Raw genomic sequence first — 57,282 nt, forward strand, 5'->3', positions numbered from 1 at the left:
GCGCGGAACCGAAGTGGGCTGCTGTCGCTATCAATCGCGTTGAAGTTTTCGAACAAAATCGGTTCTGGTTCGCCCGTGAACAACGAAGTCATTTGCACATCTTCAACTTGAAGCGTGACTTCTTCGTAGTAGGCATAAACCTGAAGATAGTAGAGCGCGATGCCCGCAGCGATGGCTGACATGATGATCCCTCCTATAGCGAGACGGGCAATATTCATGCCGCGTGACCAGCGGCAGCGGTGAGTACAAACGCATCCGCGCATGATTTCGTCAGCGCCCGCACCCGCCCAATATAGGCTTGGCGTTCCGTGACAGAGATCACCCCACGTGCGTCGAGCAGGTTGAACACATGGCTGGCCTTGATCGCCTGATCGTAGGCAGGATGCGCCATGATGATGCGTTTGCCGGTCTTCGGGTCAACGTGTTCCTCGGCCAAGATGCGGGCGCATTCGGCTTCCGCGTCTTTAAAGTGCTGCAACAACGTGTCGGTGTCGGCCACGTCGAAGTTCCAACGTGCGTATTCTTCTTCGGTCTGTTTAAACACGTCGCCGTAGGTCAACGCGATTGGCGCGTCGGGATCGTTGTACGGCATGTCCATCACGTGATCGACGTCGAGGATATACATCGCGAGCCGTTCCAGCCCGTAGGTCAATTCGCCGGACACGGGTTTACAGTCGTAACCTGCAACCTGTTGGAAATACGTGAATTGGGACACTTCCATGCCGTCGCACCAGACTTCCCAGCCAAGGCCCCACGCGCCCAATGTTGGGCTTTCCCAGTCGTCTTCGACAAAGCGGATGTCGTGCATGTCTGCGTCGATGCCGATCGCCTTCAAAGACCCAAGGTAGAGGTCCTGAAGATCAGGTGGGCTTGGTTTGATCAGCACTTGATACTGATAGTAATGCTGTAGGCGATTCGGGTTTTCGCCGTAGCGCCCGTCTGTTGGCCGCCGCGACGGCTGCACATAGGCCGCAGCCCACGGTTTTGACCCGAGCGAGCGCAATGTCGTGGCAGGGTGGAACGTGCCTGCGCCGACTTCCATGTCGTATGGTTGCATCATGGCACAGCCTTTGGTCGCCCAGTAAGACTGGAGACGCAGGATGATTTCTTGGAAACTACGTGGTTTGTCGGCCATTTCGCCCTCTTTTCGGTTTGGACGTTCAATAGGCTGCACGGCCGACAGGGTCAATTAGCAGCTATGGGGTATTTCCCCAGAAGAAACTCGCTTATGAGGTCTAGAATCTTGCTGCACCTGTTTGGTTCTCTGTTAAGTTCCACGTCGCATTAAGGTTAACGTAAGTTTTTGAAGTCTATGGATCACACATGATCAGAGTTTTTCTCGCAGTAATCGCATTCGCTTTCATGCCAATCGGCGCGGCCGCACAACAAAGCCCGGTTTGGGTGCAGGTTGAGGCACAGCCGACCCTGACCGGCGCGCAGAATCGCGCCCGTGCTTTTGACGCACGGCTCGACAACGTGGCGGGCTACTACATCGGATCAGGCTGGTACGGCATCGTCTTGGGCCCATACACACGCGCAGACGCAGACGTCTTGTTGGCCAACCTACGGCGCAGCGGCCAAATCCCGAGCGATAGCTTTATTGCGGATGGTCGCAATTTTCGCCAACAGTTCTGGCCAGTTGGCGTGGGTGCACCGACAACAGCACAGCCTTTGCCGACGACAGAGCCGTCGCTAGAGGAATTGGCGCGCGCGATTGCGAACACACCTGATTTGCCGTCTGATGCTGAAGACCTGGTGGTCGTGCCAGTGATTGCCCCAGATGAAACGCCTAACGAAGCCCGTGCGTCTGAAGCCGCGTTGAGCCGCGCCGCGAAAGAGCAGTTGCAAACGGCTTTGAAATGGGCCGGCTTTTACGATGCTGCGATTGATGGTGCTTTTGGGCGCGGAACACGGCGGTCGATGGGCGAATGGCAGGTTGCCAATAATTACGAACCAACCGGCATTTTGACGACAAAACAGCGCGCCGAGTTGATTGGCGCATACAATGCCATTCTGGATGGCATGGACCTGCAGTTGATCCGTGATGACGCTACAGGCATCGAAATGGTTATTCCGACAGGCGTTGTGGCTTTCGACAAATATGAGCCACCCTTTGCGCAGTTCGAACCGAAAGGCGATCTAGCCGCACGCGTATTGTTGATTTCGCAGGAAGGCGATCAGGATCGCTTGTTCGGCCTTTATGAAATCCTGCAGACATTGGCGATTGTCCCAACAGACGGCCCCCGCCGCCGCCGTGACCAATCGTTTGAAATCGAAGGCATTGGCGAAGGCATTCATTCCTACACCACGGCCACATTGCGCAATGGCCAGATCAAAGGCTTTTCATTGATTTGGCCGACTGGTGACGAAGCACGCCGCATTCGGGTTTTGGATGCGATGAAGGCCAGCTTTGCGACGGTTGACGGTGTCCTAGATCCCGCAATCGCAGCCCCAGACGACAGCCAAGCGATTGATCTTGTGTCCGGTTTGGCCGTGCGCAAACCAAAACTGTCGCGGTCGGGTTTCTTTGTAGATGGTCAAGGTGACGTTCTGACAACGGCGGAAGCAGTTGGCGAATGCAGCCGTATCACAATCGACGAAGTCCATGACGCACAGGTCGTTCACACAGACGCGGCGTTGGGTTTGGCCGTGATCCGGCCCAATACACCGCTGGCCCCCGCAGACGTGGCGCAATTCCAGACCGGTGTACCGCGTTTGCAGTCTGAGATTGCGGTCGCGGGCTATCCATACGGCGGAGTATTGACCACGCCGTCGCTGACGTTTGGCCGTCTTGCTGATATTCGCGGCCTGAACGGCGAAGATGAATTGAAGCGTCTATCATTGACCGCCCAACCGGGCGATGCGGGCGGGCCTGTGTTCGACAATGGTGGTGCGGTCTTGGGCATGTTGTTGCCTCGCGCCAGCCGGAACGGGCAGCAATTGCCGCCCGAAGTCAGCTTTTCAATCGACGCGACACGGATCGTGGCGTCGCTGTTGCTGGCTGATGTGCGGCTTGAGACGACGGACACCGTCGCCTTCCTGCCGCCAGAGGCGTTGAACCAGAAGGCCGTTGATGTGACCGTTCTGGTTTCTTGCTGGTAGGTTAGATCGCGATTTTCGCGTTCACATAGATCAGTGTAGGGCCTTGGGTTTCCAAGGCCTTACGCACAGCATCTTGCAGTTCGTCCAAAGACTCTGGTGCAGCTGACGCGGCACCGAACGCTTCGGCGAATTTCACAAAATCAGGGTTCTGCTGGATCACTGCATTTGGCGCGATTTGGGCAGCCACCATCGAATCTTCGATTTCGCCCAGCTTTCCGTTGTCCCAAAGGATAATGGGCAGGTTGAGCTGTAATTCCACCGCAACCATCAGTTCTTGCAGGGTATATTGGAAGCCATAGTCGCCTGCGATGGCGACTGTGGGCTGTCCTTTGCGCGCAATCGCCCCGCCAATCGCCGCAGGTAATGCGTAGCCGAGCGTGCCAAAACCGGTGGGGTGGTGCCACAGGTTTGGCGCAGACATCGGCCAGATTTCCAACGCGGCATAGGCAAATTGGGTCATGTCAGAGTAAACGACGGTGTCAGCTGGCAAGGCCACGCGCAACGCATCAGCCACTGGCAGAATACCGGGCCGTTCGCTGTTCACCTCTGCGCGCCACTTTTGACGTTGCTCCGCGACGGCGGTTTCTGTCCATTCTGTCTGTCCGGACCAATCGCCGCGCATACGCCACAGTTCTTTTGCGATTTGCCCTGCATCCGCATGAATCCGCGCAGTTGCCGGTCGGTCGTTCAATTCATCAGCGTCAATGTCGATGCGAATGAATGTGCCAGATTGCCCCAGATCGTCGCGCCACAGGTCGGTTTCGGACAATTCCGTCCCGACCGCGATCACGACATCCGCGCTTGCGATCACTTCCGCGGACCCAGGCCGCGCAAGGCTGCTGCCGAAGTGCAGACCGCCCTCGGGGAACATGCCCATCGCGGCGTAGGTCACGAAACTGGCCGCCCCTGCAGAGGTCACGACGTCGCGCCAGACGTCGGCCCCTTCCCGCGCCCCGCCGCCGAAAACGAACAACGGGCGTTTCGCCGTCGCAATCGCATCAAACACGATTTTTGTCACGTCGTCAGGGATATAGCCTGCGGTGACTTGCGTCGTTGGCGGGGGTGCTGCAGGTGCCAATGCCTCAAGCACCTCGATCGGTACTTGGATGTGTTTCGGGCGTTTGCGGCCTGTCGCGAATTCGGTCAACGCGCGGTCGATCAGCTGGTAGGCCGAATCCGCGTCCATCGCGGTCAGCGACCAGTCACATACGGTGCCCGCCGCGATTTCCTGATCCTTCATTTCGTGCAACCGTCCGCGCCCCATGCCGAGGTCCGCGCGATTGAGGCAGCTAGAAATCACCAACATCGGCACCGAATCCGAATAGGCCTGCCCCATCGGCGTCATGATATTGCAAAGGCCCGGCCCCGTGATCACGTAAGCGACCCCCGGCTTTCCTGTCGCACGTGCGTAGCCGTCCGCCATAAAACCCGCACCCTGTTCATGACGGGCTAGCACGTGTGTCAGCCCCGCTTCTTCGATGCCACGGTACATCTCTTGGTTATGCACGCCCGGAATCCCGAAAATAACCTCGACGCCGCGTGATTTCAGCATGTGCGAGATTTGTGCACCGAGCGGGCGTTGAGACATGTTAAGATCTCCAGAACTTGGGGGTAAGGATGGCCAGAACCACCATGATTTCGAGGCGGCCAACGAACATCGCGATGGCCAAAATCCACTTAGCCGCGTCGTTGATACCTGCGTAATTGCCTGCCGGTCCGATTTCTGTCCCCAGCCCCGGTCCAATGTTGGCCACAGCCGCAGCCGCGCCGGAAACAGAGGTGATAAAATCCAGCCCCGTCATGCCCAAAAGGACGGCGATGAAGCCAAGCAACAGCAAGAACGCCACGAAAAACGCCATGACGGAGTTGAGGACGTCCTCGGACACGGTTTTGCCGTCATAGCGGGGTGTGAAGACGCCGTGGGGCGAGTGGATTTGCCGGATTTGGCTTTTGATCGACGCGAAGAGCAGTTGATAGCGGAAGACTTTGACGGAGCATGATGTTGATCCCGCGCAGCCCCCGACAAGCCCGATAAAGAAGAACATCACGACGGGGAATGTGCCCCATGTCATATAGTCGGCGCTAGCGTATCCTGTGCCCGAAATGATGGATGTCACGTTAAAGAGCGCCTCGCGAAACGCGAGTTCCGATAGGACGCCTTGCCGCCCCCAGACCCATGATGTGATCAGGAGCACGCAGATCGTGATAACGCCAAGAAAGCCGCGGATTTGGGGGTCGGACCACAATGGTTTTGCGGACCCGGCCATCAGTTGCACAAAGCGGACAAATGGCACCGCTGCGAGCAACATAAAGACAATCGCGATGTAATGGGTCGACGCGCCGAACCGCGAGAAGGATGCGTCGGTATTGGCCATGCCGCCAGTCGAAACCGTCGTCATCGCATGCACGACACTGTCAAAACGTCCCATGCCGGAAGCGGCATAAGCGAAGGCACAAGCAATTGTCAGGCCAATGTAGATTGTCGAGATGGAGCTCGCGATTTCCCCCGCCCGTGGCAGGATTTTCCCCATGGTATCAAAGCCTTCAGATCGGAAGATTTGCATGCCACCAACCCGCAGTTCGGGTAGAAACACCATCGCCACAACAATAATCCCGACGCCGCCAAGCCATTGCAGAATGCCGCGCCAAAGCTGCAAACCGCGCGGCAACCCGTCGAGGCCGGTAAACACGGTCGCACCAGTCGTCGTCAGGCCGGACATTGCTTCGAAAAACGCGTCGGTGAAATTCGCTTCTGTCGCGCCCAGTACAAATGGAATTGCGCCGAAAATAGGCAGCGTAATCCAGACGAGTGACGTCAATAGGAAGGTCTGGCGCAGAGACAACCGTGCTGCCGTCCCGTTCGAACATGCCATTGATGTCAGAACACCCGCAAGAATGGTCACAATCGCGGCCTCGAAGAACACGGGCCATTCGCCGTTTTGATCCACGATATCAACGGCCAAGGGCCCGAGCATGGTCACGCCAAGCGAAGCCACGAGCAGGCCAATAACATATCCAACTGGGCGTAAGTCGATCATCCTGCAGGGTTGGCCTGCGGGGGGTATAGTGTCAAGAGACTGCGGCGTGAGAACGGCCACTGCCGTGGCCATTCGTTCACAGGTTCGGCGGGGCTATTTTAGCCGACGTGGAACAACGTCGCGAACATTTTTGGGTCGATGCTATCCGCCGCGAAGGTTTCGCCTTCCGTCAGTACCGACACCGCATCATGGCTGTGCAGGCTTTCCTGATGGCTTGCTACGACGCGGAAATCACCGATACGCGGGTCTTTCAGCAGTTGTTCACAGAAAAGTCGCGCGGCATCTTCAACGAAGATCGGGTTCGCTGCGTTCAGTTCTGCAAAGGCCTGTTCGTCTTCGCGTTTGACCATCACTTGCGTTTCCGTGGGTACAGCTGCTCGGGCCATGTCGATCAGGTCTTCGAACCAAAGGATGCTTTGCCCTTCTTCCAGCTTCACTGAAATCCGCGCGACGGACCGCTGCGAATGCGGTGTCGCCAATTGGCCGCGGAATTGGCGGGCATGTTCGGAAAGTTCAAGCGAACATGGGCAGGTAGACGAATAGACATAGTCGAAATGTACGATTTTGCGCCGTACGCCATCTTGTTCCACAAGTTCCAACGCGATGTCGTAGTACTGGTATCCAGACAGACCGGACCGCAGGCTTTCTACCTTCATTGGGAAAGACAGCCGCATTTGAATGCGCGCATCAAAACTTTCAAGATCGGTCTTGTAGGCATCCAGCGCCCGTTCGATCACGTCGAAGCTAAAGGTTTCTTCGGCGTGTTTGTAGAATGTCCGCATGATGCGGGACATGTTGATACCCTTCTTTTCGGCATCAAGCGACACTGTGCCCGTCACAGATGTTTCCAGCGTCAGATCGCCATTGTCACGGGTACGGAACCGGATCGGAAGGCGGAAATTGGAAATGCCAACGTGCTGGATTTGCTGTTTCGTGCCACGGATCAGCGACGACGGGCCGTTCTGCAGATCAGGCATGCTCGCCTTATAGGCGTCATCGACTTCAAACGCGTCGGGGTAAGCGCGCGCTAGTGCGGGGTAGTTTGAGACTTCCTGCCCCGGGATCAGGCGTGACACCAGCGGGTCCAACGTTGCGACTTCTTCTGCTGTGACATCTCCTGCCCAGCGCCGTAGCAACGCCAATGCGGCCTCTGCTTCTTCGCGCGATGGTTCACGGTCTAGGTCTGGCGAATGAATATTCATGGCAAGGTCTCCCTGCTGGCTGCCCGCACCATCCATATGGGGCGATTGTGACAGCTTTCCACTGATACCATCTAAAATACGCGTGATAGCGTCGTTTGGATCAGACATGAGGGCATTCTTTCGCGTGTTTAGGTCTGGCTAGCATAGCCATGTCTGACCTGAACGCGACTGTCTTTTTCGACAGGTTTTAACCGGAACACGCCGCATTGGCGCGTTCCGGATTATTCGGCGTCGACTTAGGCGACGGTATCAAGTGCCGATTGTAGATCAGCGAGAAGATCGCCTGCATCTTCAAGCCCGCAGGAAATCCGCACGATGCCATCGCTGATCCCCAGCTCAGCACGATGTTCGGGTTTCAGCCGCTGGTGCGTCGTGGTCGCCGGATGGGTGACGATCGATTTACTATCGGCAAAGTTGTTGGAGATCGTAAAAATCTCGAGAGCGTTAAGGAATTTGAACGCCTCTTCTTTGCCGCCTTTGACCTCGATCGCCAAAACCGTCCCACCGCGTTTGCATTGCCGTTTCGCCAGCGCATATTGCGGATGCGACGGATGCCCCGGATACACCACCTTGTTCAGCTTGGGGTGATCTGCAAGACCGTTGGCCAACACTTCGGCGGTATCGCATTGGGCATCGATCCGCAGGTCCATCGTATCCAATGACTTCAGCATGACCCATGCGTTAAACGGCGACATCGCACCGCCGGTGTGTTTCAGGTAGGCCTCAACAGGGCCACGCACGATGTCACGTTTGCCAAGGATGATCCCGCCCAGACAACGCCCCTGCCCGTCCACGTGTTTCGTGGTGGAATAAACGACAAGATCAGCACCTGCTTCAATCGCATAGGAATAAGTCGGCGTCGCAAACACGTTATCGACCACAACCATGGCGCCTACTGCATGCGCCATGTCAGCAACCGCTTTCAGGTCGATGACCTCAAGCACTGGGTTGGACACACTTTCGAGGAAAACCATGCGTGTGTCGGACCGAATGGCCGCTTTCCACGCGTCCAGATCGCGCCCGTCAACCAGCGTGATTTCGACGCCAAAGCGCGCAAGGATGTCTTCGAGGATATACAAACAGGACCCGAACAAAGCCCGCGACGACACGATGTGATCGCCCGCTTTGACCAAAGACATCAACGCACCATTGACTGCCGCCATGCCAGACGCGCAAGCAAAACCGGCCTCTGCGCCTTCAAGGGCTGCCATCCGGTCTTCGAACATCGCTAGGGTTGGGTTGCCATAACGGGCGTAGATAAATTCGTCGCCTTCGATCTGGATAAAGCGCTGTTCAGCGTCTTCTGCCGTGTCGTAGACAAAGCCTTGGGTCAAAAAAATTGCTTCGGACACTTCGCCGTATTGGCTGCGCCGCGTACCGGCATGGACAGCCTGCGTGCGACGGGACCAGTTTGATGAGTTGGACATCTATTCGTTCTTTCGGTTCAGGGGGCGCTTTTCAAAGCAAAACCCCGACACCGGGCAAGGCATCGGGGCGTAAATACCCGCAGCCTTTTTAGCGAATTATTTAACGTGGCCCGCAATCCGGTCACAAATCACCACGCCTGTTCGGATAGTCAGCACGACGCGAGACGTCAACAGGCCTTCACCGTGGGGCGTTCACAATCACGTAAAAAGGGCCGCCAATTGGCAGCCCTTCTATGCCTTGATCTGGGATCAATTAATCCGCTGCGAAGATAATCGCGAATGCGTCGCTTTCCGCGAAATCTTCGAGTTCTTCGATGTCGTCTTCTGTCAGATCATCGATATCGGTTGTCGATGTGATTGGCAGGCCAACCCCCACGCCAACGACGCCTTCAGTTGTGAAGCTGCCGAAGACGAGCCCTTGATAGCGCCCGTTACCCGCACCACTGCCGCTCAGGGTGCCGTCGATGCTGGCTGCCATGAACGCATCCCCCTCGAAATCTTCAGTCACTTCACCTTCGGAAAGCGTGATTGTACCCGTTTTGCTGTTCCCGTTCGAATCGACAAAGTCACCAAAGCTACCAGTCAGAGTGCCTTCGTCACCTGAAAACGATGTTTGCAGAGCAACGCTGCCGGCCAATGTTGGGGTTGGCAAATCACTGATGTCGTCAACCTCGTCAATATTGAGCGTACCAATTTCGGAATACACAATTGCGTCGCCTTCATAGCTGGCGCCACCGGCGGCAGACAGCGTTGAAAACTGCGCATATTCGACGGAATCATTCAGGCCCGCCGTCAGAACCGGATTGGTTTCGAAATCGTTCAACACGTCATCAAAAGATGAGCCTCCGCCAGCGCTGCCTCCGCCACCGCTGCCGCCGCATGCAGCCAGAGCAAGAATGGAAGTTGAAATGAAAAATGTCCGTATCATGGGTAACTCACTATTTGTTGGTTTCAATTGTTCCCAAAGGTGCCAAAAGTTAACGAAATCGTCTACCCTCAACTTAAGATTTCAAATGTCGGGCCTGTGTTCGCCCGCAAGCCTGTTCAACGCGTTGCGTCTTGTTCGGAATTGCGTAGGCTGCGCGAACGCTAACAGGAGAACCGCATGACCGCCCCCATTGATCTATATTTCTGGCCCACACCAAATGGTTGGAAGGTTTCCATTGCGCTTGAAGAGATGAAGCTGGCCTATACTACCCACCTGATCAACATCGGCGCGGGCGATCAGTTCAAACCTGAATTTCTTGCAATCGCCCCCAACAACCGAATGCCCGCAATCGTTGATCCTGATGGCCCCGATGGCGCGCCTATCAGTATTTTTGAAAGCGGCGCGATCTTGCAGTATCTCGCCCGCAAAACGGGGTCATTTTACGGTGAGACCGAACGTGACCGGATCGCAGTGGATCAATGGTTGATGTGGCAAATGGGCGGGTTAGGACCGATGGCGGGTCAGGCGCATCATTTCTTGAAATACGCGCCTGTCATGGATCCACCGCAGGACCTGCCATATGCAAAAGACCGCTACCGCAATGAAACTGGCCGTCTTTATGGTGTGATGGATCGGCAGTTGGCGAAATCTGAATATCTTGCCGGTGATTTCTATTCCATCGCAGACATGTCGGCATGGGGCTGGGCATCACTTTGGGAAGGGCAACAGCAAACGCTTGATGACAAACCAAACCTGAAGCGCTGGTTGGATACGGTTGGTGCCCGCGCAGGTGTCGTCGCTGGACGTGCATTGGCGGCAGATTTGCGCAAAGAGCCGAAAAAGGATTCTGGCACGCAAAATGCGCTTTTTGGCAAACGCGATTAACGCTGGTTTAAGTGAATGCGCCTAAAACTGTCGACAGACGACAAAGAGGCCATTCATGCAATATCCAAACCGACCCTATCGCTACCAAACACACATTCCGGTTCATGTGATCCGCCCCGGCGGGCCGCAAGTTGCTTATATCGTTGATATTAACGAAGCTGGCGCATGTGTTGCGGGCTTAACCGGTGTCGCCGTTGGTGAAGCCGTTGTTTTGCGGGGCAGCGACGATGCCAATGTCGCCACGGTGCGTTGGGCTGCGAACAACCGTGCAGGCGTTGCCTTTGATCGGCCTATTCCACCTAAATACCTGAACATGATGCGGTATCGTGATCCGGCTATGTTGGCGGCCGCCACGAATGACAACCATCTTAACTGATCAGGATTTCGCGTCCGGATCGATCAAGAAACGCTGGAGACCAATGATTTGAAGCCACAGGAAAACGAATAGGACAGCGGGGAATGCGAAGGTTTCAAGCTTAACCCACAACTCAGTCGTTTGTGTCCGCCAGATCAGTTCGTTCGCGATCGCCAATGCGATGAACATCACGGTGATCCGTTTTGTTAGGATCATCCAACCTTCTTCTTTCATGGGCAGAAAATCTCCCATGACCCATTCAAGATAGCTTCGCCCGCGCAACAGGCCGATGCCGAGAATGGCGGCAAAACACCCGTAAACGATTGAGGTCTTCATTTTGAAGAACCGTTCATCGTTGAAATAGGCGGTCAGCCCACCAAAGAAGATCACCATGAAGGCGGTAAACAATTGCATCCGGCTGAGCGATTTTGTCAGCGCCCAAAGCAGCCCCATCGCGATCAACAGAACAGGCACAAAAATCAACGTTGCGACAATAAAGCCGGAATAGTCGGTGCCCGCGATTGTGAAGGTATCGTCCTTGATCCGCAGATAAATCAGGAAAAAGACAAGCGTCGGCCCCAGTTCGAGGACTTGCTTTAGGATCGGGTTGATTGGTTTGGTTTCCATAAGTGGGTTTTAGCGCAAGCATCGTGCGACGCCAGCCCGAAAACGCACATGTTACCCGCCAAGTTCAACGATCACGGCACCCAAGCCGATCAGGCACATCAAAAACAGTCGGCGTGGCCCCACCTTTTCGCCCAAGATGAACCAACCGATGAGGGCTGCAAAAACTGTCGAGGTTTCGCGCAGGACTGCCGCCTCACCAACTTTATCGAGACGTGTTGCAAGCATGACGCCGCCAAAACTCAGCCAAGCGATCACTGCACCGATCAAACCGCGCTGCAACAGCGGCCCAAGATCAGGTGGCTGCGACATCCGGCGATAGCGCCACACTGCGATAAGCGGCATGTCGAACGCAGTCACGAAAAAGAACCACGCCAAAAAGGTAAACGGATCAGGGGTTTGGCGAATACCGTAGGCGTCATATGTGGTGTAGATTGCAACGAGGATACCCCCTGCGATTGCCCACCCCAGACCGACCTTCAAGGTGTGCGGGTCGAGCGTTTCTTCCGACAGATTTCTGAGCGCCAGCAGGAGGATACCACCGGACAAACAGGCGACGCCAAGCCACTGCACAGCCGAGAAATGTTCGTTAAAAAACAATGTCGCTGCAATCACGGTGACCAATGGCCCGGTGCCCCGCACGACCGGATAGACCACGGTATAGGCGGCCCGTTCATAGGCCAGCGCCATAGTCACTTTATAGGCGAAATGAACGATGATGACCCCCACCAACAGGATGGCAGTCGTCTGATTGGGCCACGGCACCAGAAACAATGCGATGGGCGCAGATAAAACCGCCAGCCAAAAATCAACCGCGCCGCGCGTCAGCCAAGGATCATGTCGCCCCTTTTGCAACGCCCCAAAAACGGCATGCGCGAGCGCGGAAAACAATGCGAGGAACGTCGCAAGCCGCGCACCTTCGGGTGTGCCGGCGATGGAAACAAGCCATTCGCTCATGTTATGCTGCTACCGCGTTCATTTTGATCAAGACGATAATCCGTCGCAAATCAGTGGCACGGTGTAGTCTTCGGCCTCGAAAATGATCGTTGTGTCCGGCCGTGTGGTGAAAACAGCCCGCATTCCGTCACCTTCGCGATAGATCGCCCAACACTTTGGTTCCGGATCGCCATCATAACGGAAGCAGATGTCGCCTTTGCTTTCGTACCAGACCCCGCGCGTGCAGGTGCCATCCCCCGGCGACCAGAGCACCCGACGGTCTTCAAGGTATTGCTCCACGCCGAAACCCGGATTGCCTTCGGTGCCGAAACTGACGATCCGGCCCGTGACATGGGCATCAAATTCTGCGGCTGTCATTGGGCTTTCAGCGATTGAGGGGGTCGCCAGAGTGGCGAACAAAAGAGCGATAGATCGCATAGCCATTGTCCAATGATGCGTTTTGATCAGCCTATCACGGCGTCGGCGTATCTTTCCAGTGCTGTACGCGGGGGTCCATCACCCGACGCCAAAACGGCGGGAAAAGCGCCAGAACGGCCATCACGGGCAACGGTCTAGGCAGAATTGGCCCATCCGCAGTCATCGCAAGCATGGGATAGGGCCGATAGGGATGCGCGTGATGATCCGCATAGCGCGGCGCGTTCTGCATCATCCCTGACGCATACCAGTGTGGCGCATTCCAATTGTGCCGATCCCCAATCGGTTCCAGCCGACCCGCGCTGTCGCGGTGCCGTCGCAAACCGTAATGTTGGACGTAATCGCACAGTAACAACTGCTGTTGTGCGAACACCGTTAACCCCACGTACCAGACAAGCCCAGTGATGCCACCGATCGCATAGGCCCCACCCCAAAAGATAAACGCGCCGAGGGCATAGATGACAAATGGCGTTTCGAGGAAAGACCTTTGGACACGCTTCAGCCTGCGTGCTTCGGCCATAAAACCCGCAGTGATTGCGCCAGTGTAGGCACGACCCAAGTACCGATAGTAGCTTTCCCCCAGACGCGATGTACTGGGGTCATCCCGTGTCCCGACAAATCGGTGATGGATCAAAAGATGTGCGGAAACGTGATGCCCGAAAAGCAACGAAATGTAGACCCACACCCCAAGCCTGAACAGGTGTTGTTCGCGTCGATGGATCAGTTCATGCGCATTGGCATTGCTAACCTGACCAAAGAAAATGCCGCTAGCCACAAACAGACAGATTTTGTCGATAGTCGTCAGCAAATCCCCAGAAAGCGCCCAGACGACAAGCGGCACGAGCCCTAAGTGGATAACGGCAAGGCAGGCCGACAACCGGTCTGCTGTCTGATTTTCATCCTCGGGCAATGGTGCTGCCACCCGCCCGACAAGATGATCCAGCCCTGCCATCATCAAGGTCAAAGACAGGACCGCCATGACCGGCCAAGGGCCAGCAAATACCGCCGAGATGGCGATCAAGAACGCGGGAAGGCATGTCGTAAGTACAAAAAAGGCCATGCCGACCTTTAAAACACAAAGGTCCTAAATCGTGGTGAACGCACCGTCCCGCGCACTCTATCCGAACATTTTTCCACGCATCGGCACCAAACACTGCGCCTTAGGCGATTTACATGTCGTTTTCGCGTAGCGAGGCCCGCCGATGACGGGCTATGCAAGATCAACACTTGCAAGGGGACGGACCATGGCGCTGGACGACAAAAAGGGCGTTTGGAAATCAGGCAAAGGCAAAGGGCGACACACACCCAAGGGCCGGCAGCTCGACGATCAGGCGTGTGAAGAGGTTCGTGCGCTGCTCGGTGATCGTCCGCGTCGATCCGATTTGTTGATTGAATTCTTACACTTGATCCAAGATGCCTACCGGTGCCTATCGGCCGCACACCTGCGTGCATTGGCTGAAGAGCTACGGATGTCGCAGGCAGAAGTTTACGAAGTTGCAACTTTCTATGCTCATTTCGATGTCGTGAAAGAAGACGAAGCCGTCCCACCCGCACTAACGATCCGCGTCTGCGATTCCTTGTCTTGTGAACTGGTCGGTGCCGCTGCTTTGCAGAAAGCGCTTGAAGATGGTTTGGACGCAAATGACGTCCGTGTTCTGCGCGCGCCCTGCATGGGACGTTGCGACACCGCGCCTGTGCTTGAAATTGGTCATAATCACATCGACCATGCGACTTTGGAAAAGGTCGAAGCCGCGATCACAAATGACGATACGCACGCGCATATTCCGGATTATGAAACCTACGCGTCATACGCTGCATCAGGCGGTTACGCTGAACTGAAGAAGCTGCGCGACGCCGGTAATTGGGAAGTCGTCCAAGATCAGATCCTTGAAAGCGGTCTGCGCGGGCTTGGCGGCGCGGGCTTTCCGTCTGGCAAAAAATGGGGCTTTGTGCGTGCGAATGAAGGCACTCGTTACCTTGCGGTGAATAGCGACGAAGGCGAGCCGGGCACGTTCAAAGATCGCTACTATCTTGAGCGCACGCCGCATCTTTTCCTTGAAGGTATGTTGATTGCTGCTTGGGCGGTCGAAGCGGAAACCTGCTTTATCTACATGCGTGACGAATATCCGGCTGTGTTGGAAATCCTGCGCCGCGAGATCAAAGCGTTGGAAGATGCGGGCGTTGTCGCAAAAGGCTACATTGATCTGCGTCGCGGTGCCGGTGCTTACATCTGCGGCGAAGAATCCGCGATGATCGAAAGCATCGAAGGCAAACGCGGCATTCCGCGCCATCGCCCACCTTTTGTGGCGCAGGTCGGTATCTTCAATAAACCAACGTTGGTTCATAACGTCGAAACCCTGCTTTGGGTCGCGCGAGTGGTCCGTGAGGGCCCAGAATGTCTGAACGCGACAGAATTGAACGGTCGCAAAGGGTTGCGGTCCTATTCGGTTTCGGGTCGCGTGAAAAATCCAGGCGTGCATGTGTTATCCGCCGGGTCAACCATCACCGACATTATCGCGGCGGCAGGCGGGATGATGGATGGTCATACGTTCAAAGCCTATCAGCCCGGCGGCCCGTCTTCCGGCCTGTTGCCTGCATCCATGCATGACGTGCCGCTGGATTTCGACACGCTGCAACCTCATGGCACCTTCATCGGGTCAGCCGCAGTCGTTGTTTTGTCGGACAAGGACAAGGCCCGCGATGCGGCGCTGAACATGTTGCGGTTCTTTGAAGACGAAAGCTGTGGCCAATGCACGCCGTGCCGCGTCGGTTGTGAAAAGGCCGTAAAGCTGATGCAGGCGGACACATGGGATCAGCCATTGCTGGACGATCTGTGTACCGCGATGACGGACGCAAGCATTTGTGGTCTCGGTCAAGCTGCGCCAAATCCGATCAAAATGGTGATGAAACACTTCCCAGACGAGGTGTAAGCGCAGCTTCGCACGGATACGGAAATCGCCCTGCCCCTTTCCCTTCGGGCATGGGCGTATTAGGTGAGGAACATCAACGTTTCCAAAGGCTGTCGCATGGCGTTCTTCAAAAAGCTCAAAGACCGGATGTTCAAGTCATCCGCAAAGATTGACCAAGGTCTGGATGCCATTGTCAGTGACGGTGGCGAAGAAGAAGCAGTCACGCCCGAAGATGTGGTACAGGCGCCAGTTGAAACGCCAGAACCCGTGGCCGAAGCGACGCCAGAACCCACGGTCGAAGCAGTTGTAAAGCCTGAGCCTGAGCCTGAGCCTGAGCCTGAGCCTGAGCCTGAGCCTGAGCCTGAGCCTGAGCCTGAGCCTGAGCCTGAGCCTGAGAGCATCACGCCTTCTCCGGCTCCACAAGCCCCTGCGCCATCAATTACCCTGTCGACGGAAATCTCGCCAGTAGCACCGTTGCTGGAAGAAACTGTCACGGATGTCCCTGAAAAGAAATCCGGTCTTTTGGGGCGGCTTTTTGGTGGGGCTGAAAAGAAAACCGTTGTCCGGCGCACGCTTGACGACGACATGCTTGAACAGCTCGAAGAACTTCTGATCAGTGCAGACATGGGGGTCGACACGGCCCTGCGTGTTACCGCAAATATGGCTGAAGGGCGGATCGGCAAGAAGCTTTCCGTTGATGAAATCAAGGCGCTTATGGCGTCGGAAGTCAGCCGGATCATGGAACCTGTCGCCCGCCCGATGCCGCTTTACACCCATAAACCACAGGTGGTTCTGGTCGTCGGCGTCAACGGGTCAGGCAAGACAACCACAATCGGCAAACTAGCCAGCCAATTTAAGGCAGCGGGCAAATCGGTGATGATCGCAGCAGGCGATACTTTCCGTGCGGCCGCGGTCGAACAATTGCAGGTCTGGGGCGATCGCGCGGGCGTGCCTGTACTGACCGCGCCTGAAGGATCCGATCCGGCAAGCCTCGCGTTTGATGCAATGACAAAAGCCGAAGCAGATGGCGCGGACCTGCTGATGATCGACACGGCAGGACGTCTGCAAAACCGCAGCGACTTGATGGAAGAACTGTCAAAAATCGTCCGCGTCATTCGCAAAAAAGACCCGGATGCGCCGCACAACACGCTGCTCGTCCTTGATGCGACGACAGGTCAGAACGCAGTCCAACAGGTCAAGGTTTTCCAAGACCTCGCCGATGTGTCCGGCCTTGTCATGACGAAACTCGACGGGACAGCCAAAGGCGGTGTTCTGGTGGCACTCGCCGACCAATTTGGTCTACCAATTCATGCCATCGGTGTTGGTGAACAGATCGACGATCTGGCCCCATTCGACCCTGACGACTTTGCAAATGCGCTAGTCGGGATCGAAACCGCTTAACTTCTTTTGGTCTTAAATATCTCGGGGGGCCGCAGGCGGGGGCAGCGCCCCCTCACCCGCTCGCCGCAGGCGCAAAGTAATCCGTTCCGCGCAGATAACCAGCAGCCTGTGCGGCGGCGGCCCAGTCCTGTTCGAACATCGTTTCGCCCACCAGAACCCAGCGGTCCGCAGGGTGGCCAGCCGACACGGCAATCGCTTTCATCCGGTCACGCATTGCAGACCACGTCAGATGCGGCGCAGGTGCGTCATCGATGCGGTCCAAGCCGTCAATCTGTGTCACATCAATGCCTTTGTGCGCTAAAGCAACACTCGTTGTATTCTCGAGCGACGCCAGCTTTTGGGTCACCGTGTCGGGGACAATTGCCCGCGCACTCGGCTTTCCCAAACCATTGCTCGAAAACAGAAATCCGACCAGATCGTGCCCTGTGCTGGCGCGGATGCCTGCGTAGGTTTTATACGGTAGACCCAGCTCTTTCGCGCGCTTTACGCGCAGACGTACCACCTCAATTGGGAGTGTCGGCAAAAGTTGCCGCCGTGCCTTACCCCACGCGTGTTTGCGCCACGTAAGACCGGGTTCCATTGACGGTCCGTTGTTATGCCCCAGACCAGCGATCATGCGTATTCTTGCAGCCGCGCGACGTAGCGGGCCATTGTGTCGACTTCGAGGTTAATCGCGTCCCCCACTTCCACATCGCCCCATGTCGTCGCGACCTTTGTGTGCGGAATAAAGTTGACGCCGAACACTGCCCCATCGACTTCGTTCACAGTCAATGACGCACCATTTAATGTGACCGAACCTTTTGGCGCAATGAACCGCGCGAGGTCTTCAGGTGCGCGGAACTGGACCCGTGTGCTGTCGCCTTCGTCATGCATTGCGACAACTTCGGCCACGCCATCCACGTGCCCCGACACAATATGTCCGCCCAGTTCGTCCCCGACCTTTAACGCCCGTTCCAGATTCAGGCGATGCCCTTTGGACCATGTTTTGCGGCCGATATTCGTGGCGGCCACGCTTTCGGCTGAAATTTCGACGTCGAACCAGTTTTGCGGATCGCTGCCAAGCGCGATGACTGTCAGGCATACCCCGTCGCAGGCAATCGACGCACCGATGTCGATCCCGTCGATATCGTAAGCGGTGCCAATCCGCGCCCGCAGGTCGCCGCGTTGTTCAACCTCTAAGACCTGACCAATATCCGTGATGATGCCAGTAAACATGGGGCGTCCTTCTTTTTACGTGTTATACGAGAGTTAGCGCCACACAGGCCGACAAACAAGCGCAAGCCGCATTGACAGTGCCGCCATATTTTCGCCAGACAGATGCTCGATACGTAATCGTAACCATTTTTAGTTAGCATGTTTCCCGTGACCGACCCAACAAACCGCCATTTCCTGTTCCTACAAGGACCACACGGCCCCTTCTTTCATCGGTTGGGGTTGATGCTGCGCGCTGCTGGCTGTGATGTGTCGCGTGTTGGGTTTAATGCAGGTGACCGTGCCTTTTGGTTCGGCAAACCAGACTATATTCCATTTCGCGGGAAACCCGAGGATTGGGACCAAACGCTAACGGGTATTCTGCAGGATCGGCAGATCACGGATATCGTTCTATACGGTGATACGCGCCCTATTCACGCGCAGGCGGTGGCGCTTGCGCGGTCCAAGAATATTACCGTCCACGTCTTTGAAGAAGGCTACATGCGCCCGTATTGGGTGACCTACGAACGTGGTGGCACAAATGGTCATTCGCGTCTGATGGAAATGGACGTACCGGATATGCAAAAGGCGCTTGCGCGGTCCGATCTTGAAGTCCCGACACCGCCTGCGCACTGGGGCGACATGCGTCAGCATGTGTTCTACGGTGCGCTGTACCATTGGTTTGTGATGTTCCGGAACGGAGAATACCGCAATTTTACTCGCCACCGCGAATTGCCCGTCGCGATGGAGGCGTATCTTTACACTAAGCGCCTGTTCCTGATGCCGATCATTGCACTGGATCGTCGGATCGCATCAGCGCGGATCAGGCATGGCGGCTTTCCTTACCACCTTGTTCTGATGCAATTGGAACATGACGCCAGTTTTCAAAAACATTCCCCGTTCAATCGCATGGGCGAATTTATTGACGTCGTCATGGATGGTTTTGCGACAGGTGCGCCGCGTCATCATCACCTTGTTTTCAAAGCACACCCTTTGGAAAATGACCGCTCGCCGGTGCGGAAACTGATCCGTCAGGCCGCCAAGAAACATAATGTCCAAGATCGTGTGCATTACGTGCGGGGCGGAAAACTCGCGCGGCTTTTGGATCAAGCCCGCACTGCTGTTACCGTGAATTCGACGGCGGGCCAGCAGGTTCTTTGGCGCGGGATCCCGTTGAAAGTATTCGGACAGGCCGTTTATTCGAAGCCGCAGTTCGTGTCTGAACAACCCCTTTCGGAATTCTTCGCGAGCCCTAGCCGCCCCGATAGCAAAGCCTACAAAGACTATCGTCGTTACCTTTTGGAAACATCCCAAATCCCGGGCGGTTTTTATTCTGCACGCGGGCGTCGCCAATTGATGCGGCAAGTGGTCGATATGATGCTGGCAGCCGAAGACCCCTATGACGCGCTGAAGGCTGGCAAGAACCCACCCCGCCAGCCCTTGCGGATCGTCAACTAAGCCCCACAAGACCTTGTGGTCGAAAGGTCCGTCGCGGCTGAAAAGCCACAGTTTTGCCATACAACATGGACCTTTTCGGACCTGTATCTGGTTTTCGAAGCTGCTTTCGCCTAGCCTGACAGCAATTACAAAGGCCTGCCGCCAAAAGGTGGGCCACGAGGCAGAATAATAATAGGTCGAGGAGACCAAGCAGTGAAAACCCTGACATTGCGCCTTGCGAAGGGCGTTGCCATCGTCGTGACTCTTGGCTTTGTGGCGTCTTGTGGCCTGCCAAGCTCTGGTCCAAACAAAGCTGAAATCTTTTCCGGCTCCGTTCTGGAACAAGGCGACGCCTTTATCTTGACCGTTGATGACCGCGTGAATGCCATTGCATCCGTGACTCCTGCCCTTGGGTTCGCCGCAAGTTTCCGCAACGCGTCAACCCTTGGGTCCGATACAATCAGCCCCGGCGATGTGCTTGGTTTGACGATCTGGGAAAACGTTGATGACGGTTTGCTGGTTCCAACCGGTCAAAACGCGACTGTCCTTGAAGAAGTCCAAGTCGACGGTTCAGGCTTTATTTTCGTCCCTTATGCGGGCCGCATTCGCGCAGCTGGCAACACACCAGAAGCGGTGCGCCGGATTATCAGCGAAAAACTGTCTGACCAAACACCAGACCCACAAGTTCAGGTGCGTCGCCTCGCAGGTGATGGCGCGACCGTTGCGATTGCCGGGTCCGTAAACGCGCAAGGCGTCTATTCAATTGAACGTCCAACCCGCACATTGGCTGCTATGTTGGCGTCTGCGGGCGGTGTCAGCATCCGTCCTGAGATTGCACAGGTGACTGTTGTGCGCGGCAGCCATTCCGGTTCGATCTGGTTCGAAGACCTATACGATCACCCAGGCCACGACATTGCGTTGCGGTCCGGTGACCGGATTTACGTTGAAGAAGACAGCCGTACTTTCACCGCGCTGGGTGCCACAGGTACGCAGACCGAAGTGCAGTTCGAATCCCAAGCTATTTCCGCGATTGAAGCGATTGCCCAAGTCGGCGGCCTGTCTACGACGCTTGCTGATCCAACCGGTGTGTTTATTTTCCGTAACGAACCACAGGAAATCGCCAACCAGTTGACCGGCCGCAACGACCTGATCGGCACACAACGCGTCGTCTATGTCCTTGATTTGACACAGCCAAACGGCGTGTTCATGGCCCGTGACTTTGCGATCCGCGACGAAGACACCGTCTACGTTACAGAAGCGCCGTTCAGCCAGTTTAACAAAACGATTGCGGCACTGACTGGTTCACTTTCAGCGGTCACTGCGCTCGATTCTGCCAGCACCACGCTGACCGGCAACTAAACATGACGTCCAATGCTGGACATGCCGCCGCAGAGGACACCCCTTTGCGGCGGCTTTACGTTTATAACGGCGGGTTTCTGACGCAAAAGCGCATCCGGCGGATCATGACGCTGTCCGGTTATGACATCACATTGGGCAAACCAAGCGATGGCGATCTGGTCGGCGTTTGGGGCAATAGCCCGACGTCCCATCGTGGCGAAGCAGTCGCGGCTTGGACTGATGCCCAGATGGTGCGTGTCGAAGATGCGTTCTTGCGGTCGGTGCGCACGGGTCGCGACGGCGACGATCCCATTGGGCTGCATATTGATACAAACGGGGTTCACTTTGATCCGGCCACCAAGTCTGATCTTGAGCTGCTGCTCGCGGAACACCCGCTTGATGATACCACCCTGCTCAACCGGGCCAAATCTGCGATTGAGCGTCTGCAAAAACTGCATCTTTCGAAGTACAACGCATTCGATCCTGCCACCCCTGCCCCGGATGCGGGATATGTCGTAGTTATCGACCAGACGAAGGGCGACGCGTCGGTCAAAGCGAGCAACGCCGATCTGAATACCTTCCGCGAGATGTTGTGCTACGCGCAAGAAGAACATCCGAAAGCCCGGATCGTCATCAAAACCCATCCGGAAACTGCAGCAGGCCACCGTGAAGGATATTTCAAAGACGCCGACGGTACAGACCGGATCACGATAGACGACACGCCGATGTCGCCCTACGCGTTGTTCGAAGGTGCGATCGCCGTTTATACCGTTTCGTCCCAGATGGGTTTCGAAGCCATTCTTATGGGCCACAAACCCGTTGTGTTTGGCCAGCCTTTCTACATGGGTTGGGGGTTGACCGACGACCGGCAACCGCTTGATCGGCGGCAACGATCACTGACCAAGGCGCAGCTTTTTGCGGCGGCCATGATCCTTTATCCCAAATGGTACGATCCGTGCCGCGACCGGCTTTGCACGCTCGAAAATGCGATTGATGTATTAGAGGCGAAAGCCCGCGCTTGGCGCGAAGACCACGCTGGGTGGGTGGCGGCAGGGATGCGGATGTGGAAGCGTAAGCCCCTACAGGCGGTGTTCGGACACGTGAAACCTGTGGTGTTCGCAGAGGGGAAAAATGCTGTTTCAAAAGCGAAAACTGACGGTAAACGCTGCATGTCGTGGGCTAGCAAGGTGTCAGAAGATATGGGCGACGTCGTGCGTGTTGAAGACGGTTTTTTGCGGTCGCGCGGGTTGGGCGCCGATCTGATCGCGCCGCTGTCGTTAGTTTGCGACGATTTGGGCATCTATTACGATCCGACGCGCGAAAGCCGTTTGGAACGCATCATTAACACGCAGACTGCTTTGTCTGATGCGGAACGGGATCGTGCGGTTCGACTGATCAAGTCGCTCAACGCCGCTGCCCTTTCGAAATACAACACGGGCGCTGCAGCGTTGCCCACTGGCCTGCCTGCTGGCCGTCGCATTCTGGTGCCCGGACAGGTCGAAGACGACGCGTCGATCAAATTGGGCGCCGGAGACATCAACACGAACCGCGATCTGCTTATTGCGGCACGCAACGCGAACCCAGCGGCTGTGATCCTCTACAAACCGCATCCAGATGTAGAGGCGGGTCTACGCACCGGTTCCATTCATGATGCGGGCGATTATGCCGACGCGATCTTGACGGACACGAATCCGATTTCCGCTTTGTCGATGGTCGATGACGTATGGACAATGACAAGCCTGCTTGGGTTCGAAGCACTGCTGCGATCAAAGAATGTCATTTGTACGGGCATGCCATTTTACGCCGGCTGGGGCCTGACCGATGATCGCGGCGTCCCTTGCCCGCGGCGAACGGCTTGCCCCGATCTAACGGCGCTGGCCCATGCCGTGCTGATCAATTACCCCCGCTACTTCGACCCCGTAATAGGGGCCGCATGTCCGGTCGAAGTTGTCGTCGAACGTCTGGCCAACAACGACATTCCGCCACCGTCGCGTTGGAACAGAACCATCGCAAAGCTACAGGGGGCGGTCGCAAGTTATGCCTACCTTTGGCGTTAGCTTCGGTTCCAAGATGACAACACGTCATCACCGATGCGCCGCGTTTCGATCAAAGAAAACCGAGACGCATCAATAAGGTGGGAGACGTCCATGGGGGCGACCGCCGGAACCCCATCGCCACCGATCACTTTGCCGGCCTGAAATACTTCAAGACGGTCGACTAAATCCGCACGCAACAAAGAAGCCGCCAGTCCACCGCCGCCTTCACAAAACACGCGGGTGATGCCACGGGCCGCCAGTGCCTTCATCACATCGTTGAGGTCGAGCCTATTGTCGTGGAGCCCACAAGGCAGGCTTTCCGCCCCCATCGCCGTAAAATCCGCCGGATCGACCGGACCGTGACACAAAAGGACCGGGCTGGTTTCGGTGTCGTGGAACAAGCGTGACGTTAGTGGGAAATTCAGGTCAGATGAAACGATCACACGCGCCGGTTGGCGACGCGCTCCCATGCCCCGGACGGTTAACTGGGGATCATCGGACCGCATAGTTCCAGCACCTACCATTACAGCATCGTGGCGTGCGCGCATGCCATGAACCGCAGTCCGTGCAGCGGGGCCCGTGATCCACTGGCTTTCGGCGGTTCGGGTAGCGATCCGTCCGTCCAGCGTGACCGCAAGCTTCAAGGTTAAGAATGGGCGTTGCTTCAAAACACGTTGAAAAAAGCCTTGATGGTCGCGATCTGCCTCGGCTTTCAAAATGCCGGTTTCGATTTGAATTCCTGCGGCTTTAAGCATGGCAATGCCGCGTCCGCTGACGCGAGGGTCAGGGTCTCCAGTCGCGATAACGACCTTAGTCACCTTGGCGTCAATCAAAGCGTCGGCGCATGGCGGCGTTTTCCCGTGGTGCGCGCAAGGTTCCAGCGTGACATAGACGACCGCACCCTTGGCCGCGTTACCGGCTTCGGCTAAGGCCGCAACTTCAGCATGTGGGCGCCCGCCGACCATTGTCCGGCCCCTGCCAACGATGCGACCGTCACGCACAATGACGCACCCAACGGCAGGATTAGGCCAAACCTGACCTTGGCCACGCCGCCCCAATTGAAGGGCGAGCGACATATATCTTTCGTCGACTTTAGAGTAGGTCACGTGTCGGGCAGATTATCAGGCCGCAGTTCGCTAACAAACTTGTCGAAATCATCCGCAGCTTGGAAGTTCTTATAAACACTCGCAAAACGCACGTAAGCGACGGTATCAATACGCGCGAGGCTTTCCATGACGATTTCACCAATGGTCGTTGATGGAATATCAGTTTCACCCATGCTTTCCAATCGACGCACTATACCGCTAATCATTTGGTCCATACGTTCCGGTTCAACAGGGCGTTTTTGAAGCGAAATGCGGATCGAGCGTTCGAGCTTATCACGGTCAAAGTCTTCCCGACGTCCGTTGGACTTAATCACCACAAGATCGCGCAATTGCACACGTTCATACGTCGTAAAGCGCCCGCCGCAAGCAGGGCAAAAACGGCGACGGCGAATTGCAACATGGTCTTCGGCCGGACGTGAATCCTTCACCTGGGTATCGACGTTTCCGCAAAATGGACACCGCATCTTGATCCTCGTTCTCTGCACATCGTGAGTGTATCGCCCACTTATCCACAGGTACTATAGGTCACCCGCTAAACTTTGGGTAGTCTCCTTTTTCAAACGCTTCATGTTGATCTAAATGGGCTTCACGATGGCGGGCCTTCCTGGTTGTTAGCAGCGATCTTTCATCAGAATAACACTTGAACTTGTAAACAAGCGAAGATTTCTACGGGACCTAGCAACGACAATTCGATTGGGCCCGAGCAACCTACCAACGCTAAAAAAACATGACTTCAGATGGCGATTTACGATGCGACGTGATTTCTTCAGTTACGGTTTCAGCCTCACTTTGGATGAGCCTCACGTCGACCTTACCGATAGTGGGTAGCATTGTGATCCGCCGCGCAAGGGTTCCGCCAACATCTTCAAACTCTAGTGGGATACTCTCATTTCCCAAATACTCGCGGGCAAACGCAATATTGCGCGCGCCGACATCGCCTAATGCGGCATTCATCTTGCCGCCTCCGTATAAGCGGGCCTTCATCGTTTTTTTACTCGCTCCAGCTTTCAATAGTTCGTTCACCAACAACTCCATCAAAAACGCACCATACTTTACGTTACTTGCGGAATCGCCGTTTCCCCCGGGCAAAAGAAAATGGTTCATGCCACCAATTTCAGCCTTAACGTCATAAATACAGGCCGCGATACAGGACCCCAAAACGGTAGTCAGTTGATCTTCAACCAAAGATGAAACCGAGTACTCGCCTTGAACGACACTTTTGATACTCATACTGCCTCCAATCCAGAAACTCCTTACTAGGACGCAAAATTAGATGAAGCTATTTTCTACGTTCAACAATGTGCTTCGCCAACCATCTTTGCCAAGCTATTCCAGCACTTTTTGCACAATCTCGAATAGTCGTCGCCAAAGTTGGTTTCATAAACTTCCCCAACCAAACATCCCTTAGATTTCCCGATGGATAACCGACTTGTCTTTCAGGTAAAAACCATTGCAATAACATACACGACTTCGAAATCTGAATGAGGCCCAAGACATTACGCGCTTAAATTCAAAGCCGTCCAACAACTTGCTCGATACATGCCTTGAGTTGCTGGGTCGTAAATGGCTTTTTTATCATGTTATTCATACCCAACGCTTTTCCTTTTGCGACTATCTCCGCAGTCGGATTTCCGGTGATAAGGATAAAGCCTACACCCTTTGTGAGGCGGTTAGAACGTAGCTTCGCTAACAATTCCAATCCATCCATGACGGGCATATTCATATCAGACAGAACTAAGTGCACCGGCTGCTTTCCGATCCTCTCAAGGGCCGATTGACCGTTATTTTCGGTCGTATTGTTCCATATCTTCATCTCCTCTAGGGATTGCACGATCAAGCCCCGACTAGTTGGCATATCATCAACAACCATAACTTTTAATGCATCGCGTAGCGACATTTCGGACCCCTTCAAAGATTGCCTTTTGTTTTTTCAAACGCTGTTATGCCAATTTTTTTAAAATGTTTCTCCGCAACACCGGATAGTCGTTCTGCCTGCCCAAGAAATAGCACGCCGCCATCTTTGATCCTGCAATGGAACTGCTTCCAAAGCAGGTCTTGTGTCGCACGGTCAAAGTAAATCACGACATTACGGCAGAATATGAAATCAAATCCCGCGACTTCTGCTCCGATGTTCATTAGATTAATATTGCGGAAACTTACCCGGCTCTTCAATTTGGGCTTAACCTCAAATTCGCCCAAGCGCAGTCGGCTTTGACAAAAAAGCTCGCCTATTCTTGATCCGTCCAAATTTTGAGTTTCCTCTTTCAAATATTGACCTGACTTTGCCTTACGGAGCATAGAATCGTCGACATCGGAAGCAAGTATGTCGAAATCCACATGGGGAAAAACTGAACATAGTTTGTCCAAGACAAGTGCGATCGAGTACGCTTCCTGCCCCGAGGAGCAACCTGCGGACCAGATCCTAAAGTGCGTTTTTTCCGCAGTTAGCTCGCACTTCCGAGCTATGATCTTACGCAACAACTCAAAGTGGTGGCCTTCGCGAAAGAACGAAGTGACGTTTGTCGTGAGCAACGAAATAAAGTGCTTTTCTTCACAACCACCCACTTCGAGGGATCTAAAATATGCTTCGAAGTCCGTCTCACCGACCAACCGCATACGCCTAGCTATTCGAGAATATAACAATTCGGTTTTGGCTTCACTTATGGTCAAGCCGATTTCATTCTTTGCGAAACCTGATACCTTTTCGAAATCTGATTGGCTGAATTCTATATCGTTGGAAACTGTAACAGATCTATCAGATTGCATTTTCAAGAACTTCTTGGTGTGCGAGGAGAACGTCAATATCCACAATGCGCGTCATGTCATCTCCATTTGTAATAACGCCCCGTACCAAGTGATTAATCGTCCCAGAGTTCATCTTTGGAGCTTCTTTAATGTCCTCATTCGTTACTGTCAGAATCTCCGAAACCGCATCGACAAGAAAACCCACCATCTTCGTTTCAAAGCTGGTAATTATTATTACATTTCTCTTCGTAGGTGATATAGGATCGAAACCCAACTTAATAGCGAGATCCAAAATTGGAATTACGGCCCCTCTTAAGTTAACAACCCCCAAAACATAGTTCGGAGAGTGCGGTAACATCGTGATCGGCTCCCACCTTCTAATTTCTCTTATTCTGTCAATTTCAATGCAGAAGCTTTGTTTTCCAACAATAAGTGAAATGAATTCTAAAGAGAAACGTTCCATTGCGTTCACCTGCCCGTCAAGCATGCGTCACCTCCATCATACCCACCGCTTCTTGGCCTTTGAAATCTACACCTTTACTAGGAACAGAATCAGCAATTCCATCGGGGTCTATGATCAAAGCGATCTTCCCGTCTCCCAAAATGGTGGCTGCCGATATCCCAGGAATCTTCCCGTAGCTACCCTGCAAGCTCTTGATAACAACCTGCCGCTGATCTGAGATTGAATCGACAACAAATGCGCACTGAGATAATTTTTCGGTCCTTACCAGCAGTAATACTTTGTTTGCTAGCGGTTGAGCACGCTCTAGCTGACCAAGCGCAATCGCCACGTCAACGATCGGGACATATTCGCCCCGAACACGGAGTATAGGATTGCCGTCACCGATTTGGAAGATCTCTGACGCTTTCGGTTGAATCGTTTCAATTATACTTGAAACCGGAACAACCATAGTTTGCTGGCCGACGTCCACAACCATGCCGTCCATAACAGCCAACGTCAGTGGAAGACTAATCGAGAAAGTCGAGCCATTGCCTGGAACACTAGAAATCCCAATTCGACCGCCTAATGCGGAGATGGCAGTCTTGACGACATCCATCCCGACGCCCCGCCCCGACAGGTTTGTCACCTCTTTCGCAGTGGAAAAACCCGGTGCAAACAACAGTTGGTCAATCTCACCATCGGTGAGTTCAGCTTCCTTATTCACAATACCTTTTTCAACCGCAATGTTTTTGATTCTTTCGCGATCAAGACCTGCACCGTCATCTGTGATTTCGATAAGGACGCTGCCGGACCGATGTTGCGCGGACAGCGTGACGGTTCCTGAAGTGGGCTTACCGGCGGCTAACCTACGTTCTTCATCCTCGATACCGTGATCAATTGCATTTCGGATCATGTGGGTTAGTGGATCACTCAACCGTTCTACCAGCGTCTTATCTACTTCAGTTGCCTCGCCTTGCGTCACCAATTGCACTTTCTTACCAGTCGACGAAGTCACTTCTCTAACTATTCGAGCCATTCGCTGGAAAAGCGGCTTAACAGGCTGTGCGCGAATTGCCATAACACCTTCCTGAATTTCGCGTGCTAAATGCTTGTAATCTTCAAGGTCCACTTGAATATCATCCGACTTTCCAAGGCCGGCGTCTTGAATTCGCTGCGCGATAACCGATTGATTGATGATGAGTTCACCAACGGAATTTATGAGGCGATCGACCCGCTCCAGGTCAACGCGCAATGTTGCCTTTGCTTCGCGATTGTTGCTCGCAGGTGCGCTTTTAGCTATTGGAATCTGTTCTTGTGAGTTCCCTATACCTACATCTTTTTTATGGTCTTCCTCTACAATTCTGGAGGGAGATATCACAATTGGCTCAGCAGCACTTTCGACCGGCGTTTGATCCGGTGCGCTGAGCCGACGCGTAATCGTAATTTCACAAAGGTCATCGACGAAGCTAAAAACTGCGGCAATTACGTGTTCTTTTTCTTCAGTTTTGAGGTTCAGTCGCCATTTGAGATAGCTCGATTCCCAATCACCTTCTTCCAGATCATCCGGCACATTGGACGCGTCAGCAACTAGACTAAGGTCCCCAAGCCCCTTCAGCGCACTGAATAGGTGCTGAGGTTCATTACCGACTTCATAGAAATTTCTGGTAGGCGCGAATTCGATATCGAAACCATCCGTTCGCTCTCCATCAATCTCCGCAGGTCCTGGGATATCAAGGACCATGGGCTCAAACGTGAACTCTTCTTCAGGTTCGTCTTCTTCAATCAAGAATTCGTTCAATGCCGTTGTCGCAGCGTCAACAGCGGCCTGATTGATCTCTGTCTCCATTCTGGCCGCGTCGATCAGCTCGATCAGGACATCGCCCGATCGCAGCAGAACTTCAGTCAGCTGTTCATTGATTGTTAATGTCCCGGATCGAACAGCGTCGAGAACCGTTTCGAATTTATGCGCAAACCCAACGAGGTTCTCTAATCCGAATGCCCCGCCTGATCCCTTGATAGAATGAACGGCACGAAACACTGCATTTACGGTTTCTTTGTCACCCCTACCATCTGCAATGTCGTTTAAGCCATCGGTTAATGCGTCGGATAGGTCCTCGCATTCTTGAAAGAATATGTCGCGAATACTGTTGCCACTCATGTCATGCTCCCGTGACACGTTTCAGGGCAGAGATAAGAGACACATCGTCAAATGGTTTTACAATCCACCCCGTCGCGCCTGAATTGCGCGCGCGTGACTTAAGGTCATCACCGCTTTCCGTCGTTAGAACGAGAATGGGTACACGGTTATTTACGTCACCTTTTCGAATTGAGGAAATGACGCCGAAACCGTCCATGTTTGGCATATTGATATCTGTAATGACAACGTCGGCATTTGCATCTTGAAAAGCCTTCACACCGTCCACGCCATCATCTGCAGTCGTCACATCAAACCCGGCACCGACAAGTGTCTCTGTCAGCAAATGTCGAATTGTACGGGAGTCATCAATGGCCAGTACCTTAATTGTCATGAGAAATCCCTTCCATATTGACCATTTGAGTAAGGCCCAGGTTTTCCATCGTGGTCACAAAGGGATCCGATGGGGATGCAATTTCGAAATCGTGGCCGTCATGCGACCAAGTTTTTGCAGCCATCACAAATAGTTGCGCTGCGATTGTGTCCATCTTGGTTACGGCTGATCCATCAAAGGTAACGGAATTCCCTCTATTTGCCTTGAGAGCATCAAAAATGGGACCACAGGCCGCGGCGCGCATGTCGGCAGGGAGAACAAGGAGATCATCGAGAGTCGGCATTCAGGCTTCATTCCCATCACTTCGTTGAATCAAGTGGCATAAACCACGGTCAAACGGATAGCAGTTAGAGAACTAACAAACGGTGAAGCATCGCAAGATAATTGCGGCTTAAGAATGCAGAGCTTAATTCAAATCCTCGAGCTTAGGCCATAAATGACGTGCACCGCCGAGGCTTAACGAGAAAGATGCGCGACAACCGTCCTTTGATGCGCACGGTCGCGATGTTCGAAAAGGTAAATACCTTGCCACATTCCCAAGCGCATTTTGCCATGTGTGACAGGAATTGATAATTGCGTCGGCAGCATCGCTGCTTTGATATGCGCTGGCATATCGTCCGGCCCCTCGTAGGTATGGGTCAGGTAGGACATCGACGGATCGGTCGTTGGCGGCACCAAGCGCGAAAAGAAGTTCTGCAAATCCAATTGTACTTCTGGATCAGCATTCTCCTGTATCAGCAGGCTGGCAGATGTATGTTGGACCATCAACGTGAGCAGGCCGGTGCCGCTAACCCATCGTGCGACGTCGTCTGTAAATTCATACAATCCAGGGCCGCGTGTAGTGATGGAAAAGTCGGTCTGCAAAGCACCCTCACGTCAGTCGAACAGACGGTCGCCTTGTTGGTCAATAACCTGTTTGGCCTTCGCCTGCGATGCGGCGACAGCCGCTTCGAAGCCTTCTAACGTATCAGCGCGGATCAATTGGTGTGACTTCAGTTCGCCGTTCACGTCTTTTTCAATACGCGCGGCGATGCGGAACCGTTTTCCGTCTTTCATCGGTTCCGCAAAAATTCGGAAACCGTTGTATTCTTCGGCGACGGGCCCCTTCGGAGCACCGCCGCCAAATAGCTTGGAAAACAAAGACATCTTATTGATCCAAGAAGGACCGCAGTTTACGCGACCGGCTTGGGTGCTTCAGCTTGCGCAGTGCTTTCGCTTCGATCTGGCGAATACGTTCGCGTGTCACGCTAAACTGTTGACCAACCTCTTCCAGGGTGTGGTCTGTGTTCATCCCGATGCCGAAACGCATCCGCAGAACGCGTTCTTCACGCGGCGTAAGCGACGCCAGCACACGTGTTGTTGTCTCTTTAAGGTTCTCTTGAATCGCAGAGTCCAACGGCAAAATCGCGTTTTTGTCTTCGATGAAATCGCCAAGCTGTGAATCTTCTTCGTCGCCGATTGGCGTTTCTAGAGAGATCGGTTCTTTTGCGATCTTCATAACCTTGCGGACTTTTTCCAAAGGCATCTGCAGCTTTTCTGCCAATTCCTCTGGTGTCGGTTCGCGACCAATTTCGTGCAACATCTGGCGGCCGGTCCGGACCAGTTTGTTGATCGTTTCGATCATATGAACCGGAATACGGATTGTACGGGCCTGATCCGCGATAGACCGCGTGATCGCCTGACGGATCCACCATGTCGCATAGGTCGAGAATTTATAACCGCGGCGGTATTCAAACTTATCAACCGCCTTCATCAGGCCGATGTTACCTTCCTGAATAAGATCAAGGAATTGCAGGCCACGGTTCGTGTACTTTTTCGCAATCGAAATCACGAGACGCAGGTTCGCTTCGACCATTTCTTTTTTGGCCTGACGCGCTTCTTTTTCGCCCTTTTGAACCTGCTGCACGATGCGGCGGAATTCAGTGATGTCGACACCAACATATTGGCCGACTTGAGCCATATCGCCACGCAGACCTTCGATTTTGTCAGTCGAGCGTTCGATCAGCATCTGCCAACCGCGACCAGCCTTCTGACCCATTTCTTCGAGCCAGTTCGGGTCAAGTTCACGACCACGGTACGCGTCAACGAATTCACGACGGTTAATACGCGCTTGGTCAGCGAGTTTAACCATAGAGCTGTCAATTTGCATGATACGGCGATTGATGCCGTACAGCTGGTCGATCAGGGCTTCGATCCGATTGTTGTGCAGGTGAAGCGAATTCACCATTTCAACGATTTCAGAGCGAAGTGCCTGATATTTATCTTCTTCTTTCGCAGAGAACGATGAATCTTCGTTCAATGTCGCTGACATCCGCGCGTCTTGCATGTCAGACAACATCGCGAAGTCACGAGCGATGATTTCCAGCGTTTCAAGCACACGTGGCTTTAGCGCAGCTTCCATCGCTGCCAATGACATATTGGCCTGATCTTCTTCATCGTCGTCGTCTTCTTTTGCGATCGGGTTGCCATCAGCGTCCAGCTCTTGCGCTTTTTCGCCTTCAGCTGGTTTAGCCGCAGTGTCTGTACCCGGCGTCACAACCGCAACGTCGTCGTCGCCATCTTCGCCCATCGTGTTACCGAAGGTCGTTTCGAGGTCGATCACATCGCGCAGCAGGATGTCTTCGCTCAACAATTCGTCGCGCCAGATCGTGATCGCTTGGAATGTCAGTGGGCTTTCGCACAGCCCGAGGATCATCGTATTGCGGCCCGCTTCAATGCGTTTCGCAATCGCGATTTCGCCTTCACGTGACAGCAGTTCTACGCTGCCCATCTCGCGCAGGTACATGCGTACAGGATCGTCCGTGCGGTCCAGTTTTTCGGCTTCAGCCCCACCAAGTACCAGTTCGCGCGCGCCGGCAACGGTGGCAACTTCGCGTGATCCCTGATCGGTTTCTTCGCTTTCTTCTTCTTCGGTAACCTGAATGCCCATTTCAGACAGCATCGACATCACGTCTTCGATCTGGTCCGAAGACACCTGATCCGGCGGCAGCACCGCGTTCAGTTGGTCGTATGTGATGTAGCCTCGTTCACGGGCGTCCGCGATCATCTTTTTGACCGCGGCTTGGCTCATATCTAAAGAGCCATCATCCTGGTCGCGATCTTTGCGGTCGTCGTTATCCTTAGCGGCCATGGGCGGCTCCTTCAGAGTCGTGTCGCGGGCAGGTCAGCCCGAAAGGTGATTCGCATGATTCGGTTAAAATCGAATCAACGAGGAATTTGGGTGATTCGCAACCACATCGGGCGCGATTTATTGTCGTTGTTGCGCTGAATTCAGTGCGAGATCAGGATCGTGTCCCTTTTCCAGGGCGCGCATTTTCCATGTTTTCCAACAACTTATCAAAAGCGCTGCGTTCGTCTTTGTTCAGCATTGATCCGTTTTCTACTTTTACAAAGTCCGCTGTGTCATCGGTGTCGGGGCGTACAGAGGTGTCGATCGACTTTGCAGCCTGCGACAGCCGCCATGTCAGGCCTTCGTCTACTTGGCCCTGCATTTCTTCCATACCGTCACGCAATTCGCGGTCATGGCCCCGTTTCGCGGCCAATTTCCCGAGTTCTTCACCCAAACACATCGCAGCAATTTCAACTTCACCCGCGCGGCGGACCGCTGGGCTGATCTTCACGTGGGTTTGGGAAAATAGCTTTTCAAGTGGCCCTGCCCCAACTTCTTGAAAGATTGCTTCTTTGATATCCTCGGCCTCTGCATGACGCAGAATGACGTCACGCAGCATTGCGTGATCAGGGTCCGCGCAATCCATTCGTTCGATCTGATCCTCGAATGTAATAATCACAGATGGGGTGGCAATCAGCGTCGCCAAAATCACCGCTTCGCGCAGGTGTTCGGTGCGCGCGGCCCCTGCCCCAAGCGCCGAAGATTTGTTCGACGCAACGGGGCTCATCTGGTTCTGCCAAGGCACACCTTTCGTAAACGCCTGCCGCTTGCCCGGCACATATTGCGCCTTTTTTGGTTTGAACAACGCCCAGCGCAGTTCTTTGATGGCTTCCCCGTAGTGGGACCGGATGGACGTATCCTGAATCAGCTTAATCTTTTCGCGCAGCGCCTTATCAAGCCCTGCTTTGCGTTCCGGACTGTCGAAAACCTTGCCTTCGGTTTCGCGCCGCCACAGCAATTGCACCATCGGGATCGCCTGATCCAACAGGGCCTGCATCGCGCTGGCCCCTTTCTGTTTGATCAGATCGTCGGGGTCCATGCCTTCGGGCATCAAGGCAAAGCGCAACGACTGCCCGGCTTCCAGCAAAGGCAGTGCAATATCAATCACGCGCATCGCAGCCCGCAGACCCGCCGTGTCGCCGTCCAAAGCGATGATGGGTTCCGGTGCCATGCGCCACATGAGGCGCAGTTGGTCCTCTGTAATGGCGGTGCCAAGGGGGGCCACGCAAGACGGGAACCCCGCCTCTGACAACGCGATCACATCCATGTAGCCTTCAGCCACGATCAACGGATTGCCTTTGCCAGCCGCTTCACGCGCGGGGCCGTGGTTGAACAGTGACCGGCCCTTATCGAACAAAGGCGTTTCGGGAGAATTGTAGTATTTGGCCGGATGGTTCGGATCCATTGCCCGCCCACCGAAACCAATCGCGCGCCCGCGTGCGTCGCGAATGGGGAACATGATCCGGTTGCGAAAGCGGTCATAAGGCGACCCGCCCCGTTCACTTTCAGCCGCAAGACCAGCTGACATGACCAAGTCCAACGGGACGTCTTTGCCCGTCAGGTGCCCCATCACACCGCCGCGTTCCGGAGCGAAACCAATTTCCCAACGCGCCTGCGCATCAACAGACAGCCCGCGCCGTTCGAGATATTCACGCGCCGCAGCCGCCGCGCCTGTCTTAAGCTGGAGTTTATGCCACTGCACGGCCTGCTCCATCACATCGACCAGCTGTGTCCGCTTGTCGGCCTTTTCTTGGGCGCGTGGGTCGCGTGCGGGCATTGTCATGCCAGCTTCGCCTGCCAGAATCTGAACTGCCTCCATGAACGACACGTTTTCTGTTTCGCGTACAAAGGAAATCGCATCACCTTTGGCGTGGCACCCGAAGCAATAATAAAACCCTTTGCGATCATCGACATGGAAGCTCGCTGATTTTTCCTGATGGAACGGACACGGCGCCCAGAAGTCACCTTTACCTTGGTTCGACTTACGGCTGTCCCACATGACTTTACGCCCGACTACGTCACTAATGGACAGTCTGGTACGTAGTTCGTCGATGAATCCAGGGGGTAAGCTCATATCCTTTTTATCACCAAATCCCTCGGAAGAGTCGAGGACAAGCGTATCAATTTTATCGTAAATGATTCTCTAACGAGTGAGCTGCAAGGAGCCGACGCATTGCGCGTTTATGGACAATCAAACCCATCTTAAAAAACCGTTTCCAAAACTGTAACCAATCGAAAATTTGCCCCAAATGATCCGTGAAAAAACTTCGCGGTGCCCTAGACGAGCATCCCCCTTATTTACAGGCAATTGGATCAATTCGCACAAATCGCGACACGGTTTCGCCACATTTCAGGTCCGTTCGCCACATTTCAGCCAAAGATGCTGGTCTAAAACACCATCCATATTGCTGTCGCACAGGCAAAAGGCGTGGGGACCGATCGTTTTGTGCAGCTTAACCAGGGAATACGTTCATGCGCCAACTACCCAACTGCGATGACCGCAGTAAGCTTGCCGCCAGAAGGCAAGATATCATCCGGAACTTTATATACCGTGAGGACGGCTCTTTAGTCGTATTCGCATTGTTCCTCATTCCAATGATGCTGATCTTGGGCGGTATGGCCGTCGACTTCATGCGTTACGAAGGTAAACGTGCTGTCATCCAAGACACTGCCGACCGCGCTGCTCTGCTCGCGGCGAACCTTGAGTTCACGAACGTGGGCGAAGGTGCTGCAGTTGTCGAAGACTACTTCGCCAAAGCTGGTCTCGACGAGTACTTGGACGGCCCTGCCATCGTCACCGAGAGCATTAACAACCGGACGGTAGAAGTGAACGTGGCCCAGCCAATGAACACATTCTTCCTGAACATGGTTGGTATTGATCAGATTGACGCATCCGCGCACTCTGTCGCCACCCAAGGTGTTGGTAATGTCGAAATCTCCCTGGTGCTCGATATCTCTGGCTCAATGCGTAATGCGACGAAAGACGCAGACGGTAACGCTACCGGCTTGACCAAGATGGAAGCGATGAAAGCTGCCGCAACAACGTTCGTAAACACTGCCCTTCAGGACAGTAACCAGGACCGCGTTTCGCTGTCGCTTGTGCCTTACTCTGAGCATGTGAACATCGGACGGACATTGTTCGACCGCCTGAACACAGACCAGAAGCATAACTTCTCGCATTGCGTCGACTTTGACGATGCTGACTTCGGCGTGTCCGGGATCGACGCCGGCCGTACCTACAGCCAAGGTCAGCACATTGATCACTGGTCAACAGGCAGCACGATGCACAGCCCGAACTGCCCTAGCGAATCCTACGAGCAGGTGACTGCTGTTTCTCAGGATCGTGCGGCATTGGTTGCGCAGATCGCTCAGTTCCAACCAACCACTCAAACGTCGATCTTCCTCGGCATGAAGTGGGGCCTGGCACTGCTTGATCCGTCAACAAAAGCGCTGGTATCACCTGATGTTGACGGTGCTTTCTCTGGTCGCCCGGTTGCCTTTTCGACGGACACCGTAACCAACGACACACGTAAGGTTCTTGTGATTATGACTGACGGTCAGAACACTGAATCCACACGGGTCAAACCAGAAATGTACACTGAACCAAGCCATTTTGCGCATTGGGGTCAGCGTCCGGTTCGCAACTGGAGAGACAACAACCTCTTCACAAGCAATCACAGCTGGTCCGAGTACACAGAGCAGCATTACACGAACTCTGAAGGCAACGCGCTTTTGGCAGCTTCTTGTGACGCAGCCCGTGAAGCCAACGTGCAAGTCTTTGCCATCGCTTTTGAAGCAGGCAGCAACGGCGAACAGGTTATGGCCAACTGTGCGACTACTGTGAACCACTACTTCAACACCAACGGTGATGACCTGAACGCTGTGTTCCGTGCCATTGCCGAACAGGTAACAGACCTGAGGTTGACACAATGATGACCACTCTTCAGAAAATGGCGCCTCTTTCCAAACTGGCGAGCGCCGCCAAATCCTTCTGCCGCAAAGAAGACGGCACCAGCACGATCGAATTTATGATGGTCCTGCCTGCTGCTATGTTCTTCTTCGCTGCAACATACGAAAGCGGAACAATCGGTCTGCGTAACGTGATGCTCGAACGTGCGGTCGACGTGACCGTTCGCCAAGTTCGGATCGGTGCGGTAGAAAACCCGACGCACAGTCAGCTCAAAGAGATGATCTGTGAATCGGCTGCGATCATTCCGGACTGCCTGAACAGCGTAAAGCTGGAGATGGAACGTAAAGACCCGCGCAACTGGACAGACATGAACACAGACCGTGACTGTGTCGACCGTGCTGCAACCGGCGAACCAGTGATCAACTGGACCACTGGTGGGAACAACGACCTGATGGTTCTGCGTGCCTGCGCGATCTTTGATCCGATGTTGCCAACCAGTGCTGTTGGGGCCGCAGCCCAAGACGCAGGTGGCGTTTATGCCCTTGTTGCAACCTCATCCTTTGTTGTGGAGCCATACCAATGATACATATGCCTCGTATCCGCGCCGCAGTCGCCGGGTTCCGCAAAAGCGAGAACGGATCTGCCTCAATCGAACTTCTGTTCATGGTACCGCTGCTGTCTTTGATCACCTTCTCGATGGTGACCTACTTTGCAGCGTTCCGCGCACAGACCCACGCCACACGTGCAGCGACCGTTATGACCGACATGGTCAGCCGCGAAGTTGCCGCTGTGACACCTGAGTACATCGCAGGTGTTGAGGGTCTGATGAAGACGCTGGTGCACACAGACGAAACTCCAGAGTTCCGTTTGACTGCATTCACATACGATGAAGAAGACGAAACCTACATGGTGGCTTGGTCGAAAGATTCAGGCATGTACGGCGCGATGGACCATGCGGCCATCAACGAAGTGTCGCACCGTTTGCCAACACTGAAAGACGGCCAGCGTGCGCTTTTGGTAGAGACAAGCGTAGAATACACACCAATGCTGGACATCGGTTTGGGAACACGGACGTTTGAAAACTTCAACGTCGCTGCCCCCCGCTTTGTTCCGCAGCTGTGCTTCTTGCCAGATGAAAGCGCTGATCCAACTTCGGCAGAGTGCTAAGAAAATGCGTGGTGCTGATTATTCGGCACCACGTGCGGCGACCCGCAGTGCGATTTGTTCAGCCATGAATTTGGATTGACCAGCTGACACGGCACCGCCCACACCAACATAGCGCCCAAAGCGCCACCACAACCCCGGGGCCCAGCCACGGGGTTGTTTTGTTTTAAGCTTCAGCGTGAAACCGTTCGATGGCTTAAATGCAAATGCACCACGATCAACGTTGATGATATCGTCCAGCTTTGCGATGAGCGTCCCATCGCTGCTGGTCAATGCATCTGCCGACATGAAGATCTCTGTCCGCGTGGACCTGCGCAATGCTTCCGCCAAGACCAGCGATCCGATGCCCAGCGCCAGCACGATGATCAGCAATGGCAATGCGGGCGGATCACCCAGTGCCACGTAGATCAGCAACATACCCAAAACATAGATCACGCCACACGCAATGATCCGCCGCCCAGCTGATGCGCCAACGACCGCCAAAATACCGTCTTCGTCCGGTTGAAACATGAAGAGCCCCCTCTTTGTTTGAAGGCCCCTTACCTGCTCTGTGCTACTTGCGAAAGGGATTACCGGTTCGGAACGACCTCGTATCCCGGTTCCTCGGGTTCATCATCGATCAATTCATCGGGAAATCCGGGTGCTGTGATATCAAGTCCAGTGATGTCTTCGAGCCTGCGGATAATGTCGTCAGATTGCGTCCGTTCGCCATATTTTGCGATGCCATCTTCGAAGATCGACACCATGAGCGGGCTGATTTCAAGCGGCACGTTGTGACGTTCTGCGATGGTCTGAAACAGACCGATGTCCTTCTTAACCAAGTCCATTGTAAAATTCACATCGCGGCAGCCGTTCAAGATCAACTGACTTTCTGTTTCGTGGACAAACGACGTGCCAGAGCTGATTTTCATCGCCTCATATGTCGTCGCCAAATCCAAACCCGCGGCTTTCATCGTGACCATCGCTTCGCAGACCGTGAGCAAATTCGCGGTCGCGAGATAATTCGTCATGACCTTGAGCGTACTTGCCGTGCCAATCTCGCCAGTGTGCAAGACGCGGCGCCCCAACACCGTCAGAATCGGCAAGACCCGTTCGAACGTCGCCCTGTCACAACCAGCGAAGATACTAATGTTTCCCGTGTCCGCGCGGTGGCACCCACCCGAGACAGGGCATTCCACCGCCATGCCGCCTTTTGCGATCACGGCCTTCGCAAGCCGCGCGACTTCTGCCGCGTCGGTCGTGGACATTTCCATCCAAATTTTGCCTTCACGCACCTCGGGCAGCATTTCGGACACGACGGTATCGCAGGCGGCAGGCGATGGAAGGCACGTCACAACGACGTCGCAATCGCGCATCAGTTGCGCGGCACTTTCGCCTGCTTTCGCACCTTTTTCGACAAAGCTAGCGACGAAATCCGCGTTCAGATCATAGACGTGTAAGTCCTTGCCATTGCGCAACAAACTTCCGGCCAGCTTGCCGCCGACGTTCCCCAAACCAATAAATCCGACCTGCATGATATTCCCTTTGATGTTTCCCCAACGCTGTGGCGAAACGCCTGCCCCGTCTAGTCCAATTCCGACACATGCTGTGCGCAGCTGCACAGTAGTGATTATTGTTGGACCGTCTCGTGCGCCCTATCTTTGCGTTAAAGGAGATACACCATGTCCATTCGACCAACGTTAGAGACACGCGCCGCCGTTCCCACGCTGGAAGGCGCAGGCGTCAAGTTGCATCGCGCATTCGGATTTCATGATCCGTCCGAGCTGGATCCGTTCCTGCTATTTGATGATTTCCGAGGCGACACGCCGTCGGATTTCGAGAAGGGTTTCCCATGGCATCCGCATCGTGGGATTGAAACGATCACATATATTCTGGACGGCACTGTGACCCATTCAGACAGTCTAGGTAATTCCGGTGATTTGAATGCTGGCGACGTGCAATGGATGACCGCAGGGTCCGGCATTTTGCACCAAGAAATGCCGACTGGGAATGCCAAGGGCCAGATGCACGGGTTCCAGCTTTGGGCGAATTTGCCCGGATCGATGAAGATGACCGCCCCGCGCTATCAGGATGTTACTGCAAACGATATTCCAACCGTCGTTGATGACGACGGCACGTCTGTTCGGATCATCGTTGGTGATTTTTGGGGCAAGAAAGGTCCCGTTGACGGTATTGCCGCAGACCCGCAGTATCTTGATATTTCCGTCCCTGCAGGTATGCGAAAGACGTTCAAAGTTGATACATACCGCCGTGCGTTTGCTTATGTTTTTGCGGGTGCGGGACGTTTTAGCGACGCGTCAACCCCGTCCGGTGTTCTGCTGGAAAAAGAGGTCATGGGCGAGGAATACAACATCCGCGATCTGTCCGGAAACCGTACTTTGATCCGCTTCGGCACAGGTGATGAGGTGACCGTTCAAGCGGGTGAAGAAGGTATTCGGTTCCTGCTGATCTCAGGTGCCCCCATCGAAGAACCCGTCGCGTGGCACGGTCCGATCGTCATGAACACCAAGGATGAAATTCGGCAAGCTATGCGGGATTTGAACAACGGGACATTCATCAAACCGGCCCACTAGTGACGTCCTACAGGTCGCCCTCATGGCGGCCTGTTTTCTCGTCAATTCGGATTCATCTGTTTGCAGACACCGCGCGCAACACCAGATCGCAGAACGCTTCTTCCAGTTCTGCTTGTGACAATCGCCCGTCAGCACGATACCAATTCGTCATCCCTGTCAGCTGCGCAATAACCGACAGAACGGCAATTTTCCGGTCTACGAAGGAAAACGACCCGTCCGCCTCGCCGGCGATCAGAATGTTTTCCAGCGCTTTTTCGTAGTTGTTCCGCAAGTCCTGAATTGCCGCGAAGTTTTCTTCGGACAGATTCCGCAGTTCCATATAGGACACAAAGACTTCGTCGCGCCGTGGCAGGTGAAACCGGATGTGGAAACGTGTGAAGGCTTCAAGCTGTTCAACAGGTGTGCCTTCAATCGGCGTTTCGGCGTAAGCGGCCAGCAGATTTTCCATATGATGGCGCATCAGATCGAACAAAAGCGTCTGTTTATCAGGGGTATAGTTGTACAAAGCGCCAACCTGAACGCCGACATCTTCTGCAATTTTGCGCATAGAAACGGCGGCACATCCATACCGCGCAATCAACCGCAAAGCGGATTCCCGAACCTTGGGTCCGGTGGTTTCGGAATGAGAGCCTTGTTTACGTGCCATACGCTACTGTAAATGAACGCTTGTTCATATGGGAAGCCCCAAATGGCATTCCTTTGCCGACCTGCCTTGCACCTGTTGCGCCCGCGTGGGTAAATACACGCAAACCACAGGACGTGTTAATGCTGCTTCGCCAATTCATTATGCTAACTGCGTTTGCCGGGTTGGCGCATTGCGGGACAATCCCCGATGTTGGCGGCACATCTGCGGACGCGGCGCGGGCCGCGGATTTTCCCGAACTGGTAGCAATTGATTCTTTGATTGAACGGTCTGAAACAATCGCGCCACAAATCACGCCAGCCTCAATCGCGATAACCAACGACAGAATCGCTCAATTGCGCAATCGAGCCGGTGCCCTGCGTCGCCCAGTCGTTGATCAAGCAACACGTGCCCGCATGCGTGCGGCAATTGCACGAGCCGCGTTGCGGTGACCGCTCAGATTGGGTAACAGGCCCTAGATTTTCACGACAACGACGGATGCCCCGATGACACAGCCCCTTCGCCTTGGAATTGCCGGTCTTGGTACGGTCGGTGTGGGCGTCGTCCGCATCGTTCAAAAACACGCAGACTTGCTTGAGGCACGTTGCGGGCGCAAGATCGTCATCAGTGCCGTTTCGGCCCGTTCCCGCAGTAAAAACCGCGACGTCGATTTGTCCGACTACGCGTGGGAAGATGATCCAGTTAAGCTGGCGGCGCGTGATGATGTTGATGTTTACATCGAATTGATGGGCGGGTCCGAAGGCCCTGCAAAAGCGTCGACCGAAGCAGGCATCGCCGCTGGCAAAGACATCGTGACGGCGAACAAGGCATTGCTGGCCATCCACGGTCAGGCGCTCGCCGAGGCCGCAGAGGCCAAAGATCAAGTGATCCGGTTTGAAGCTGCGGTTGCGGGCGGTATCCCGGTTGTGAAATCTCTGACCGAAGGATTGGCTGGCAACGATATCAACCGGATCATGGGCGTCATGAACGGCAGCTGTAACTACATCCTAACACGGATGGAGGACGCCGGCCTGTCTTACGAGGCCGTCTTCGATGAGGCGAACCAACTTGGATACCTCGAAGCTGATCCTGAACTGGACGTGGGCGGAATCGACGCGGGCCATAAGTTGGCGCTGTTGGCGTCGATTGCATACGGCACCAAGGTGAACTTTGCTGGCGTTGATCTTGAAGGTATCGGGTCGGTCACCATCGAAGATATCCATCAAGCTGCGGATATGGGTTACAAAATCAAGCTTTTGGGCGTCGCGCAAATGACGGGTCGCGGGCTGGAACAGCGCATGTCACCTTGCCTCGTGCCCGACACATCACCGCTTGGTCAGCTGCAAGGCGGGACCAACATGGTTGTGCTCGAAGGCGATAGCGTCGGCCAAATTGTGCTGCGTGGCGCTGGTGCGGGCGAAGGCCCAACAGCAAGCGCCGTGATGGGCGACGTCATGGATATCGCACGTGGTCTGCGCATTTCAACGTTCGGGCAACCGGCTATCGGTCTGCGCGAAGCCCGCTCTGCCCATTCCGCAATTCCTGCGCCGTACTACCTGCGGATGCAGTTGCTGGACAAACCGGGTGCGCTCGGAAAAGTCGCCAAGCTGTTGGGTGAGGCTGGCATTTCCATCGACCGGATGCGCCAGTATGGCCACGATGATACCGCGGCACCCGTCCTGATCGTGACGCATAAAACAACAAGGACCGCGCTGAACGAAGCGCTTGAAGCGTTCGAATCCACCGACGTCGTGAGCGGCACACCTGTTGCTATTCGGATCGAAGCAGTCTGATCTGTAGCCCTTGTCGGGTTAAGTTTTTCGTTGAATGTTAGCGTTCACAGCGTTGTCTTGCGCTGTGTCTTCACGCTAGGTCGGGACTGAATTCTCCCGAAGGACTGCCAGATGCCTGATCAAACTGACTTTAACGACCGTTCCCTTTCGCTTGGCCTTGCTCGCGTTTCTGAGGCCGCAGCCATCGCTTGCACCCCGTTGATCGGGCGTGGCGATGAAAAAGCAGCGGACCAAGCTGCCGTAGACGCGATGCGGACCCAGTTAAACAAATTGGATATCTCTGGTGTCGTTGTGATCGGCGAAGGTGAACGCGACGAAGCGCCTATGTTGTTCATCGGTGAAGAAGTCGGCACCGGCAAAGGCCCCGGCGTTGATATCGCGCTCGACCCGCTGGAAGGCACGACGCTGACCGCCAAGGACATGCCAAACGCGCTGGCCGTGATCGCGATGGGCCCGCGCGGGTCAATGCTGCACGCACCTGACGTTTACATGGACAAGCTGGCGATTGGACCGGGCTACCGCGATGGCGTTGTGACGCTAGACATGTCGCCTGCGGAACGTGTGTCTGCATTAGCAGCCGCAAAAGGCTGTTCCACGAATGACATCACAGTCTGCGTCTTGGAACGCCCCCGGCATGAGCAGATCATCGAAGAAATTCGCGGCACGGGTGCTGCAATCCGCTTGATCACAGATGGTGACGTCGCAGGCGTGATGCATTGCGCAGAAGCCGCGAAGACAGGCATCGACATGTACATGGGGTCTGGTGGTGCCCCCGAAGGTGTGCTGGCCGCCGCTGCATTAAAATGCATGGGTGGTCAGATCTATGGCCGCCTGACATTCCGCAATGACGACGAACGCGGCCGTGCGGCAAAGGCTGGTATCACGAACCTTGACCGCGTCTACACGCGTGATGACATGGTGACCCAAGACGTGATTTTTGCTGCTACTGGTGTGACAGATGGCAACCTTGTTCCAGGGATTAAGCGGGAAGTCGGTTTTGTCACCGCAGAAACGATCCTGATGCGGTCAAAGACTGGTTCAGTGCGGCGCATGCAGTATCGCAATCCTATCGCTGGATAAAAGCGACGCTCCGGCGGCGATACGCGTTGTTTTGATGAAATGAAGATAAGGGGCGTGGCCAAGGCTGCGCCCTATCTGTATTGTGCCGTCTTATGAATACACCACAAGATAAAGCGTTTTTGGGCGTTGTTTCTTCGGTCACGGGACGCCGTTGGATCGGTCCGGGATTGGTCGAAGATCGCGCGTCAGAGGCTATGGCACAATCCACTGGCCTGCCCGCCCCATTGTGCCGCACTTTGGTGCGCCGCGGCGTGGCCCCTGAGGATGCAGAGACGTTCTTGGCCCCGACCTTGCGCGACCTACTGCCGGACCCGCGATCCTTGAAGGATATGGAGCCCGCAGCCGCCCGTTTTCTAGCCGCCTTGAACAAGCGCGAACGGATCGCGGTTTTTGCTGACTATGATGTGGACGGCGGCACTTCTGCGGCTTTACTTTTGTCTTGGCTGCGTGACATGGGCCACCGTGCCACGCTTTATGTACCGGACCGCATTGACGAAGGGTACGGGCCGAATGACGACGCTATGGCCGCACTGGCTGTTGATCACGATCTGATCGTTTGCGTGGACTGCGGCACCCTATCCCACGGCCCAATCGCGGTTGCGGTTGGGGCTGATGTTGTCGTGTTGGACCACCACTTGGGCGGCGAAACGCTGCCTGAGGCGTTGGCTGTTGTGAACCCGAACCGGCAAGATGAAACCGGTGATCTGGCTCATTTATGTGCTGCTGCCGTTGTTTTCTTGATGCTTGTCGAAGTGAACCGTCAGATGAAGGTCGCCGGTCAAAAAGGTCCAGACTTGATGGCTTTGCTTGATCTCGTGGCACTGGCGACTGTGGCGGATGTCGCGCCGTTGGTCGGCGTGAACCGTGCGCTGGTGCGCCAAGGCTTAACCGTGATGGCGCGCCGCCAACGGATTGGCCTGACGGCCCTTGCCGACGTTGCGGGCATGGATCAGGCTCCGACGTCGTATCATCTTGGGTTCTTGCTGGGGCCGCGCGTGAATGCGGGCGGCCGTATTGGCAAAGCGGATTTGGGCGCGCGCCTTTTGGCGACCGATAACCCGCAAGAAGCCAGCGACATGGCCGCCCGTCTGGATGAATTGAACACGGAACGTCGAGAAGTCGAAACGCAGGTCCGTGATTTGGCGATGGTGCAAGCCGAAGATCGCGGCTTTGACGCGCCTTTGGTTTGGGCTGCGGGCGAAGGATGGCATCCGGGTGTCGTGGGCATCGTGGCATCGCGTTTGAAAGAAGCGACCAACCGCCCCGCGATTGTTATTGGCCTTGATGGCGACGAAGGCAAAGGATCAGGGCGGTCTGTGTCGGGCATCGACCTCGGCGCGGTGATCCAACGGGTCGCGGCTGAAGGATTATTGATCAAGGGCGGCGGTCACAAAATGGCAGCGGGCCTGACCGTTGCGCGTGACAAGCTTGATTCGGCGATGGCGCGGATTTCAGAGCTGCTGGCCAAACAAGGCGCAGGCGATATCGGCCCCGCCGATCTGCGTCTGGACGGCATATTGATGCCCGGTGCCGCGTCTGTTGAGCTGATCGAACAAATCGAAAAAGCGGGTCCCTTTGGTGCGGGCGCCCCTGCCCCACGTTTTGGGTTTCCGGACTGCCAAATTCTGTTTGCAAAACAAGTTGGTGCAAATCACCTCAAGGTCACGTTCGGCGATGGTCTGGGTGCGCGGATCGACGCAATTAGCTTTGGCGCGATGGACGGACCGATGGGTCCAATGCTGATGAAGCACAACGGCGCAAGGTTTCATTTGGCCGGACGTTTGGAAGTAAATACGTGGCAAGGCCGCAGGTCGCCGCAGCTGCGTTTGGAAGATGCGGCCCCTGCTTAGAAAAGTGCGAAAAGTCCGAAAAAGGGACTTGCTCTTGGAGTTGCCATTTACTAGAAGCCGCGTACCAAGCGTGGTCCCTTCGTCTATCGGTTAGGACGCCAGGTTTTCAACCTGGAAAGAGGGGTTCGATTCCCCTAGGGACTGCCATTGGTACAACATTTGCGGTTATACCCTTAATCGCAGACCAAGCGCGGTCCCTTCGTCTATCGGTTAGGACGCCAGGTTTTCAACCTGGAAAGAGGGGTTCGATTCCCCTAGGGACTGCCATTGGATCTGAATTTACACCAAAATCAAACAGCTGCATGCCACGATTGGCATCGCTTGGATTGGCGTGTTTTCTGAATGGTCGTTGAAGTGACGGTCGTCCTTCGCACTGCGATGGGCCACCCACTTGCACAAAAGGTAGGCGTTAAGTCGATTTACGCCCAATTTATAGACTTTTCCGATTGGTCACTCGTGCATTCACCTGCTGTTCTCTGGGCCTCATTCCACATTTACGGAACGGTCACCCTGTCACACCACACGGGGAATCTTTCATGTTTTACAAATCAATCTCGGCAGTTGTCGCGATGACGTTGGCGTCTTCGGCTTGGGCCGAGACAGACCTGCCCTTCGCGCTAGACTGGAAATTTGAAGGGCCATCAGCGCCTTATTTTCATGCACTCGACGCAGGCTATTTCGCAACCGCCGATCTGAACGTCACGATTAGCGAAGGATCTGGTTCGCTAGATGCCATTCCGAAGGTCGCAACAGGCGCCTTCCCTGTTGGATTCGCCGACATCAATTCCCTGATGCGCTTTCTCGACCAAAACCCGGGCGCGCCCGTCACTGCCGTGATGATAGTTTACGACAAACCGCCGTTCGCCGTTGTAGGCCGCAAGTCGCTGGGCGTCGAAGCCCCTGCGGATTTGGAAGGCAAGGTATTGGGCGCACCGCCACCTGATGGCGCTTGGGCGCAATTCCCGATTTTTGCAGCTGAGACAGGCATCGACGCGGATGCGATTACAGTCGAACCCGTTGGCTTCCCGACGCGCGAACCGATGTTGGCTGAAGGTAATGTTGCCGCCATCACCGGCTTTTCATTCTCTTCTACTTTGAACCTGAAACGTTTGGGCGTGCCGGATGACGACATTTCGGTTTTGTTGATGGCCGATTACGGCGTCGATTTGTACGGCAACGCGATCATCGTGAACACGGATTTTGCCGCCGCGAACCCTGAGATCATCACTGGCTTTTTGTCCGCTGTCGGCTTGGGCTGGAAAGACGCGATTGCGACGCCTGACGCAGCGATTGCGGCGCTGATGGAACGTAACCCGGCTGCCGATGCGGCACTGGAAACAGAGCGTCTGCAAATGGCGATTGATGCCAACGTCCTGACGGATTTCGTAGCTGAAAACGGCATGGGCACGATTGACGCGGACCGCATGGCCAGCGCGATTGAACAGACGAAGTCTGTGTACGAGTTCACGACTGAACCTGATGCGGCGCTTTACTTCGATGGAAGTTATTTGCCGACAGATGGCAGCTTGATGTTGAAATAAGGAATTGGGCCGTCGCGACTGTCGGCGGCCCATCTACCAAAGGCTATTACAATCGAAAACCTTATCGAAATCAAAGGCGTAACCCACGCATACGCCACTGACAGCGGCCCTCTTCCCGTGTTAAACGGTTTAGATGTTGCGGTTCCTACTGGGACATTCGCCGCTGTTGTCGGCCCATCTGGTTGTGGCAAATCCACGCTGACCCGATTGGTCGCAGGGCTGTTGAAACCTGACGAAGGCGAAGTGTGGCTGCACGGCGAACGCGTCAAAGGCCCGCGCAATACCGTTGGCATGGCGTTTCAAAATCCAGTGCTGCTGGAATGGCGGACGATCCTTGATAATATCATTCTGCCGCTTGAAATCGTCGCCCCCCGCATGTCCCGTAAAGACCGCGTCGCGCGCGCGATGGACCTGCTCGATATGGTCGGACTGACGGGATTTGGCGACAAACGTCCGTCTGAATTATCCGGCGGGATGCGCCAGCGTGCGTCGCTGTGTCGATCCATCGTACACAAGCCGGATGTGCTAATTATGGACGAACCATTCGGCGCGCTGGACGCGTTTACGCGCGAAGATCTGTGGCAGACAATGCGTGATCTGCGCCGCGCTGAACCGTTTACGGCCGTTCTGATTACCCATGATCTGCGTGAAAGCGTCTACCTTGGCGATCAGGTCATCGTTCTATCGGGTCGCCCCGCGAAAACCCAGTTTGTGATGGACATCGACCTGCCCGAAGATCGCGGTCTCGATGTGCTGTACACACCAAAGGTCGCGGACATGCTGCATGTGCTCCGCGATCAAATCAAAATCGCGCAAGGCCGCGACGCAGAGGTGCATTGATGCTGCGTAAGATTGCCGTTCCAGTCCTGGCCGTGTTGATTTTCATCGGACTTTGGGAAGCCTTGGTTTGGGTCAATGACTGGCCGAACTACAAAATGGCGTCTCCGTCCGATTTGCCGCCAGCATTCTGGAAATACAAAGAGCTTTTCTTCACGATGGGCTGGCAAACGCTTTGGCGGACTGTCGCGGGGCTGTTGCTGGCGGTCATTTTCGGCACGGCCCTAGGCATGATCATTGGCTTTTCCAAGATCGCACGCGATGCGCTGTACCCGCTTTTGGTCGGCTTCAACGCAATCCCAAAAGCCACCTTGGTGCCCGTGATTTCCTTGATTTTCATCGGACAGCACGATTTCAATACGGTGCTGATGGCCTTCATGATTTCCTTCTTTCCCATCGCGGTGTCTGTGGGGATCGGCCTATCGACGCTTGAACCCGAATACCGTGATATTTTGCGTGCCCTTGGTGCGTCTCGCTTTACGATTTTCCAGAAAATCGCGCTGCCAAAGACGCTGCCTGAATTCTTCGGTGCGCTGAAAGTGTCAGCGACGTTGGCCTTTATCGGCACGAATCTGGTCGAAATCGTCAGCCCGCATGGCAAAGGTTTGGGCGCGTTGTTCAAGTCCGGCGAAACCAACGGCGACTATCCCTTGATGTTTGCGGTTCTGATTGCTTTGGCCTTTCTCGGGATTGTTTTGTACTATGCCGTTATCGTCCTTGAACGTTATTTTGCAGGCTGGGCAGAACGGGAGGCAAGCTGATCAATTTCGCCTTCACTTCGCGCGCAACGGTCTCTGACTTTGGGGCACTCTAATATGGCTAGCCGTTTGCCATTGATGGTTTTCACCGACCTAGACGGGACGTTGATTGATCACGACACATACGCGTGGACGCCGGCGCAACCTGCCTTGTCTGCCCTCGCGGGCATCGGGGCTGCGGTCATTTTGGCCAGTAGCAAAACAGCGGCCGAGGTTAGCGTGCTCCGCACTGATCTTGGGTTGGATCAATGGCCCGCGATTGTCGAAAACGGCGCAGGCCTGCTACCTGCCGAGACAACCGAAGTCGTCAAAACGGGGACTTACCCCGAACTGAGAAGCGCAATTGGTGACTTACCCGCAGAGTTGCGCGTACAGTTTGTTGGTTTTGGCGATATGTCCGCAAAACAGGTTTCAGACATCACGGGCCTGCCGGAAGACGACGCAAAGCTAGCGCAGCAGCGGGCGTTTTCTGAGCCGGGGCAATGGCGTGGCACTGACGCGCAGAAGCGTCGATTCATTGAGCATCTGAAAGACCAAGGGATCATTGCCCAGCAAGGCGGTCGGTTTCTGACCCTGTCTTTTGGTGGCAACAAGGCCATTCAAATGCGCGACATAATTCAAACCTACGCGCCCCAACACACCATCGCGTTGGGTGATGCCCCGAACGACGTACAAATGCTGACGACCGCAGACTACGGCGTCGTGGTCGCAAACCCGCACCGTGCGCCACTGCCCCCCTTGGCGGGTGAAACTGAAGGCCGGATCATACGAACAAGCGCTGCAGGCCCCATCGGCTGGAACGCGGCCATTCTTGAATTGCTCGACCGACCAAAACTGTAAAAGGACCATCCATCATGGCTGACTTTCATCAAAACGGAAACATCACGACGCTGCATAACCTGCGCACACGATCGACCGACGAGATGGAGCACGAACTGGATGTCTTTTCGCAGACCCGTAAGATTTCGCTGATCCTGCCGTGCCTGTATTCGGAACTTGAACGTGAAGCGATGCCGAACATTCTGTCCGAGCTGTCGCAGGTGAAATACCTTCATCGGATCATCATCGGGCTAGACGCAGCAGACGAAGCGCAATTTCGGCACGCCAAGTCGTTCTTTGAAGGCCTAAACCAAGATCACATCGTCATTTGGAACGACAGCCCACGGATGTTGGCGCTTGGTGCGCGACTAGAGGCGATGGGTCTTGCCCCGTCTGAGAAAGGTAAGGGCAAAAACGTTTGGGCCAGTTTGGGGTATCTGCTGGGCTGTGCCGATAGCGACGTCATGGCGATCCATGATTGCGATATTTTGACGTACGAAAAAGATATGCTCGCCCGCTTGGTTTACCCGGTCGTGAACCCGAACTTCCCGTATCAGGTCGCCAAGGGATATTACCCGCGCATTGGTGGCGATCAGCTAAACGGACGAGTGACACGCCTGTTGGTTAGCCCGCTGTTGATCGCGCTGAAGCGAGTGATCGGCGACCGCGATTACATCGATTACCTGCGTAGTTTCCGCTACCCATTGTCCGGCGAATTTGCGATGCGGACCTCGATTTTGCCTGACCTGCGTATCCCGTCTGACTGGGGACTTGAGATCGGCGTTCTGTCAGAGGCATGGCGTAACCTTGCGCCAAAAGCGGTGTGTCAGGTCGAAATCTCGGATGCTTACGATCATAAGCATCAAGAGCTTAGCATTGATGAAGCCAGCGCCGGTCTGAACCGGATGTCCACGGACATTTGCAAAGCTGTTTTTCGCAAACTTGCCGCTGATGGGACTGTGTTTACCGCGAATGTGTTCCGGACGCTGAAAGCGACCTATTATCGCTGTGCGCTTGATTTGCTGGAATCTTATTACAACGATGCCAAGATGAACGGGCTGTCGATTGACCGCCATGCGGAAGAAAGATCAATCGAATTGTTTGCAGAAAACATTATGCGCGCAGGGCACGTCTTCTTGGAAAACCCGCATGAGACACCATTCATCCCGACATGGAACCGCGTTCACGCGGCTGATCCGTTGTTCTTGGCAGATATGAACGCCGCAGCACTTGCGGATGTTGCAGAGTTTCAGTGACTTACCCGCGGTTGCTGATCCAACGACATTGATAGGGGGCAAGCGTCAGGCCCCCTGCATCCATGTCGACCGGATCGCCGCTTAGCAGATCTATCCAGGGTTCATCGTCAATCAGGTTCATTGACATGTGATCCACCCGAACCGTTTCAGCGCTGACGTTATGGAGTGCAAAAATGGATTGGTGTCGGTCCAAACTTTGCCGCCATACGCCGAACACGCGGTTATCCAGCGGCATCGTAAATTGCGTCGCATTTGGGTGAAATGCGGGTTGCGCCGACCTGATCCGCAGACGTTCGGTCAATGCACCTAAGACCCGCGCCTGCGGTGTTTCAGGATCATCTAACAGGTCATTCAAGGTCGGATAATCCCACCGATGGCGGTTGATCGCACGGTTCATCCCGCGCCTTTCTACCTGCGCGTGATCGTTTGGTGTCGCGAGCATAGAATGGATGTAGAACGCCGGGATCCCTTCAAGCGACATGACGATGGTCTGCGAACAGACAAACCGATCAAAGTGGTGATCGTCTTGCCCCGTAAAAGTTTGCGACGTTGCATCGTAGAACGTCGTGTTGATTTCGTAGGGTGCCTGCCCCCCGTCCGGCAAGGCACGCATCGAGACAAGACCGCCGATGTCTTTGATTGTGTCGATCATTTTGGCCTGCTCGTCAGCGGGCAAAATACCCTCGACGGGGCGCATTCCGATACCGTCATGGCTAGCCGTAAAATTGAGATAGGCGCAGCCAAATTGCGCAGGCGGCATCCCGCTTTGCCAGCGACGCAAGTAATGCGCAGACCCCGACATCATCGCATGCAGGATCAATGGCGGTAGGGGAAAGTTGTAGATCGCGTGGGCTTCGTTTCGGTTGCCGAAATAGCTTAGGTTTTCAGCTTTTGGAACGTTGGTTTCCGTCAGCAATATGATTGTTTCAGCGGCAAAATCGCACAACACCCGCATTAACTGCACAATGGCGTGGGTTTGCGGCAGGTGGATGGATGGCGTCCCGATTTCCTTCCAAAGAAAGGCAACCGCATCGAGTCGCACAATGCGCACCCCGTTATCGACATGCAGGCGAATGATGCGCAGGAATTCCAGAAGCACCTCTGGATTGCGAAAGTCGAGGTCGATCTGATCATGGCTGAACGTGCACCAGACGTGGCGCGGACCGTTCGCGGTTTCGACCTTTTGCAAAAGCGGCGTGGTACGCGGACGCACGACTTCCTTCAAATCATCGTCTGGCGAGGCTTCAAAAAAGAACTGATCGTAGGGTTCTTGTCCTTGCAAGTAACTGTTGAACCACGTGCCTTGGCTTGAAACATGGTTAAGGACCAGATCCGACATCAGATGAAAGTCGTCCCCGATCCGGTTGATATCGGCCCAATCACCGAGCTGCGTATCAACGGACCGAAAGTCGGATACCGCAAAACCGTCATCAGACGTGTAAGGAAAGAACGGCAGAATATGGACACCGTTCACCGCACCTTTCAGACGGCGCAGCAAGAAATCATGAAGCAAATCCAGCGGCTTGTGCGCCCCATCCAGTATCGAATTCCCGTAGCTAATCAACACCGCATCATGTTCGGTCCACAGATCATTGCTCGGCGTTCGGCCATGTTTGCGTGGTTTGGTCCCATCCAGCCAAAAGGCGTCTACGATTTGACTAAGAAGGATATCCGCATCGATGTCCGGATAGACCTGCGCGATAAGAGGCAATAATTGCGTGCGAAGCGTCTTTGTCTTTGAAGTGTCCATTGGGTCAGAAAAACAGAGTTATCGCTAAGATCAAGCCGTTGCACGCAGTCTGCATACATTCGGGTCAAGTTCGACATGCAGGCGTCGCGCGCGCTTCGTATTTCGTAGAAAACGCCTACTTATTGGGCAGAAGAATTCTGATCGCCCCGGCATCAGACAACCCATGGGGCAATTTTTTCGTTTGACCCGCCTGTCCCGTGCATTTACGCAAGCCGTACCAGGGGCGCCGAAAGGCTGAGACGTACCCTTTGAACCTGAACCAGATAATGCTGGCGGAGGGAGGTAGTACGTTCCAGGCTTTGCGCGAGCGTCATCTCTTTTTTCCGCTGAAAAAGGAGACATCATGGCCCCGCAACACCTTTTGGCAGCGCTGCGCGAACAAAACCCGTTGGTGCAATGCATCACGAACTACGTCGCGATGAACGTGGCCGCGAACGTCGTTCTCGCGGCCGGCGCTTCGCCAGCAATGGTCCATGCATCTGAAGAAATTGCAGAATTCACCCCGATTTGTGGCGCGCTGACGATCAATATCGGCACGTTGTCCGCCCCATGGGCCGCGAGCATGTTGGCAGCCGCAAACGCGGCGAATGACAAAAACATCCCGTGGGTGTTGGACCCTGTTGCACATTTCATATCGACTTATCGCAAGGGCGTCGCTCAGGATTTATTGGCGTTGCGTCCCACGATCCTACGCGGCAATGCGTCCGAGGTTTTGGCGATGGCAGGTGCGATGGGCGCTGGTAAAGGTGCCGATAGCGGCGACAGCGTGGATGCTGCAGAAGATGCTGCACGCGCAATCGCCAAGGCACACGGCAGTGTGGTTGCGGTCACCGGTCCCGTTGATTTTGTGACAGATGGAACCCAATCGGCCAAGGTCACAGGCGGGTCCGACATCATGCCAAAAGTTACCGCGTTGGGGTGCGCGCAAACAGCGCTGATGGGCGCCTATGCCGCCACTGGCCCCGCTTTTGACGCTGCCCTTGCGACGCTGGCGCATTACAAGGTCGCAGGAACAATGGCCGCTCAGCAGGCAAAGGGCCCCGGCAGTTTTCAGATGCATTTCCTTGATGCGCTAAGCGCCGTGCAACCCGACGATCTGCCCAACGTGATCCTGTCATGACCAGCCTACGCCAACAATTGCGACTGTATCTGGTGACAGATACGGTACTGTGCCGCGGTCATGGGCTGATCGAAACGGTCCAAAAGGCGGTCGCGGGCGGCGTCACAATGGTGCAACTGCGCGCCAAAGACGCCACCACACGCGAACGGGTCGACATGGCCCGCGCAATCAAGGCCGCACTTGTCGGCACTGGTGTTCCGGTCATCGTCAATGATGATCTAGACGCTGCGATCACGTCCGACGCTTGCGGTGCGCATATCGGTCAAAGTGATCTGGCTCCGGCAGACGCACGCGGGATGTTGGGCCCCGACAAAATCTTGGGATTGTCATGCGAAACAGCTGCTACTGTCCAAGCCGCCGACCCTGATATCGTAGATTACCTTGGGATCGGGCCGGTATTCGGCACGACGACAAAGCAGGATCACGAGGCACCGATCGGCTTTGATGGCTTGGCAGAATTGGCCGCTTTGACGTCGCTGCCGACCGTCGCGATCGGAGGGCTGAAAGCCAATCATCAAGCGGACGTATTGGCATCCGGCGTGGATGGTCTCGCTGTCGTATCCGCCATTTGCGGGCAACCTGATCCGAAAGCCGCCGCCCAATTGTTCTTTCAGGAGCCCGTCCAATGATCCCGAACGTTTTAAGCATTGCGGGGTCTGACCCGTCTGGTGGCGCGGGCATTCAGGCCGATTTGAAAGCCATATCCGCCAATGGCGCATTTGCGATGGCGGCGATCACCGCCCTCACCGCGCAAAACACGCAGGGCGTTAGCGGTGTTCATTTGGTGCCGCCAGCGTTCGTGCGCGACCAGATCAATACCGTTTTTGATGATATCCGTGTCGATGCCGTAAAGGTCGGGATGATCGCAGATGCCGATATTGCACAAGCGGTTGTTGATGCGCTGACTGACCGCGACGTCCCTATCATCCTTGACCCGGTTATGATCGCAAAAGGCGGTGCGGCCCTTTTGGACCCCGATGCGGTTGCCGTGTTACGCGATGCGCTGCTGCCCATCGCAACCATTCTAACCCCAAACCTGCCGGAAGCAGCCCAACTGCTGAACATGCCGGTGGCGCATGCACGTGATGAGATGGCGGATCAGGGTCGCAAGCTTTGTGCGCTCGGAGTAGACGCGGTGTTGATGAAGGGCGGACATCTGCCGGATGCCGATAGTCCTGATTGTCTTGTCACCCCGAACAACATCACTTGGTTCGAAGGTGTGCGCACCGCTACCCACAATACACATGGGACCGGATGCACCCTGTCATCAGCGCTGGCTGCGCAACTGGCCAAAACGGGCGACGTTCATGCCGCTGTTGCCGCAGCCAAATCTTATGTGTCCCACGCAATCGCCCACGCCGATCAGCTTGCCGTTGGATCGGGGCACGGGCCAACCCACCATTTCGCAGAACTGTATCGCGCATCAAAGGAACCGCTTTCATGAAAACCGCATTGCTGGCCTCGGCCTTTTCCGTGTTTGCAGCGCCGCTTTGGGCGCAAGATCAAATGACACTTTTGCTCGATTGGTTCGTTAATCCCGACCACGGGCCAGTCATCATCGCGCAAGAGAAAGGCTATTTCGCAGACGTTGATCTTGAAGTTGACGTGATCGCCCCTGCGGATCCATCGGACCCGCCCAAAATGGTTGCGGCAGGGCGTGCGGACTTGGCGATTTCCTATCAGCCCCAACTACATCTTCAAATCCACGAAGGCCTGCCTTTGCAACGGGTCGGCACGCTGATCGCGACACCGCTGAATTGCTTATTAACTCGTGCTGACGGCCCAATCGCATCACCCGCCGATCTGAAAGGCCGTAAAGTCGGGTTTTCAGTGGGCGGCGTCGAAGAAGCCGTTTTGGGGCACGTGTTGAACACGCACGGGCTGACGTTGGATGATGTTGAATTGATCAACGTAAATTGGTCGTTGTCGCCTTCGTTGATGTCCGGTCAGGTCGACGCCGTTATCGGGGCATTCCGCAATTTCGAACTAAACCAAATGTATATCGAAGGCGTGCCAGGGCGTTGTTTCTACGTCGAAGAAGAAGGGCTGCCGGCCTACGATGAACTGATTTATGTCGCCAATTCCGAAACCATGGACACCGATATGATCATGCGTTTTCTCGCGGCGACCGAAAGGGCCACACAGTACATCGTAAACCACCCCGAAGAGGCATGGCAGATATTCGCAAACACCGCGCCAGAACTGCAGGATGAGCTTAACGCACGCGCATGGGCAGACACCCTGCCCCGATTTGCATTGCGCCCGACAGCGATGGATGCTGGCCGTTACGAGACGTTCGAAGCATTTTTACACGACGCGGGCCTGATACCAGAGGTCCATCCCGTATCGAAAATCGCCATTGATGTGACGTCGCAATGAGCGATCAGTCTTACGGTCAAACCTTTTCACGATGGCGGGCCGGTTGCCCCACTGCATGGCAGGCCTACACGCACCATGCCTTCGTTGAGGGACTTGGTGATGGGACTTTGCCGCGTGCAGCCTTCATCCATTACCTCATTCAAGACTACGTTTTCTTAGTCCATTTCGCGCGGGCGTGGTCCTTGGCGGTGGTGAAAGCTGAAACGCTTGCGGAAATGAAGACATGCGCCGCAACCGTCGATGCATTGGTCAATCACGAAATGGCCCTGCATGTCGCAACCTGTGCTGCCGAAGGCATCGACGAGCAAACCTTGTTCACCGCAACCGAAGAATTCGAAAACCTCGCCTATACGCGATACGTCATGGATGCAGGGCTACAGGGTGATTTTCTCGACTTGATGGCAGCACTCGCGCCCTGTTGCTTTGGCTATGGCGAAATCGGGTTGCGATTGGAAACGTCAGCAGTCAAAGACACCCCCTACCGCGACTGGATCACGACCTATGCGGACAATGATTATCAGACCGTGATGTCCAACGTCGGGCGCATGATCGACCAAGCTGTTGTGCGTAGATTGGGGGAACGGCCGTTTAGCGCT

General features: G+C 54.9%; 56 protein-coding genes, 2 tRNA genes and 2 riboswitches (2 of these 60 running past the window's edge). Of the genes, 28 read left to right on the forward strand and 30 right to left on the reverse strand.

Going from position 1 to position 57,282, the window contains the following annotated elements:
• Both MWU61_RS10660 and MWU61_RS10665 read right to left on the reverse strand, forming a co-directional pair.
• A protein-coding gene (locus MWU61_RS10660) for a DUF6446 family protein (RefSeq protein WP_247128348.1) crosses the window boundary here: on the reverse strand, positions 1–182 show its beginning. The gene continues 313 nt to the left of window position 1, outside the view; the window shows 182 of its 495 coding nt (coding positions 1–182); the start codon lies at positions 180–182; its stop codon lies off the left edge, out of view.
• A gap of 32 nt (positions 183–214) precedes the next feature.
• Positions 215–1,135 (reverse strand): glycine--tRNA ligase subunit alpha, encoded by a 921-nt coding sequence (locus tag MWU61_RS10665; RefSeq protein ID WP_247128349.1) that lies wholly within the window; start codon positions 1,133–1,135, stop codon positions 215–217.
• Between the two features lie 188 nt (positions 1,136–1,323).
• Between MWU61_RS10665 and MWU61_RS10670 the strand changes: the two genes are divergently transcribed.
• Positions 1,324–3,102 carry a serine protease gene (locus MWU61_RS10670; protein WP_247128350.1) on the forward strand — a complete coding sequence of 593 codons (1,779 nt, stop codon included), beginning with the start codon at positions 1,324–1,326 and terminating at the stop codon, positions 3,100–3,102.
• 1 nt (position 3,103) lies between these two features.
• Here the strand turns inward: MWU61_RS10670 and MWU61_RS10675 are convergent, their stop codons facing one another.
• From MWU61_RS10675 to MWU61_RS10695, 5 genes are all read right to left on the reverse strand, one after another.
• Positions 3,104–4,690 carry a 5-guanidino-2-oxopentanoate decarboxylase gene (locus tag MWU61_RS10675; protein ID WP_247128351.1) on the reverse strand — a complete coding sequence of 529 codons (1,587 nt, stop codon included), beginning with the start codon at positions 4,688–4,690 and terminating at the stop codon, positions 3,104–3,106.
• 1 nt (position 4,691) lies between these two features.
• Positions 4,692–6,140: a TrkH family potassium uptake protein gene (locus tag MWU61_RS10680; RefSeq protein ID WP_247128352.1), complete on the reverse strand. Its 1,449-nt coding sequence runs from the start codon at positions 6,138–6,140 to the stop codon at positions 4,692–4,694.
• Between the two features lie 98 nt (positions 6,141–6,238).
• The gene (folE2, locus tag MWU61_RS10685) at positions 6,239–7,342 is read right to left on the reverse strand and encodes a GTP cyclohydrolase FolE2 (RefSeq protein ID WP_247128424.1); all 1,104 of its coding nucleotides are present in this window, start codon (positions 7,340–7,342) and stop codon (positions 6,239–6,241) included.
• A 236-nt stretch (positions 7,343–7,578) separates the two neighbouring features.
• A complete protein-coding gene (gene metZ, locus MWU61_RS10690; protein WP_247128353.1) occupies positions 7,579–8,769 on the reverse strand; it encodes an O-succinylhomoserine sulfhydrylase in 1,191 nt (396 codons plus the stop codon).
• 67 nt (positions 8,770–8,836) lie between these two features.
• A riboswitch (SAM riboswitch) is annotated at positions 8,837–8,914 on the reverse strand.
• A gap of 108 nt (positions 8,915–9,022) precedes the next feature.
• Positions 9,023–9,697, reverse strand: a complete 675-nt coding sequence (locus MWU61_RS10695) for a hypothetical protein (RefSeq protein WP_247128354.1) — start codon at positions 9,695–9,697, stop codon at positions 9,023–9,025.
• Between the two features lie 177 nt (positions 9,698–9,874).
• Here MWU61_RS10695 and MWU61_RS10700 point away from each other — a divergent pair, with 177 nt between their 5' ends.
• Positions 9,875–10,582, forward strand: a complete 708-nt coding sequence (locus MWU61_RS10700; RefSeq protein ID WP_247128355.1) for a glutathione S-transferase N-terminal domain-containing protein — start codon at positions 9,875–9,877, stop codon at positions 10,580–10,582.
• A gap of 55 nt (positions 10,583–10,637) precedes the next feature.
• Positions 10,638–10,958, forward strand: coding sequence for a hypothetical protein (locus tag MWU61_RS10705; RefSeq protein WP_247128356.1), 321 nt, complete (start codon positions 10,638–10,640; stop codon positions 10,956–10,958).
• Here MWU61_RS10705 and MWU61_RS10710 read toward each other — a convergent pair whose 3' ends face one another.
• From MWU61_RS10710 to MWU61_RS10725, 4 genes are read right to left on the reverse strand one after another with little or no spacing between them, the layout of a single operon-like run.
• On the reverse strand, positions 10,959–11,564 hold the full coding sequence (locus MWU61_RS10710; RefSeq protein WP_247128357.1) for an inner membrane-spanning protein YciB: 606 nt from the start codon (positions 11,562–11,564) through the stop codon (positions 10,959–10,961).
• Positions 11,565–11,615: 51 nt separating this feature from the next.
• Positions 11,616–12,518 (reverse strand): DMT family transporter, encoded by a 903-nt coding sequence (locus MWU61_RS10715; protein ID WP_247128358.1) that lies wholly within the window; start codon positions 12,516–12,518, stop codon positions 11,616–11,618.
• A 27-nt stretch (positions 12,519–12,545) separates the two neighbouring features.
• Positions 12,546–12,935 carry a hypothetical protein gene (locus tag MWU61_RS10720; RefSeq protein ID WP_247128359.1) on the reverse strand — a complete coding sequence of 130 codons (390 nt, stop codon included), beginning with the start codon at positions 12,933–12,935 and terminating at the stop codon, positions 12,546–12,548.
• Between the two features lie 34 nt (positions 12,936–12,969).
• A complete protein-coding gene (locus tag MWU61_RS10725; protein WP_247128360.1) occupies positions 12,970–13,992 on the reverse strand; it encodes an alkane 1-monooxygenase in 1,023 nt (340 codons plus the stop codon).
• A gap of 184 nt (positions 13,993–14,176) precedes the next feature.
• On the opposite strand from MWU61_RS10725, the gene MWU61_RS10730 reads away from it, so the two are divergent.
• Positions 14,177–15,862, forward strand: coding sequence for an NAD(P)H-dependent oxidoreductase subunit E (locus tag MWU61_RS10730; protein ID WP_247128361.1), 1,686 nt, complete (start codon positions 14,177–14,179; stop codon positions 15,860–15,862).
• A 96-nt stretch (positions 15,863–15,958) separates the two neighbouring features.
• Positions 15,959–17,242, forward strand: a complete 1,284-nt coding sequence (gene ftsY, locus MWU61_RS10735; protein WP_247128362.1) for a signal recognition particle-docking protein FtsY — start codon at positions 15,959–15,961, stop codon at positions 17,240–17,242.
• A 52-nt stretch (positions 17,243–17,294) separates the two neighbouring features.
• On the opposite strand, the gene MWU61_RS10740 is transcribed toward ftsY, so the two are convergent.
• Positions 17,295–17,822: a hypothetical protein gene (locus tag MWU61_RS10740; protein WP_247128363.1), complete on the reverse strand. Its 528-nt coding sequence runs from the start codon at positions 17,820–17,822 to the stop codon at positions 17,295–17,297.
• Positions 17,823–17,854: 32 nt separating this feature from the next.
• Positions 17,855–18,457, reverse strand: coding sequence for a riboflavin synthase (locus MWU61_RS10745; RefSeq protein WP_247128364.1), 603 nt, complete (start codon positions 18,455–18,457; stop codon positions 17,855–17,857).
• Between the two features lie 147 nt (positions 18,458–18,604).
• Here MWU61_RS10745 and MWU61_RS10750 point away from each other — a divergent pair, with 147 nt between their 5' ends.
• The 3 genes from MWU61_RS10750 to MWU61_RS10760 all read left to right on the forward strand — a co-directional run bounded on the left by MWU61_RS10750 (position 18,605) and on the right by MWU61_RS10760 (position 23,265).
• Positions 18,605–19,891 carry a capsular biosynthesis protein gene (locus MWU61_RS10750; RefSeq protein WP_247128365.1) on the forward strand — a complete coding sequence of 429 codons (1,287 nt, stop codon included), beginning with the start codon at positions 18,605–18,607 and terminating at the stop codon, positions 19,889–19,891.
• A 192-nt stretch (positions 19,892–20,083) separates the two neighbouring features.
• A complete protein-coding gene (locus tag MWU61_RS10755) occupies positions 20,084–21,229 on the forward strand; it encodes a polysaccharide biosynthesis/export family protein (protein ID WP_247128366.1) in 1,146 nt (381 codons plus the stop codon).
• Positions 21,230–21,231: 2 nt separating this feature from the next.
• On the forward strand, positions 21,232–23,265 hold the full coding sequence (locus tag MWU61_RS10760) for a capsular polysaccharide biosynthesis protein (protein WP_247128367.1): 2,034 nt from the start codon (positions 21,232–21,234) through the stop codon (positions 23,263–23,265).
• Here MWU61_RS10760 and ribD read toward each other — a convergent pair.
• The 13 genes from ribD to dnaG all read right to left on the reverse strand — a co-directional run bounded on the left by ribD (position 23,262) and on the right by dnaG (position 35,308).
• Positions 23,262–24,350, reverse strand: coding sequence for a bifunctional diaminohydroxyphosphoribosylaminopyrimidine deaminase/5-amino-6-(5-phosphoribosylamino)uracil reductase RibD (gene ribD / locus MWU61_RS10765; protein ID WP_348645580.1), 1,089 nt, complete (start codon positions 24,348–24,350; stop codon positions 23,262–23,264). The genes MWU61_RS10760 and ribD overlap by 4 nt on opposite strands.
• A complete protein-coding gene (gene nrdR, locus MWU61_RS10770) occupies positions 24,347–24,814 on the reverse strand; it encodes a transcriptional regulator NrdR (protein WP_247128369.1) in 468 nt (155 codons plus the stop codon). Before nrdR ends, ribD begins: the two co-directional genes overlap by 4 nt.
• A 253-nt stretch (positions 24,815–25,067) precedes the next feature.
• On the reverse strand, positions 25,068–25,580 hold the full coding sequence (locus tag MWU61_RS10775) for a chemotaxis protein CheD (protein ID WP_247128370.1): 513 nt from the start codon (positions 25,578–25,580) through the stop codon (positions 25,068–25,070).
• 280 nt (positions 25,581–25,860) lie between these two features.
• Complete coding sequence (locus tag MWU61_RS10780; RefSeq protein ID WP_247128371.1) at positions 25,861–26,247, reverse strand: response regulator; 387 nt, start codon at positions 26,245–26,247, stop codon at positions 25,861–25,863.
• 11 nt (positions 26,248–26,258) lie between these two features.
• Positions 26,259–27,116 (reverse strand): CheR family methyltransferase, encoded by an 858-nt coding sequence (locus MWU61_RS10785; protein ID WP_247128372.1) that lies wholly within the window; start codon positions 27,114–27,116, stop codon positions 26,259–26,261.
• On the reverse strand, positions 27,106–27,582 hold the full coding sequence (locus MWU61_RS10790; protein ID WP_247128373.1) for a chemotaxis protein CheW: 477 nt from the start codon (positions 27,580–27,582) through the stop codon (positions 27,106–27,108). Before MWU61_RS10790 ends, MWU61_RS10785 begins: the two co-directional genes overlap by 11 nt.
• Entirely contained in the window at positions 27,575–29,695 is a 2,121-nt protein-coding gene (locus tag MWU61_RS10795) for a chemotaxis protein CheA (RefSeq protein ID WP_247128374.1), read from the reverse strand. The genes MWU61_RS10790 and MWU61_RS10795 overlap by 8 nt, the downstream gene beginning before the upstream one ends.
• Position 29,696: 1 nt before the next feature.
• Entirely contained in the window at positions 29,697–30,065 is a 369-nt protein-coding gene (locus tag MWU61_RS10800) for a response regulator (protein ID WP_247128375.1), read from the reverse strand.
• Positions 30,055–30,348: an STAS domain-containing protein gene (locus MWU61_RS10805; RefSeq protein ID WP_247128376.1), complete on the reverse strand. Its 294-nt coding sequence runs from the start codon at positions 30,346–30,348 to the stop codon at positions 30,055–30,057. Before MWU61_RS10805 ends, MWU61_RS10800 begins: the two co-directional genes overlap by 11 nt.
• 173 nt (positions 30,349–30,521) lie before the next feature.
• Positions 30,522–30,929, reverse strand: a complete 408-nt coding sequence (locus MWU61_RS10810; RefSeq protein WP_247128377.1) for a secondary thiamine-phosphate synthase enzyme YjbQ — start codon at positions 30,927–30,929, stop codon at positions 30,522–30,524.
• Positions 30,930–30,941: 12 nt separating this feature from the next.
• Positions 30,942–31,211, reverse strand: coding sequence for an HlyU family transcriptional regulator (locus MWU61_RS10815; RefSeq protein WP_247128378.1), 270 nt, complete (start codon positions 31,209–31,211; stop codon positions 30,942–30,944).
• A gap of 1 nt (position 31,212) precedes the next feature.
• The gene (gene rpoD / locus MWU61_RS10820) at positions 31,213–33,195 is read right to left on the reverse strand and encodes an RNA polymerase sigma factor RpoD (RefSeq protein ID WP_247128379.1); all 1,983 of its coding nucleotides are present in this window, start codon (positions 33,193–33,195) and stop codon (positions 31,213–31,215) included.
• Between the two features lie 151 nt (positions 33,196–33,346).
• Positions 33,347–35,308 (reverse strand): DNA primase, encoded by a 1,962-nt coding sequence (gene dnaG, locus MWU61_RS10825; protein WP_247128380.1) that lies wholly within the window; start codon positions 35,306–35,308, stop codon positions 33,347–33,349.
• A 398-nt stretch (positions 35,309–35,706) separates the two neighbouring features.
• On the opposite strand from dnaG, the gene MWU61_RS10830 reads away from it, so the two are divergent.
• The 3 genes from MWU61_RS10830 to MWU61_RS10840 are packed head-to-tail and all read left to right on the forward strand — an operon-like array spanning position 35,707 to position 38,311.
• The gene (locus MWU61_RS10830; RefSeq protein WP_247128381.1) at positions 35,707–37,167 is read left to right on the forward strand and encodes a TadE/TadG family type IV pilus assembly protein; all 1,461 of its coding nucleotides are present in this window, start codon (positions 35,707–35,709) and stop codon (positions 37,165–37,167) included.
• Positions 37,164–37,727, forward strand: a complete 564-nt coding sequence (locus tag MWU61_RS10835) for a pilus assembly protein (RefSeq protein WP_247128382.1) — start codon at positions 37,164–37,166, stop codon at positions 37,725–37,727. The genes MWU61_RS10830 and MWU61_RS10835 overlap by 4 nt, the downstream gene beginning before the upstream one ends.
• Positions 37,724–38,311 (forward strand): hypothetical protein, encoded by a 588-nt coding sequence (locus MWU61_RS10840; RefSeq protein WP_247128383.1) that lies wholly within the window; start codon positions 37,724–37,726, stop codon positions 38,309–38,311. Before MWU61_RS10835 ends, MWU61_RS10840 begins: the two co-directional genes overlap by 4 nt.
• Positions 38,312–38,329: 18 nt before the next feature.
• Here the strand turns inward: MWU61_RS10840 and MWU61_RS10845 are convergent, their stop codons facing one another.
• Positions 38,330–38,818 (reverse strand): hypothetical protein, encoded by a 489-nt coding sequence (locus MWU61_RS10845; protein ID WP_247128384.1) that lies wholly within the window; start codon positions 38,816–38,818, stop codon positions 38,330–38,332.
• A 59-nt stretch (positions 38,819–38,877) separates the two neighbouring features.
• On the reverse strand, positions 38,878–39,822 hold the full coding sequence (locus tag MWU61_RS10850; RefSeq protein ID WP_247128385.1) for an NAD(P)-dependent oxidoreductase: 945 nt from the start codon (positions 39,820–39,822) through the stop codon (positions 38,878–38,880).
• Between the two features lie 147 nt (positions 39,823–39,969).
• Between MWU61_RS10850 and MWU61_RS10855 the strand changes: the two genes are divergently transcribed.
• A complete protein-coding gene (locus MWU61_RS10855; RefSeq protein WP_247128386.1) occupies positions 39,970–40,881 on the forward strand; it encodes a pirin family protein in 912 nt (303 codons plus the stop codon).
• Between the two features lie 52 nt (positions 40,882–40,933).
• Here the strand turns inward: MWU61_RS10855 and MWU61_RS10860 are convergent, their stop codons facing one another.
• Complete coding sequence (locus MWU61_RS10860; RefSeq protein WP_247128387.1) at positions 40,934–41,527, reverse strand: TetR/AcrR family transcriptional regulator; 594 nt, start codon at positions 41,525–41,527, stop codon at positions 40,934–40,936.
• A gap of 119 nt (positions 41,528–41,646) precedes the next feature.
• On the opposite strand from MWU61_RS10860, the gene MWU61_RS10865 reads away from it, so the two are divergent.
• The 11 genes from MWU61_RS10865 to MWU61_RS10915 all read left to right on the forward strand — a co-directional run bounded on the left by MWU61_RS10865 (position 41,647) and on the right by MWU61_RS10915 (position 51,437).
• Entirely contained in the window at positions 41,647–41,955 is a 309-nt protein-coding gene (locus MWU61_RS10865; RefSeq protein ID WP_247128388.1) for a hypothetical protein, read from the forward strand.
• A 54-nt stretch (positions 41,956–42,009) separates the two neighbouring features.
• On the forward strand, positions 42,010–43,296 hold the full coding sequence (locus MWU61_RS10870) for a homoserine dehydrogenase (RefSeq protein ID WP_247128389.1): 1,287 nt from the start codon (positions 42,010–42,012) through the stop codon (positions 43,294–43,296).
• A gap of 111 nt (positions 43,297–43,407) precedes the next feature.
• Positions 43,408–44,376, forward strand: a complete 969-nt coding sequence (gene glpX / locus MWU61_RS10875) for a class II fructose-bisphosphatase (protein ID WP_247128390.1) — start codon at positions 43,408–43,410, stop codon at positions 44,374–44,376.
• Positions 44,377–44,468: 92 nt separating this feature from the next.
• Positions 44,469–46,226: a single-stranded-DNA-specific exonuclease RecJ gene (recJ, locus tag MWU61_RS10880; protein WP_247128391.1), complete on the forward strand. Its 1,758-nt coding sequence runs from the start codon at positions 44,469–44,471 to the stop codon at positions 46,224–46,226.
• A gap of 72 nt (positions 46,227–46,298) precedes the next feature.
• A tRNA-Glu gene (locus MWU61_RS10885) sits at positions 46,299–46,373 on the forward strand.
• Positions 46,374–46,418: 45 nt separating this feature from the next.
• A tRNA-Glu gene (locus MWU61_RS10890) sits at positions 46,419–46,493 on the forward strand.
• A 269-nt stretch (positions 46,494–46,762) separates the two neighbouring features.
• Positions 46,763–47,767 carry an ABC transporter substrate-binding protein gene (locus MWU61_RS10895; RefSeq protein WP_247128392.1) on the forward strand — a complete coding sequence of 335 codons (1,005 nt, stop codon included), beginning with the start codon at positions 46,763–46,765 and terminating at the stop codon, positions 47,765–47,767.
• Between the two features lie 51 nt (positions 47,768–47,818).
• A complete protein-coding gene (locus MWU61_RS10900; protein ID WP_247128425.1) occupies positions 47,819–48,607 on the forward strand; it encodes an ABC transporter ATP-binding protein in 789 nt (262 codons plus the stop codon).
• On the forward strand, positions 48,607–49,365 hold the full coding sequence (locus tag MWU61_RS10905) for an ABC transporter permease (RefSeq protein WP_247128393.1): 759 nt from the start codon (positions 48,607–48,609) through the stop codon (positions 49,363–49,365). The genes MWU61_RS10900 and MWU61_RS10905 overlap by 1 nt, the downstream gene beginning before the upstream one ends.
• Positions 49,366–49,419: 54 nt before the next feature.
• Positions 49,420–50,202, forward strand: coding sequence for an HAD-IIB family hydrolase (locus tag MWU61_RS10910; RefSeq protein WP_247128394.1), 783 nt, complete (start codon positions 49,420–49,422; stop codon positions 50,200–50,202).
• A 14-nt stretch (positions 50,203–50,216) separates the two neighbouring features.
• On the forward strand, positions 50,217–51,437 hold the full coding sequence (locus tag MWU61_RS10915) for a glycosyl transferase (RefSeq protein WP_247128395.1): 1,221 nt from the start codon (positions 50,217–50,219) through the stop codon (positions 51,435–51,437).
• Between the two features lies 1 nt (position 51,438).
• Here MWU61_RS10915 and MWU61_RS10920 read toward each other — a convergent pair whose 3' ends face one another.
• Entirely contained in the window at positions 51,439–53,187 is a 1,749-nt protein-coding gene (locus tag MWU61_RS10920; protein ID WP_247128396.1) for a sugar phosphorylase, read from the reverse strand.
• 209 nt (positions 53,188–53,396) lie between these two features.
• Positions 53,397–53,485, forward strand: a riboswitch (TPP riboswitch).
• Positions 53,486–53,530: 45 nt separating this feature from the next.
• Here MWU61_RS10920 and thiM point away from each other — a divergent pair.
• The 5 genes in view from thiM to tenA are tightly spaced (each overlapping or abutting the next) and all read left to right on the forward strand, a layout consistent with a single transcriptional unit that may run on beyond the window.
• Positions 53,531–54,307, forward strand: coding sequence for a hydroxyethylthiazole kinase (gene thiM, locus MWU61_RS10925; RefSeq protein ID WP_247128397.1), 777 nt, complete (start codon positions 53,531–53,533; stop codon positions 54,305–54,307).
• Positions 54,304–54,936, forward strand: coding sequence for a thiamine phosphate synthase (thiE, locus tag MWU61_RS10930; RefSeq protein ID WP_247128398.1), 633 nt, complete (start codon positions 54,304–54,306; stop codon positions 54,934–54,936). Before thiM ends, thiE begins: the two co-directional genes overlap by 4 nt.
• On the forward strand, positions 54,933–55,751 hold the full coding sequence (gene thiD / locus MWU61_RS10935; protein WP_247128399.1) for a bifunctional hydroxymethylpyrimidine kinase/phosphomethylpyrimidine kinase: 819 nt from the start codon (positions 54,933–54,935) through the stop codon (positions 55,749–55,751). Before thiE ends, thiD begins: the two co-directional genes overlap by 4 nt.
• The gene (locus MWU61_RS10940) at positions 55,748–56,686 is read left to right on the forward strand and encodes an ABC transporter substrate-binding protein (RefSeq protein WP_247128400.1); all 939 of its coding nucleotides are present in this window, start codon (positions 55,748–55,750) and stop codon (positions 56,684–56,686) included. The genes thiD and MWU61_RS10940 overlap by 4 nt, the downstream gene beginning before the upstream one ends.
• Positions 56,683–57,282: the 5' portion of a thiaminase II gene (gene tenA / locus MWU61_RS10945; RefSeq protein WP_247128401.1), read on the forward strand. It continues 87 nt past the right edge of the window; the window shows 600 of its 687 coding nt (coding positions 1–600); it begins with the start codon at positions 56,683–56,685; the stop codon falls past the right edge of the window. Before MWU61_RS10940 ends, tenA begins: the two co-directional genes overlap by 4 nt.

Origin of the sequence: Loktanella sp. F6476L, assembly GCF_023015725.1 — a bacterium.
In the GTDB taxonomy this organism is placed as follows: Bacteria; Pseudomonadota; Alphaproteobacteria; order Rhodobacterales; family Rhodobacteraceae; genus Yoonia.

Bases quoted from the DNA above. Each gene is read 5' to 3' on its own strand.
- MWU61_RS10815 (WP_247128378.1), bottom strand. From the start codon at position 31,211: ATGTCTTTGTTTTCCAAGCTATTTGGCGGCGGTGCTCCGAAGGGGCCC.
- MWU61_RS10800 (WP_247128375.1), bottom strand. From the start codon at position 30,065: ATGACAATTAAGGTACTGGCCATTGATGACTCCCGTACAATTCGACAT.
- MWU61_RS10670 (WP_247128350.1), top strand. From the start codon at position 1,324: ATGATCAGAGTTTTTCTCGCAGTAATCGCATTCGCTTTCATGCCAATC.
- MWU61_RS10725 (WP_247128360.1), bottom strand. From the start codon at position 13,992: ATGGCCTTTTTTGTACTTACGACATGCCTTCCCGCGTTCTTGATCGCC.
- MWU61_RS10760 (WP_247128367.1), top strand. From the start codon at position 21,232: ATGACGTCCAATGCTGGACATGCCGCCGCAGAGGACACCCCTTTGCGG.
- MWU61_RS10855 (WP_247128386.1), top strand. From the start codon at position 39,970: ATGTCCATTCGACCAACGTTAGAGACACGCGCCGCCGTTCCCACGCTG.
- MWU61_RS10785 (WP_247128372.1), bottom strand. From the start codon at position 27,116: ATGCAATCTGATAGATCTGTTACAGTTTCCAACGATATAGAATTCAGC.
- MWU61_RS10850 (WP_247128385.1), bottom strand. From the start codon at position 39,822: ATGCAGGTCGGATTTATTGGTTTGGGGAACGTCGGCGGCAAGCTGGCC.
- glpX (WP_247128390.1), top strand. From the start codon at position 43,408: ATGCCTGATCAAACTGACTTTAACGACCGTTCCCTTTCGCTTGGCCTT.
- MWU61_RS10830 (WP_247128381.1), top strand. From the start codon at position 35,707: ATGCGCCAACTACCCAACTGCGATGACCGCAGTAAGCTTGCCGCCAGA.
- MWU61_RS10895 (WP_247128392.1), top strand. From the start codon at position 46,763: ATGTTTTACAAATCAATCTCGGCAGTTGTCGCGATGACGTTGGCGTCT.
- MWU61_RS10840 (WP_247128383.1), top strand. From the start codon at position 37,724: ATGATACATATGCCTCGTATCCGCGCCGCAGTCGCCGGGTTCCGCAAA.
- MWU61_RS10720 (WP_247128359.1), bottom strand. From the start codon at position 12,935: ATGCGATCTATCGCTCTTTTGTTCGCCACTCTGGCGACCCCCTCAATC.
- MWU61_RS10780 (WP_247128371.1), bottom strand. From the start codon at position 26,247: ATGTCGCTACGCGATGCATTAAAAGTTATGGTTGTTGATGATATGCCA.
- MWU61_RS10675 (WP_247128351.1), bottom strand. From the start codon at position 4,690: ATGTCTCAACGCCCGCTCGGTGCACAAATCTCGCACATGCTGAAATCA.
- MWU61_RS10940 (WP_247128400.1), top strand. From the start codon at position 55,748: ATGAAAACCGCATTGCTGGCCTCGGCCTTTTCCGTGTTTGCAGCGCCG.
- MWU61_RS10910 (WP_247128394.1), top strand. From the start codon at position 49,420: ATGGCTAGCCGTTTGCCATTGATGGTTTTCACCGACCTAGACGGGACG.
- MWU61_RS10805 (WP_247128376.1), bottom strand. From the start codon at position 30,348: ATGCCGACTCTCGATGATCTCCTTGTTCTCCCTGCCGACATGCGCGCC.
- metZ (WP_247128353.1), bottom strand. From the start codon at position 8,769: ATGTCCAACTCATCAAACTGGTCCCGTCGCACGCAGGCTGTCCATGCC.
- MWU61_RS10860 (WP_247128387.1), bottom strand. From the start codon at position 41,527: ATGGCACGTAAACAAGGCTCTCATTCCGAAACCACCGGACCCAAGGTT.
- MWU61_RS10730 (WP_247128361.1), top strand. From the start codon at position 14,177: ATGGCGCTGGACGACAAAAAGGGCGTTTGGAAATCAGGCAAAGGCAAA.
- MWU61_RS10665 (WP_247128349.1), bottom strand. From the start codon at position 1,135: ATGGCCGACAAACCACGTAGTTTCCAAGAAATCATCCTGCGTCTCCAG.
- MWU61_RS10680 (WP_247128352.1), bottom strand. From the start codon at position 6,140: ATGATCGACTTACGCCCAGTTGGATATGTTATTGGCCTGCTCGTGGCT.
- MWU61_RS10915 (WP_247128395.1), top strand. From the start codon at position 50,217: ATGGCTGACTTTCATCAAAACGGAAACATCACGACGCTGCATAACCTG.
- MWU61_RS10845 (WP_247128384.1), bottom strand. From the start codon at position 38,818: ATGTTTCAACCGGACGAAGACGGTATTTTGGCGGTCGTTGGCGCATCA.
- thiD (WP_247128399.1), top strand. From the start codon at position 54,933: ATGATCCCGAACGTTTTAAGCATTGCGGGGTCTGACCCGTCTGGTGGC.
- MWU61_RS10775 (WP_247128370.1), bottom strand. From the start codon at position 25,580: ATGAGTATCAAAAGTGTCGTTCAAGGCGAGTACTCGGTTTCATCTTTG.
- MWU61_RS10905 (WP_247128393.1), top strand. From the start codon at position 48,607: ATGCTGCGTAAGATTGCCGTTCCAGTCCTGGCCGTGTTGATTTTCATC.
- thiM (WP_247128397.1), top strand. From the start codon at position 53,531: ATGGCCCCGCAACACCTTTTGGCAGCGCTGCGCGAACAAAACCCGTTG.
- MWU61_RS10700 (WP_247128355.1), top strand. From the start codon at position 9,875: ATGACCGCCCCCATTGATCTATATTTCTGGCCCACACCAAATGGTTGG.
- recJ (WP_247128391.1), top strand. From the start codon at position 44,469: ATGAATACACCACAAGATAAAGCGTTTTTGGGCGTTGTTTCTTCGGTC.
- MWU61_RS10865 (WP_247128388.1), top strand. From the start codon at position 41,647: ATGCTGCTTCGCCAATTCATTATGCTAACTGCGTTTGCCGGGTTGGCG.
- MWU61_RS10695 (WP_247128354.1), bottom strand. From the start codon at position 9,697: ATGATACGGACATTTTTCATTTCAACTTCCATTCTTGCTCTGGCTGCA.
- nrdR (WP_247128369.1), bottom strand. From the start codon at position 24,814: ATGCGGTGTCCATTTTGCGGAAACGTCGATACCCAGGTGAAGGATTCA.
- MWU61_RS10870 (WP_247128389.1), top strand. From the start codon at position 42,010: ATGACACAGCCCCTTCGCCTTGGAATTGCCGGTCTTGGTACGGTCGGT.
- folE2 (WP_247128424.1), bottom strand. From the start codon at position 7,342: ATGAATATTCATTCGCCAGACCTAGACCGTGAACCATCGCGCGAAGAA.
- MWU61_RS10920 (WP_247128396.1), bottom strand. From the start codon at position 53,187: ATGGACACTTCAAAGACAAAGACGCTTCGCACGCAATTATTGCCTCTT.
- thiE (WP_247128398.1), top strand. From the start codon at position 54,304: ATGACCAGCCTACGCCAACAATTGCGACTGTATCTGGTGACAGATACG.
- MWU61_RS10740 (WP_247128363.1), bottom strand. From the start codon at position 17,822: ATGGAACCCGGTCTTACGTGGCGCAAACACGCGTGGGGTAAGGCACGG.
- MWU61_RS10715 (WP_247128358.1), bottom strand. From the start codon at position 12,518: ATGAGCGAATGGCTTGTTTCCATCGCCGGCACACCCGAAGGTGCGCGG.
- MWU61_RS10705 (WP_247128356.1), top strand. From the start codon at position 10,638: ATGCAATATCCAAACCGACCCTATCGCTACCAAACACACATTCCGGTT.
- MWU61_RS10835 (WP_247128382.1), top strand. From the start codon at position 37,164: ATGATGACCACTCTTCAGAAAATGGCGCCTCTTTCCAAACTGGCGAGC.
- dnaG (WP_247128380.1), bottom strand. From the start codon at position 35,308: ATGAGCTTACCCCCTGGATTCATCGACGAACTACGTACCAGACTGTCC.
- MWU61_RS10710 (WP_247128357.1), bottom strand. From the start codon at position 11,564: ATGGAAACCAAACCAATCAACCCGATCCTAAAGCAAGTCCTCGAACTG.
- MWU61_RS10745 (WP_247128364.1), bottom strand. From the start codon at position 18,457: ATGTTTACTGGCATCATCACGGATATTGGTCAGGTCTTAGAGGTTGAA.
- ftsY (WP_247128362.1), top strand. From the start codon at position 15,959: ATGGCGTTCTTCAAAAAGCTCAAAGACCGGATGTTCAAGTCATCCGCA.
- MWU61_RS10790 (WP_247128373.1), bottom strand. From the start codon at position 27,582: ATGCTTGACGGGCAGGTGAACGCAATGGAACGTTTCTCTTTAGAATTC.
- MWU61_RS10795 (WP_247128374.1), bottom strand. From the start codon at position 29,695: ATGAGTGGCAACAGTATTCGCGACATATTCTTTCAAGAATGCGAGGAC.
- rpoD (WP_247128379.1), bottom strand. From the start codon at position 33,195: ATGGCCGCTAAGGATAACGACGACCGCAAAGATCGCGACCAGGATGAT.